Source organism: Vreelandella zhaodongensis (assembly GCF_013415115.1).
Lineage (GTDB): Bacteria > Pseudomonadota > Gammaproteobacteria > Pseudomonadales > Halomonadaceae > Vreelandella > Vreelandella zhaodongensis.
In genome coordinates this window covers 55,230-112,099 of record NZ_JACCDD010000005.1, presented here as the reverse complement: position 1 = coordinate 112,099, position 56,870 = coordinate 55,230, and the positions used below count along the sequence as shown (strand labels likewise).

At 54.0% G+C, this 56,870-nt stretch carries 53 protein-coding genes (1 of these 53 only partly in view); 40 read left to right on the top strand and 13 right to left on the bottom strand.

The genetic code is table 11. The features are described 5' to 3' along the window. Both HZS79_RS10250 and HZS79_RS10245 read left to right on the top strand, forming a co-directional pair. A protein-coding gene (locus tag HZS79_RS10250) for a tellurite resistance TerB family protein (protein WP_179927806.1) crosses the window boundary here: on the top strand, positions 1–333 show its 3' portion. Its footprint begins 459 nt before the window's first position; 333 of the gene's 792 nt are visible here — the last part of the coding sequence; its start codon lies beyond the left edge, outside the window; its stop codon occupies positions 331–333. Continuing rightward, positions 333–806, top strand: a complete 474-nt coding sequence (locus HZS79_RS10245) for a phosphatidylglycerophosphatase A family protein (RefSeq protein ID WP_162218701.1) — start codon at positions 333–335, stop codon at positions 804–806. Before HZS79_RS10250 ends, HZS79_RS10245 begins: the two co-directional genes overlap by 1 nt. A gap of 63 nt (positions 807–869) precedes the next feature. On the opposite strand, the gene msrA is transcribed toward HZS79_RS10245, so the two are convergent. Further along, the gene (gene msrA, locus HZS79_RS10240) at positions 870–1,520 is read right to left on the bottom strand and encodes a peptide-methionine (S)-S-oxide reductase MsrA (protein ID WP_371829569.1); all 651 of its coding nucleotides are present in this window, start codon (positions 1,518–1,520) and stop codon (positions 870–872) included. A gap of 103 nt (positions 1,521–1,623) precedes the next feature. After that, entirely contained in the window at positions 1,624–2,532 is a 909-nt protein-coding gene (locus HZS79_RS10235) for a LysR family transcriptional regulator (protein WP_162218700.1), read from the bottom strand. Between the two features lie 142 nt (positions 2,533–2,674). Between HZS79_RS10235 and HZS79_RS10230 the strand changes: the two genes are divergently transcribed. The 10 genes from HZS79_RS10230 to HZS79_RS10185 all read left to right on the top strand — a co-directional run bounded on the left by HZS79_RS10230 (position 2,675) and on the right by HZS79_RS10185 (position 15,482). Continuing rightward, entirely contained in the window at positions 2,675–4,183 is a 1,509-nt protein-coding gene (locus HZS79_RS10230) for a CoA-acylating methylmalonate-semialdehyde dehydrogenase (protein WP_162218699.1), read from the top strand. A 26-nt stretch (positions 4,184–4,209) separates the two neighbouring features. Next, entirely contained in the window at positions 4,210–5,874 is a 1,665-nt protein-coding gene (locus HZS79_RS10225) for a GMC family oxidoreductase (protein WP_162218698.1), read from the top strand. 191 nt (positions 5,875–6,065) lie between these two features. After that, complete coding sequence (locus HZS79_RS10220; RefSeq protein ID WP_009101184.1) at positions 6,066–6,269, top strand: cold-shock protein; 204 nt, start codon at positions 6,066–6,068, stop codon at positions 6,267–6,269. Between the two features lie 207 nt (positions 6,270–6,476). Then, positions 6,477–8,246 carry an SLC13 family permease gene (locus tag HZS79_RS10215; protein WP_179927805.1) on the top strand — a complete coding sequence of 590 codons (1,770 nt, stop codon included), beginning with the start codon at positions 6,477–6,479 and terminating at the stop codon, positions 8,244–8,246. A 73-nt stretch (positions 8,247–8,319) separates the two neighbouring features. Beyond that, positions 8,320–8,985, top strand: a complete 666-nt coding sequence (locus HZS79_RS10210; RefSeq protein ID WP_179927804.1) for an alpha/beta hydrolase — start codon at positions 8,320–8,322, stop codon at positions 8,983–8,985. A 51-nt stretch (positions 8,986–9,036) separates the two neighbouring features. Beyond that, a complete protein-coding gene (locus HZS79_RS10205) occupies positions 9,037–9,717 on the top strand; it encodes a DUF4040 domain-containing protein (protein ID WP_179927803.1) in 681 nt (226 codons plus the stop codon). Further along, positions 9,714–11,204 carry a complex I subunit 5 family protein gene (locus HZS79_RS10200; RefSeq protein WP_179927802.1) on the top strand — a complete coding sequence of 497 codons (1,491 nt, stop codon included), beginning with the start codon at positions 9,714–9,716 and terminating at the stop codon, positions 11,202–11,204. Before HZS79_RS10205 ends, HZS79_RS10200 begins: the two co-directional genes overlap by 4 nt. Then, positions 11,201–12,706, top strand: coding sequence for a complex I subunit 5 family protein (locus HZS79_RS10195; RefSeq protein ID WP_162218693.1), 1,506 nt, complete (start codon positions 11,201–11,203; stop codon positions 12,704–12,706). The genes HZS79_RS10200 and HZS79_RS10195 overlap by 4 nt, the downstream gene beginning before the upstream one ends. Further along, on the top strand, positions 12,703–14,475 hold the full coding sequence (locus HZS79_RS10190) for a complex I subunit 5 family protein (RefSeq protein WP_179927801.1): 1,773 nt from the start codon (positions 12,703–12,705) through the stop codon (positions 14,473–14,475). The genes HZS79_RS10195 and HZS79_RS10190 overlap by 4 nt, the downstream gene beginning before the upstream one ends. Next, positions 14,472–15,482, top strand: coding sequence for a YihY/virulence factor BrkB family protein (locus tag HZS79_RS10185; RefSeq protein WP_179927800.1), 1,011 nt, complete (start codon positions 14,472–14,474; stop codon positions 15,480–15,482). Before HZS79_RS10190 ends, HZS79_RS10185 begins: the two co-directional genes overlap by 4 nt. Before the next feature lie 49 nt (positions 15,483–15,531). Here the strand turns inward: HZS79_RS10185 and HZS79_RS10180 are convergent, their stop codons facing one another. Continuing rightward, entirely contained in the window at positions 15,532–16,941 is a 1,410-nt protein-coding gene (locus tag HZS79_RS10180) for a PhoH family protein (RefSeq protein WP_162218690.1), read from the bottom strand. 196 nt (positions 16,942–17,137) lie between these two features. Then, positions 17,138–18,007, bottom strand: a complete 870-nt coding sequence (locus HZS79_RS10175; protein WP_179927799.1) for a LysR family transcriptional regulator — start codon at positions 18,005–18,007, stop codon at positions 17,138–17,140. A 109-nt stretch (positions 18,008–18,116) separates the two neighbouring features. Here HZS79_RS10175 and HZS79_RS10170 point away from each other — a divergent pair, with 109 nt between their 5' ends. The 7 genes from HZS79_RS10170 to HZS79_RS10140 all read left to right on the top strand — a co-directional run bounded on the left by HZS79_RS10170 (position 18,117) and on the right by HZS79_RS10140 (position 25,738). Then, the gene (locus HZS79_RS10170; RefSeq protein ID WP_162218688.1) at positions 18,117–18,980 is read left to right on the top strand and encodes a cation diffusion facilitator family transporter; all 864 of its coding nucleotides are present in this window, start codon (positions 18,117–18,119) and stop codon (positions 18,978–18,980) included. Between the two features lie 44 nt (positions 18,981–19,024). Continuing rightward, positions 19,025–19,501, top strand: coding sequence for a Cys-tRNA(Pro) deacylase (ybaK, locus tag HZS79_RS10165; RefSeq protein ID WP_179927798.1), 477 nt, complete (start codon positions 19,025–19,027; stop codon positions 19,499–19,501). A 130-nt stretch (positions 19,502–19,631) separates the two neighbouring features. Then, positions 19,632–21,029 carry an ATP-dependent RNA helicase DbpA gene (gene dbpA, locus HZS79_RS10160; RefSeq protein WP_179927797.1) on the top strand — a complete coding sequence of 466 codons (1,398 nt, stop codon included), beginning with the start codon at positions 19,632–19,634 and terminating at the stop codon, positions 21,027–21,029. A 50-nt stretch (positions 21,030–21,079) separates the two neighbouring features. After that, on the top strand, positions 21,080–21,937 hold the full coding sequence (locus HZS79_RS10155) for a PA4780 family RIO1-like protein kinase (protein ID WP_009721536.1): 858 nt from the start codon (positions 21,080–21,082) through the stop codon (positions 21,935–21,937). A 130-nt stretch (positions 21,938–22,067) separates the two neighbouring features. Next, positions 22,068–23,111 carry an AbrB family transcriptional regulator gene (locus HZS79_RS10150; RefSeq protein WP_162218731.1) on the top strand — a complete coding sequence of 348 codons (1,044 nt, stop codon included), beginning with the start codon at positions 22,068–22,070 and terminating at the stop codon, positions 23,109–23,111. 42 nt (positions 23,112–23,153) lie between these two features. Beyond that, positions 23,154–25,028: an ABC transporter ATP-binding protein gene (locus tag HZS79_RS10145; protein WP_162218685.1), complete on the top strand. Its 1,875-nt coding sequence runs from the start codon at positions 23,154–23,156 to the stop codon at positions 25,026–25,028. Between the two features lie 176 nt (positions 25,029–25,204). Next, positions 25,205–25,738 (top strand): NUDIX domain-containing protein, encoded by a 534-nt coding sequence (locus HZS79_RS10140; RefSeq protein WP_162218684.1) that lies wholly within the window; start codon positions 25,205–25,207, stop codon positions 25,736–25,738. 1 nt (position 25,739) lies between these two features. Here the strand turns inward: HZS79_RS10140 and HZS79_RS10135 are convergent, their stop codons facing one another. Next, positions 25,740–26,015 carry a hypothetical protein gene (locus tag HZS79_RS10135; protein WP_162218683.1) on the bottom strand — a complete coding sequence of 92 codons (276 nt, stop codon included), beginning with the start codon at positions 26,013–26,015 and terminating at the stop codon, positions 25,740–25,742. A gap of 141 nt (positions 26,016–26,156) precedes the next feature. Here HZS79_RS10135 and HZS79_RS10130 point away from each other — a divergent pair, with 141 nt between their 5' ends. Both HZS79_RS10130 and HZS79_RS10125 read left to right on the top strand, forming a co-directional pair. Beyond that, positions 26,157–27,332 (top strand): hypothetical protein, encoded by a 1,176-nt coding sequence (locus HZS79_RS10130; protein WP_179927796.1) that lies wholly within the window; start codon positions 26,157–26,159, stop codon positions 27,330–27,332. Positions 27,333–27,340: 8 nt separating this feature from the next. Next, complete coding sequence (locus HZS79_RS10125) at positions 27,341–28,171, top strand: mechanosensitive ion channel family protein (protein WP_179927795.1); 831 nt, start codon at positions 27,341–27,343, stop codon at positions 28,169–28,171. A 105-nt stretch (positions 28,172–28,276) separates the two neighbouring features. On the opposite strand, the gene HZS79_RS10120 is transcribed toward HZS79_RS10125, so the two are convergent. Beyond that, positions 28,277–29,008: a YebC/PmpR family DNA-binding transcriptional regulator gene (locus HZS79_RS10120; RefSeq protein ID WP_162218680.1), complete on the bottom strand. Its 732-nt coding sequence runs from the start codon at positions 29,006–29,008 to the stop codon at positions 28,277–28,279. 189 nt (positions 29,009–29,197) lie between these two features. On the opposite strand from HZS79_RS10120, the gene HZS79_RS10115 reads away from it, so the two are divergent. Beyond that, a complete protein-coding gene (locus tag HZS79_RS10115) occupies positions 29,198–29,818 on the top strand; it encodes a LysE family translocator (protein WP_179927794.1) in 621 nt (206 codons plus the stop codon). 73 nt (positions 29,819–29,891) lie between these two features. Continuing rightward, positions 29,892–30,377 carry a glutathione peroxidase gene (locus HZS79_RS10110; RefSeq protein ID WP_162218678.1) on the top strand — a complete coding sequence of 162 codons (486 nt, stop codon included), beginning with the start codon at positions 29,892–29,894 and terminating at the stop codon, positions 30,375–30,377. Between the two features lie 6 nt (positions 30,378–30,383). On the opposite strand, the gene HZS79_RS10105 is transcribed toward HZS79_RS10110, so the two are convergent. Continuing rightward, positions 30,384–30,767, bottom strand: coding sequence for a DUF7079 family protein (locus HZS79_RS10105; protein WP_162218677.1), 384 nt, complete (start codon positions 30,765–30,767; stop codon positions 30,384–30,386). 158 nt (positions 30,768–30,925) lie between these two features. Between HZS79_RS10105 and fabV the strand changes: the two genes are divergently transcribed. The 8 genes from fabV to astB all read left to right on the top strand — a co-directional run bounded on the left by fabV (position 30,926) and on the right by astB (position 39,975). Further along, complete coding sequence (fabV, locus tag HZS79_RS10100; RefSeq protein ID WP_162218676.1) at positions 30,926–32,131, top strand: enoyl-ACP reductase FabV; 1,206 nt, start codon at positions 30,926–30,928, stop codon at positions 32,129–32,131. A 69-nt stretch (positions 32,132–32,200) separates the two neighbouring features. Then, complete coding sequence (locus HZS79_RS10095; protein ID WP_162218675.1) at positions 32,201–32,416, top strand: hypothetical protein; 216 nt, start codon at positions 32,201–32,203, stop codon at positions 32,414–32,416. 207 nt (positions 32,417–32,623) lie between these two features. Then, positions 32,624–33,598 (top strand): GlxA family transcriptional regulator, encoded by a 975-nt coding sequence (locus HZS79_RS10090; protein ID WP_179927793.1) that lies wholly within the window; start codon positions 32,624–32,626, stop codon positions 33,596–33,598. A gap of 100 nt (positions 33,599–33,698) precedes the next feature. Beyond that, positions 33,699–34,913 (top strand): aspartate aminotransferase family protein, encoded by a 1,215-nt coding sequence (locus tag HZS79_RS10085; protein WP_162218674.1) that lies wholly within the window; start codon positions 33,699–33,701, stop codon positions 34,911–34,913. A 35-nt stretch (positions 34,914–34,948) separates the two neighbouring features. Then, positions 34,949–36,013, top strand: coding sequence for an arginine N-succinyltransferase (locus tag HZS79_RS10080; RefSeq protein WP_162218673.1), 1,065 nt, complete (start codon positions 34,949–34,951; stop codon positions 36,011–36,013). Further along, positions 36,013–37,044, top strand: coding sequence for an arginine N-succinyltransferase (gene astA / locus HZS79_RS10075; protein ID WP_162218672.1), 1,032 nt, complete (start codon positions 36,013–36,015; stop codon positions 37,042–37,044). The genes HZS79_RS10080 and astA overlap by 1 nt, the downstream gene beginning before the upstream one ends. Positions 37,045–37,147: 103 nt before the next feature. Beyond that, complete coding sequence (astD, locus tag HZS79_RS10070) at positions 37,148–38,623, top strand: succinylglutamate-semialdehyde dehydrogenase (RefSeq protein ID WP_179927792.1); 1,476 nt, start codon at positions 37,148–37,150, stop codon at positions 38,621–38,623. Then, entirely contained in the window at positions 38,620–39,975 is a 1,356-nt protein-coding gene (astB, locus tag HZS79_RS10065; RefSeq protein WP_371829568.1) for an N-succinylarginine dihydrolase, read from the top strand. Before astD ends, astB begins: the two co-directional genes overlap by 4 nt. Positions 39,976–40,381: 406 nt before the next feature. Here astB and HZS79_RS10060 read toward each other — a convergent pair whose 3' ends face one another. Further along, positions 40,382–41,359 carry a helix-turn-helix transcriptional regulator gene (locus tag HZS79_RS10060; RefSeq protein ID WP_179927791.1) on the bottom strand — a complete coding sequence of 326 codons (978 nt, stop codon included), beginning with the start codon at positions 41,357–41,359 and terminating at the stop codon, positions 40,382–40,384. Between the two features lie 162 nt (positions 41,360–41,521). Between HZS79_RS10060 and HZS79_RS10055 the strand changes: the two genes are divergently transcribed. From HZS79_RS10055 to HZS79_RS10045, 3 genes are all read left to right on the top strand, one after another. Continuing rightward, positions 41,522–42,157 carry a glutathione S-transferase family protein gene (locus tag HZS79_RS10055; RefSeq protein ID WP_179927790.1) on the top strand — a complete coding sequence of 212 codons (636 nt, stop codon included), beginning with the start codon at positions 41,522–41,524 and terminating at the stop codon, positions 42,155–42,157. Positions 42,158–42,347: 190 nt separating this feature from the next. Then, positions 42,348–43,052, top strand: a complete 705-nt coding sequence (gene bluB / locus HZS79_RS10050) for a 5,6-dimethylbenzimidazole synthase (protein ID WP_162218668.1) — start codon at positions 42,348–42,350, stop codon at positions 43,050–43,052. 109 nt (positions 43,053–43,161) lie between these two features. Next, a complete protein-coding gene (locus HZS79_RS10045) occupies positions 43,162–43,761 on the top strand; it encodes a DUF1294 domain-containing protein (RefSeq protein ID WP_162218667.1) in 600 nt (199 codons plus the stop codon). A 66-nt stretch (positions 43,762–43,827) separates the two neighbouring features. On the opposite strand, the gene HZS79_RS10040 is transcribed toward HZS79_RS10045, so the two are convergent. After that, on the bottom strand, positions 43,828–44,880 hold the full coding sequence (locus tag HZS79_RS10040; protein ID WP_162218728.1) for an SPFH domain-containing protein: 1,053 nt from the start codon (positions 44,878–44,880) through the stop codon (positions 43,828–43,830). Positions 44,881–44,894: 14 nt separating this feature from the next. Beyond that, on the bottom strand, positions 44,895–45,389 hold the full coding sequence (locus HZS79_RS10035) for an NfeD family protein (protein ID WP_179927789.1): 495 nt from the start codon (positions 45,387–45,389) through the stop codon (positions 44,895–44,897). Between the two features lie 152 nt (positions 45,390–45,541). Between HZS79_RS10035 and copM the strand changes: the two genes are divergently transcribed. Together copM and HZS79_RS10025 are read left to right on the top strand one after the other, a co-directional pair. Further along, complete coding sequence (copM, locus tag HZS79_RS10030) at positions 45,542–45,952, top strand: CopM family metallochaperone (RefSeq protein WP_179927788.1); 411 nt, start codon at positions 45,542–45,544, stop codon at positions 45,950–45,952. A 90-nt stretch (positions 45,953–46,042) separates the two neighbouring features. Beyond that, the gene (locus HZS79_RS10025; protein ID WP_162218664.1) at positions 46,043–46,762 is read left to right on the top strand and encodes a TRIC cation channel family protein; all 720 of its coding nucleotides are present in this window, start codon (positions 46,043–46,045) and stop codon (positions 46,760–46,762) included. A gap of 24 nt (positions 46,763–46,786) precedes the next feature. On the opposite strand, the gene HZS79_RS10020 is transcribed toward HZS79_RS10025, so the two are convergent. Then, positions 46,787–49,729: a translocation/assembly module TamB domain-containing protein gene (locus HZS79_RS10020; protein WP_179927787.1), complete on the bottom strand. Its 2,943-nt coding sequence runs from the start codon at positions 49,727–49,729 to the stop codon at positions 46,787–46,789. Between the two features lie 107 nt (positions 49,730–49,836). Between HZS79_RS10020 and HZS79_RS10015 the strand changes: the two genes are divergently transcribed. The 4 genes from HZS79_RS10015 to HZS79_RS10000 all read left to right on the top strand — a co-directional run bounded on the left by HZS79_RS10015 (position 49,837) and on the right by HZS79_RS10000 (position 53,519). Then, complete coding sequence (locus HZS79_RS10015; protein WP_179927786.1) at positions 49,837–50,544, top strand: DUF3581 family protein; 708 nt, start codon at positions 49,837–49,839, stop codon at positions 50,542–50,544. A 127-nt stretch (positions 50,545–50,671) separates the two neighbouring features. Then, positions 50,672–51,658, top strand: a complete 987-nt coding sequence (locus HZS79_RS10010; RefSeq protein WP_179927785.1) for a TRAP transporter substrate-binding protein — start codon at positions 50,672–50,674, stop codon at positions 51,656–51,658. Between the two features lies 1 nt (position 51,659). Beyond that, complete coding sequence (locus tag HZS79_RS10005) at positions 51,660–52,220, top strand: TRAP transporter small permease (RefSeq protein ID WP_162218660.1); 561 nt, start codon at positions 51,660–51,662, stop codon at positions 52,218–52,220. Between the two features lie 33 nt (positions 52,221–52,253). Beyond that, positions 52,254–53,519 carry a TRAP transporter large permease gene (locus tag HZS79_RS10000; RefSeq protein WP_179927784.1) on the top strand — a complete coding sequence of 422 codons (1,266 nt, stop codon included), beginning with the start codon at positions 52,254–52,256 and terminating at the stop codon, positions 53,517–53,519. Here HZS79_RS10000 and HZS79_RS09995 read toward each other — a convergent pair. Together HZS79_RS09995 and HZS79_RS09990 are read right to left on the bottom strand one after the other, a co-directional pair. Next, on the bottom strand, positions 53,506–54,375 hold the full coding sequence (locus HZS79_RS09995; protein WP_162218658.1) for a transglutaminase family protein: 870 nt from the start codon (positions 54,373–54,375) through the stop codon (positions 53,506–53,508). The genes HZS79_RS10000 and HZS79_RS09995 overlap by 14 nt on opposite strands. Beyond that, positions 54,372–56,777 (bottom strand): circularly permuted type 2 ATP-grasp protein, encoded by a 2,406-nt coding sequence (locus HZS79_RS09990; RefSeq protein ID WP_162218657.1) that lies wholly within the window; start codon positions 56,775–56,777, stop codon positions 54,372–54,374. The genes HZS79_RS09995 and HZS79_RS09990 overlap by 4 nt, the downstream gene beginning before the upstream one ends. Between the last annotated feature and the right edge of the window lie 93 nt (positions 56,778–56,870).

Sequence of the window (56,870 nt, the reverse complement as noted above, 5' to 3'; positions counted from 1 at the left end):
CTTCTGCAGGCGATGATTATGGCCGCTCGTGCCGATGGCCATATTGATGAGCAAGAGCGGGCGCTGATTACTGAGCAAATTGATGCACTAGGTGCCGACCAAGAGCTGCATAATTGGGTTCAGCAACAGCTTAACGCGCCGTTAGATGCCCAAGCCCTTGCTGATCAGGCGGATTCGCCCCAGGCCGCCAGGGAAATGTATCTTATCAGTGTCGCAGTGACCGATGACCAAAACCCTATGGAGCGGGCGTGGTTAGATCAGTTGGCAAGCGCGCTGAATATCCCAGCTGAGGTCGCCCGTGAACTTGAGCGCCAGGCACAGCAGGCAGGTTAATGCTCGAAACGCTAAACTTATGGCTGGCCACAGGCTTCGGACTGGGGCTGGCACCTGTTGCACCAGGCACCTTTGGTTCTTTGCTCGGGATACCGCTGGCGTGGTGGCTTGTGGGACGGCCGCTTGCTCATCAAGGTGCCATTATAGCAGCACTATTGGCGCTGGCTGTGCCGGTTTGCCACTACGCCTCACTGCAATTAGGTGGAGGCGATCATGGCAGTATCGTTGCTGATGAGTATCTAGCCTTTCCACTTGCGGTCATCGGTTTGCAGGCTGCACGTCATCCGCTGGTAATGGCACTGGCATTTGCGATATTTCGTTTTTTTGATGCCGTAAAACCGCCCCCGATTCACTTGGCGGAATACGTGCAAGGTGGCGTTGGCATTGTGTTAGACGATGTTGTCGCGGCACTTGTGACCTGGGTAGTCGTGGTGTTAGTTCTGAAACTGTGGCAGCGGCGCAGGCGTGCTTGAACAATAGTCGCTTTTGATAGCCTTCTCAGAACACTGCTTAATCACTAGCGATAACCTGCGTTATTAGAAAGTAGGACCACCCGCTTGCTCACCCCATACCTCTTCTAAACGGTTATCACGGCCGCAGTTGTAGCGGTAAAAGCGGTAGCGCAGCGGGTTTTTCTGGTAGTAGGCTTGGTGGTACTCCTCGGCTTCCCAGAACACGCTGGCGGGCATGATTTGCGTCGCAACTTCGCGGTCAAAACGTTGCTCTATTTCAGCTTTAGTGGCTTCGGCAAGCGCACGCTGCTCTTCGTCGTGATAAAAAATTGCTGATCGGTACTGTGTACCTACATCGCAAAACTGTTGATCAACCGCAAAGGGATCCACGTTGTACCAAAAAATCTCTAGAAGCTGCTCGTAGCTGATGTTGTCAGGGTCAAAGATCACCTCAACGGCTTGGGCGTGCCCCGTATCGCCACGACCAATCTCTTGGTAGGTAGGATTCTCACGTTCGCCCCCTGTATAACCAGATCGAGTGGAAATGACGCCAGCTTGACGGTCGTACGGAGGTTCCATACACCAAAAGCAGCCACCTGCAAACGTTGCTACATTGCTGCTGTGTTCACTGGCCGCAAGAGAAGAGGCAGACAAGGCACCGATAAACGCTGTAAAAACCATTAGCGGTCGACGTGCTGCAAAATGCCCTGCAAGGAAGGTATAGGCAAAAGACATGGCCGCTCCAGTGAAATAAAAGATATACAAACCTTTGACGATATTTGTGCGCGCCAGTTCCTCGGTATATGAAAAAACGCCTCAATAAGCCCTGTTAAAGGCTCTAAAAAGTGCGTGTCATCCAGACGTCGTCAAGGGTGTTCAGTGCGGTTTCAATGGCGGGCTCGCCTTGGCGTTCACGATTCCAGATAAAGCTCAGGGCGCACGGCAAACGTATATTCTGGGCGACGCATAGACCACTTTCTTGTCGTTCTGTCATGGCCAGAGCATCCCTTGCCAAGCTCAATCCAACCCCTGCCCTGACTAAGTCGAGCATGCACGCTTCCTGATCTACCTGAGCGACCCGGTTGGGTTGAATGCCATGGTCATTCATGACCTGTCCTAACAAGCGGTGATGCACAGAGTCGGTTGGGGTAACAATCCAGGGTAAACACGCCAGCGCTTCCCAGCGAGTATCCGTCAGGCGTGCTTCCCAGCCCGGCGGCGCAACGACATGATAGTCAAATTGAGTCAGTTCGCGGTGGGCAAGCATCGGGTGCTGATGGCCGGTGCCTTCCCTCGGAGGGGCGAGATAAAACCCTACATCCAGATCACCGCGTTCCACATGGCCTAGCACGCTACCGCTCATGCCATGGTGCAGTTCAGTTTCCAGCTGTGGGGCGCGTGCCATTAGACGGCGTAAAAAATCCCCCAGGCGAATAAATTCCGGATCAACAATCGTGCCGATTTTCAACTGCCCGCGCACCGTGGTGTGAAGCGCAGTGGCAGTTTGGAAGAAGGCCCTGACGCTGGTGAGTGCCTGCTCGGCAGTAGGCAACAATGCCATGCCATCGGCGGTGAGAGCCAACCCCTGGGGGCGGCGCTGAAACAGCCCAAGCCCCAGCTGCTCCTGCAGCTGCTTGAGCTTCAGGCTGACCGCCGGTTGCGTTAGATGAAGTTGCTGGGCCGCACGAGACACGCTGCCAGTACGCGCCACCGCCACAAAGGCGCGCAGGCTGCCTAAATCATCCATGGCATTCCTTTATTTAGTGATATTAGTAAACCTTATATCTAGCTTTTGAATAACTCAATTGATTGTGACGTTCACTGGGATAATCTACCTATAAAGCGACATTTTGTTGCTGAAGGTTAAATAAATCTTATAAGAGGGCGCCATGACTTCATCCATTGCACATTACATTAACGGTCAGGTTACTGCGGGTGAAAATGCTCAAACGCAGGATGTTTTCAACCCTGCCACTGGTGAGGTGACCGGCCAGGTTGTTTTAGCCAGCTCCCAAGATGTCGATACCGCCGTTGCGGCAGCTCAAGCGGCGTTTAACGCCTGGGCGGATACGCCGCCGATCCGTCGTGCAAGGGTGATGTTCCGTTTTCTGGAACTGCTGAATGCCCACAAGGATGAGCTGGCCGAGGCGATCACTAAGGAGCACGGCAAAGTGTTCACCGATGCTCAGGGGGAGGTGGCCAGGGGCATAGATATCGTCGAGTTTGCCTGCGGTATTCCGCAGCTTTTAAAAGGGGATTACACCGAACAGGTCAGTACCGGTATTGATAACTGGACCATGCGTCAGCCGCTGGGCGTGGTGGCTGGCATCACGCCGTTCAACTTCCCCGTTATGGTGCCGATGTGGATGTTTCCGGTGGCGATTGCTGCAGGTAATACCTTTGTCCTTAAGCCTAGTCCGCTTGACCCCAGCGCCTCGCTGATGATGGCCGATTTGCTGAAGCAGGCAGGTCTTCCCGATGGCGTGTTTAACGTCGTGCAGGGCGATAAAGATAGCGTTGAAGCGCTGATTGACCATCCAGATGTTAAAGCTCTGTCGTTTGTAGGTTCTACGCCGATTGCCAACCTGATCTATGAGCGGGGGGCTCGTCATGGCAAGCGCGTGCAGGCGCTGGGCGGCGCCAAAAACCATATGGTGGTAATGCCGGATGCCAACCTCGATAAAGCCGTAGATGCCCTGATTGGCGCTGCTTACGGCTCGGCGGGCGAGCGCTGCATGGCGATTAGCGTGGCGGTGCTGGTTGGCGATGTGGCGGATGGTGTGGTAGCTAAATTGGCTGAGCGTGCCAAGACGCTGAAAGTGAAGGATGGCATGCAGCTGGATGCGGAAATGGGCCCGATCGTCACCCGTCAGGCTCATGAGCGCATTACTGGCTATATCAACAAGGGCGTAGAAGAAGGCGCGCAACTGGTGGTGGATGGTCGTGAGTTCGACAGCACAAAAACCGGCGATGGCTGTGCCGAGGGCTTCTGGATGGGCGGCACTCTGTTTGATCACGTCACGCCTGAGATGACTATTTATAAGGAAGAGATCTTTGGCCCGGTGCTGGTATGCGTGCGGGTACCAGATATTGCCACGGCAATTGAGCTGATCAACGACCATGAGTTTGGCAATGGAGTTAGCTGCTTTACCGAAAGCGGTAACGTAGCCCGCGAATTTGGCCGCCGTATTCAAGTGGGCATGGTCGGCATCAATGTACCCATTCCGGTACCTATGGCATGGCACGGTTTTGGCGGTTGGAAGCGCTCTCTGTTCGGCGATATGCATGCCTATGGTGAAGAGGGTGTGCGCTTCTATACCAAGCAGAAATCCATCATGCAGCGCTGGTCAGACTCCATCGATGCAGGTGCCGAGTTCGTGATGCCTACGGCTAAGTAACGCCGCTACGTTACGGGAGCCCGTTCATGTCACACCCTGCTAATAATAATTTCGACTATATCGTGATTGGCGCAGGCACCGCTGGGTGCCTGCTGGCCAATCGACTAAGCGCTAACCCAAATAATAAGGTGCTATTGATTGAAGCGGGCGGGCCGGATAACTACCACTGGATTCATATTCCCGTGGGCTATCTCTATTGCATTAATAACCCGCGTACCGACTGGCTGTTTCGCACTGAGCCCGATAAAGGGCTCAATGGTCGTTCGTTGATTTACCCGCGTGGCAAAACCCTGGGCGGCTGTTCAAGCATCAACGGCATGCTCTACCTGCGCGGCCAGGCCCGTGATTACGACCACTGGGCTGAACTGACCGGTGATGATGCCTGGCGCTGGGATAACTGCCTGCCAGATTTCATGAAGCACGAAGACCACCACCGGCTAGACGAAGGCGGTGACGGCGATGCTGAGCACCGCCGTTATCACGGCCACGGCGGCGAATGGCGGATTGAAAAGCAGCGCCTGAGCTGGGAAGTGCTGGATGATTTCGCTGCAGCAGCGGTGCAAGCAGGCATTCCGCGCACCGAAGATTTCAATCGCGGCGATAATGAAGGTGTTAACTACTTCGAGGTCAACCAGCGCAAAGGCTGGCGCTGGAATACCTCTAAAGCGTTTTTGCGTCCTATCAAAGAGCGCTCCAACCTCACCCTATGGCACTCTACCCACGTCAACCGGCTGCTATTTGAACAGCAAGAAGGAAAACCGCGCTGCGTAGGCGCAGAGCTGCTGCGTGAAGGCAAAACGCTCAAGGTGGCGGCCAAGAAAGAAGTGGTGTTGAGTGCAGGCGCCATCGGTTCTCCCCAGATTCTGCAGCTCTCCGGTATCGGTGCCCCCGAGCTGCTGCAGCGCCATGGTATTGATGTAGTAGCAGCTCTTCCTGGGGTGGGTGAGAATCTGCAGGATCACCTGCAAATTCGTTCCGTTTATAAGGTGAAAGGGGCAAAAACGCTTAACACTATGGCCAATACTCTGTTGGGTAAGGCTAAGATTGGTTTGGAGTATGTGCTTAAACGTTCAGGCCCGATGAGCATGGCGCCATCCCAGCTATGTATCTTTACCCGCAGCTCTGATGAGTACCAACACGCCAACATCGAGTACCACGTACAGCCATTAAGTCTGGATGCGTTTGGCCAGCCGCTGCATAACTTCCCGGCGATTACCGCCAGCGTCTGTAATCTTAACCCCACCAGCCGTGGGCGGGTACAGATCAAAAACCGCGACCCACAAACTGCGCCTGCCATTGAGCCCAACTATCTAAGCACTGAAGAAGACCGCAAAGTGGCGGCGGACTCACTGCGGGTTACACGGCGCATTGCCGAGCAGCAGGCGTTTGCTAAATACCAGCCGGAAGAGTTCAAGCCAGGGCTTGAATATCAGAGCGACGATGAGCTGGCGAAACTGGCGGGTGATATTGGCACAACGATTTTTCACCCAGTAGGCACTACCAAAATGGGCCGCGACGATGACCCAATGGCGGTGGTGGATTCCAAGCTGTGTGTCAGGGGAGTGACCGGTTTACGAGTGGTAGATGCCAGTATCATGCCCACCATCACCAGTGGTAACACCAACTCGCCGACGCTAATGATTGCTGAGAAAGCCGCGAGATGGATTTCGGAAGAGAATTCATCACTTTGACATTTTTTTAAAGTATAGTGTTGACGTGCGGCTAAGTTCAGCGCATGCTAGAAGCAGTTGGTTAGCAAGTCGAACGTTGTCAGCAGTATCGAAACGCCCAAGCGTTGAGTCTGGTGAAAGTTTCTTGTTCTACCCACTGCAATTCGGGTATTACCCCGGCTTTATAATTCGCTTAATCGAGGATTTCGATCATGGCAACTGGTACCGTTAAGTGGTTTAACGACACTAAAGGCTTCGGCTTCATTTCTCCAGACGACAATGGCGACGACCTGTTCGCGCATTTCTCTGAAATTCAAGCTGACGGCTTCAAAACTCTGCAAGACGGCCAGAAGGTTTCCTTCGACGTCACTCAGGGTAAAAAAGGCCTTCAGGCTTCTAACATCAAAGTTCTTTAATTAGAACTCAAGATGTTCGCTGTTAGCGTTTAACGCTAATATGCTAAAAACCCCGCGCAAGCGGGGTTTTTTCGTTTCTATTTCAACGAGTATTCTTTTTCACTCCTATATTCTTTTTTGATCTTACTGTGTTTCTAAAAATAACTTTTTAGAATATCGATGAGGCGGCACAATGTCCCCAAGATTTTTTCGTTAGGGATGTGGGATATGTCGCTGGATGCTTGGATCGCGATTGGGGTAGTGCTGACTATTTTCCCATTAATGGCACTGTCACGCCTGGGGCCAGATATTATTTTGCTCGGGGCGGTAGTGGTGTTAATGACGTTGGGCGTGATCGACCCACAGCAGGCGCTGGGTGGTTTTTCAAATAGCGGCTTGTTCACCGTGGCGTTTATGTACGTGCTGGTTGCCAGCATTCGCGAAACCGGCGGGATTGATCTGATTATTCGCTATGTCCTGGGCCGGCCTAAAGGGGAGCGGGGGGCGCTTGTGCGGCTGCTGTTGCCGGTGGCATCACTTAGTGGCTTTCTGAATAATACCCCTGTGGTGGCGACCTATATTCCTGCAGTGATGAGCTGGAGCCGACGGTTGCAGCTTTCCCCGCAACGGCTTTTAATGCCGCTCAGCTTTGCCTCCATTCTAGGCGGCACGATTACCTTGTTTGGCACTAGCACCAACCTAGTCGTGCATGGCCTGTTAGTAGAGCGCTACCCTAACCTTTCTATGGGGCTATTTGACTTGGCCTGGGTAGGGATCCCTGTGGCGGTGGCGGGGCTTGTTTACCTTATCTTTGTGGGGCCGCGTTTGCTGCCCTCGCGAGAAGGTATGTCAAAAGCATTTGCTAATCCGCGTGAGTTCACCATCGAAATGGAAGTCGATCCTTCTGGCGTGCTCGTTGATCGTACTGTTGAGGAGGCTGGTTTACGCCACCTTCAAGAGCTTTTTTTAGTTGAAATTGAGCGCGCCGGAAACGTTGTTAGCGTAGTGGGGCCGGGCGAGCAGCTAAAGGCAGGGGATCGGTTAGTGTTCGTGGGCACCTCTGATGCTGCCGTCGAATTACAGCAAATTCGTGGTCTGATTCCCTCCCGTGATGCGTCTTCTAGTTTGGAAAAAGAGTTTAAAGAGCGTCGGTTGGTAGAGGCGGTCGTGTCCGATCAGTGTCAATTTATCGGCAAGCGGATCCGTGATGGGCGCTTTAGAACTCTTTATGGCGCTGCCGTGTTAGCCATTTGTCGCGGCGGCGAGCGGGTAACCGGAAACTTGGGACAAGTGCGTTTGCAGCCCGCTGACGTGTTGTTGTTAGAAGCGCGTCCGCCGTTTATTGAGCGCCATCGTCAATCGAAAGACTTTTTGCTCATCAGTGAGCTGAATGGTTCCGCGCGGCCCGTGCATGAAAAAGCACCACTGGCCTGGGGGATTCTGCTGGGAGCCGTCTTATTAGCCGCGTTTGGGGTATTAAGTATGCTCAATGCCGCTATGTTGGGGGCGGCAATGGCGTTGCTAACCGGCTGCTGCACGGTGGGTGCCGCCAAGCGAGGGTTGGATACTCAGGTGTTGCTGACGATTGCCGCGTCATTTGGCGTGGGGGCAGCGTTGCAAACGTCGGGCGCGGCGGATGTGTTAGCGGGTAGCGCACTATCGTTAGTTGCCGGTAACCCACTGCTACTATTGATAGTTACTTACTGTGTGGTGGCAATACTCACTGAGTTAGTGACCAATAATGCTGCCGCGGTGATTATTTTTCCTATCGTGATGGCGGCTGCGGAAAGCCTGGGTGTGAGCCCAATGCCTTATGTAGTGGCCGTTATGTTTGCTGCCTCGGCAAGTTTTTTAACCCCGATTGGCTACCAAACGAATCTGATGGTGCATGGCCCTGGGGGCTACCGAATCAGCGATTTTCTGCGCGTTGGTGGCGGCTTAAACCTACTAACGGGAGCCATTGCGCTAGCGCTTATTCCGCAGGTTTGGCCTTTTTAAGCAGGCAAATGACTCGCCGAACGCGCCGCTTTGCGCTAGGGTGGCGCTTTTAACGTCAGCAAGGAAAGAGCCTATGACAGCCCCAGGCGAACTGATTATTGAACCCCAAAATGGTCAACCCGCCGATGCGTGCGTGTTTATTATGCACGGGTTGGGAGCCGACGGGCACGATTTTGAGCCGTTAGTGCCTGCACTCACGCTGCCCAAAGATGCCCATGTACGCTTTATTATGCCCCATGCGCCACGCTTGCCTGTCACCATCAATGGCGGCATGGTAATGCCCGCTTGGTACGACATCCTTGCCATGGATTTGGGGCGGCGGGTGGATGAAACGCAGCTCAAAAAGTCTGCCGAACGCCTTCAGTCACTGATTCAGGAGCAGCTAGACCAGGGGATTGATAGCCAGCGCATTATTGTCGCGGGTTTTTCCCAAGGTGGTGCGGTTGCTTACCAGGCAGCGCTCTCGTTCCCGCAGCCGCTAGGCGGGTTGTTGGCGATGTCGACGTATTTTGCGACGGCCGACAATATCGAGTTAGCCGATGCCAACCGCCAACTAGTTATCGAAGTACATCATGGCAACTTTGACCCCATCGTGCCTGAAGCCTTGGGTCGTAGCGGTGTCGAGCGCCTAAAAGAGATGGATTACAACGTTAATTACCGCCAGTATCCCATGGCCCATGCGCTTTGCCCTCAGCAGGTGAATGATATCGGGAAGTGGTTGAGTGAGCGGTTAGCGTAACGCCTTATCACAAATGGCTTGAGAGCGGATACAACTGATAAGCGAAGGCACATGATTGCTTCTTTTGACGTTATACAAAGCGGGTTAGCTCTTGGCTTGGTAGTCGTGGCGTTTGCCTGTTTGTTCGATCGTCATCTACTGCGGGCAAGTGCGCTTTTTGTGCTATTTGCTTTGCTGATGAGTGTCTCCTGGTGGTACTTGTCGGCACCTTGGCTAGCGCTAACTGAGTTGGTGCTGGGCATGGTGCTCACTGGAGGCAGCTTTTTTTATGCATTGCGAGCTTTTCCTTCAGCCGCGATGGCGGCACCTCATGTCGATGGCTCCCAGCATGTTTTGTCCCATCGTCTTACTCGTGGGCTGTTAGCACTGGCCTGGTGCGCCATGATTGGGGTAGCCATCCACTATGTAATGCCTGAAATGGCGTACTCGTTTGCTGGGCATCCCTTAATACTGGCTTCCATTGTGATAGCGGCGACAGCGATGGGGGCGTTTGCGCTCCATCGCCATCTGCTGCGCCGTCTGTTGGCGTTTAATATCCTGGGGTCAGGTGTTTTTATCCTGCTTGCAGGAATGGCAGGAACCGTGTCTGGTGCCCAGGCGCTTATTAGTGTGGGGCTGACGATTGCCTGGCTAGGAACCCTGTTAGGGGTGATGCTCATTCGCCACCTGGTTATATTAGAGGGAGTCTCCGCGCTAGAAGATGAAAACGATGCTGCGGGGCAGGCGCAATGATAGAGCGCTTTGGCTTGCACGAAAGTACATTTGACCCGCTTTGGTATACTCACTGGGCGCTCGCAGCAACGCTGGTGCTGCCAATACTCGCTGGCCTGTTAGGTGCGCGATGTGCGCCACGGCGGCTCTTTCCTGTTGCCTTGGCGTGTTTGCCAATTTTGTTGGCAGGGGCGTTGCTGGTGTTTGATTACCAGCAGGCGGGCCTACTGCGCTGGCAGTGGCAAGTGGCAGGCGTAGAGATATCCCTGCGCTTTAACGGCCTAAGTGGCTTGATGCTAATGATTACTCAGTGGGTGGGGGCCGCCGCGGCCCTCTATACACCTGGTCATCTACGTATCACTCACCCAGGCAAGCGCGCGCGATGGCTTTGGCCGCTAATGGGTGTGTTAATCAGTTCACTTTCGCTGATTTGGTTGGCGGCAGATTTGCTAACACTTTACGCTGCCCTTGAACTGATGGGGCTTGCTGCCGTGGGCATGCTGCTACTGTCAGGTAAGCCAGCCGCACTCAAAGCGGGGATACGCTATTTATTGCTGGCGCTAGTAGGCTCCCTTGCTTATTTGCTTGGGGTGGCGCTATTACTAGGTTATTGGGGGGCGCTTGGCCTTCAGGCGCTGGCTGAGGTAGTCGAGCCGGGTCCTGTCACGTGGGTGGCGGCAGCGCTAATAGGTGCTGGTCTGGCGCTTAAGGCGGCGCTTTTTCCGCTGCATGGGTGGCTGACTCCCGTGCATGAGAATGCCTGGACACCGGTGAGCGCATTGCATGCGGCGTTAGTGATTAAAGCCTCGCTGTTTATTTTACTTATGCTGTGGAGCATCTTGCTTCCAGGCACCCTGTTAGCCCCACGCTTTGTGGCGTGGTTAGGCATGCTGGCGATTGTTTGGGGTGGTTTGATTGCCTGGCGCGCCGACTCGCTTAAAACCCTGGTGGCTTCTTCCACGGTAGGTCAGCTAGGCTACTTGATGGTTGCGTTCCCTTTGTTGCTTGGGCCGAGTATTACGCCGCTTGCTGAAGCGTTGGCTTGGGAAGGGTTTTGGCTGCATTTAATGGGGCACTCGTTAGCCAAGGCCGCCATGTTTATGGCAGCAGGGAACCTTATTATTGCGACTGGCGAAAGCTCGTTGAGAGGCCTTTCGGGTACCAGTCGTCGTTTACCGTTGTCACTGTTAATTTTCGGTATTGCCGCGGTTACGCTGATGGGGCTACCACCAAGTGCCGGTTTTACGGCGAAATGGCTGTTGCTACAGGCGTTGGTGATATCCCAGCAGTGGGTTGCCGTAGCCGCGCTGCTAGCGGGGACTCTGCTAACCGCGGCCTATGTATTTCGCGTGTTCCGCTACTCCTTTGATGAAACCGCTCCTCGCCACCAGTACCAGCCGCTTGCGCCAGGTATGGATATTATCGCCCTCTGTTTAGCCTTGGCGGCATTTGCGCTTGGTTTATTGGCTCACCTACCACTGGCGCTCATACAAGGAGGTGGCGTATGAATGCGGCTTGGCTACCGTTGACGACATTGGCGACCTCGCTGTTGGCAGCGGCAGTGATTTTTCTCCTGCCTGAAGAGGCCCGGCGGTTACGTACTAGCATTAACCTGCTGGCCGCCGTCAGTAAAATTATCTTAGTGGCCCTGATGGTAGTGCGTGTTTCTCAGGGGTATGAAGATACCTTTAGCTTTCAAATTGTTGGCGGTGTCGAGTTCGTGCTGCGGGCAGATGCGTTAGGGGTAATGTTTGCCGGGCTGTCCTCGCTGCTGTGGCTATGTACCACCATCTATGCCATTGGCTATTTGGAAGGGGCGGCGAACCGTAAGCGCTTTTTTGGTTTCTTTAGCCTGTGCGTGGCCAGCACCCTGGGTATTGCGTTAGCAGGTAACCTGTTTACGTTCCTGATTTTCTACGAAATGCTGACGCTTTCAACCTACCCGTTGGTGGTTCATTCAGGTACTGCCAAAGCCTTAGCGGCGGGTCGGGTTTATCTGCGTTACACGCTAACCGCCGGTGTTGTTTTATTACTCGGTGTTGTGCTGCTTTACAGCCTGACAAACGATTATTCGTTCGCTTCTGAGGAAGGGTTGTCACCCTATCTCAATGATCACCGTGGCCTGTTGACGCTGATATTTGTGCTCTTAGTTGGGGGGCTGGCCGTTAAGGCGGCAATGGTGCCACTGCATGGTTGGTTGCCAAGGGCAATGGTAGCCCCTGCGCCAGTGAGCGCGCTGCTACATGCTGTTGCTGTAGTGAAAGCCGGGGCTTTCGGTATCCTGCGTGTTATTTATGATCTGTATGGCATTGAGTTGAGCGTGCAACTTGGCGTTACTACATGGCTGGCCGTAGCGGCTTCTATTACGATTATTTACGGCTCGCTAAGGGCGATTGCGCAACAAGAGCTCAAACCACGACTGGCATTTTCTACGATCAGTCAGGTCTCATACGTGGTGCTTGGCGTGAGTCTATTTGGTCCTTTTGGCACTATTGGCGCGCTTGCTCATTTGCTCCACCAGGGGTTCATGAAAGTCACCTTGTTCTTTTGTGCGGGTAACTACGCTGAAGAGTTAGGGATCCATCGTATTGACGAAATGGATGGTGCTGGTAAACGCATGCCGCTTACCAGCTTGGCATTCACCGTTGGCGCGTTGGGCATGATTGGCTTACCTCCCATTGCTGGCTTCATTACTAAGTGGTATTTGGGAGTTGGTGCTATCCAGGCAGAGATGTACTGGGTGGTGGCTGTCCTAGTGGCGAGCAGTACCTTGAATGCTGTTTACTTCCTTCCCATTGTGCATCGCTTGTGGTTCCGTGAAGGCCCTGCCCATGGAAAGGGGGCGTGGCCGAAAGAGCAGCGGCTTGGGCGTTTGGAAACCCACGGCTGGTTATTATGGCCTGCGGTGTTTACTGCTTTGGTAAGCATTGGGGCAGGACTGCTGGCGGGATTGCCGTTTAGCCCATTAGATTGGGCCACCCGTGTTGCGGTCGGGGAGTACCTGCCATGATCACGCTACTTTTGCTGGCGGCGTTGCTTTGGCCGCTATGTGTGGCAGGAAGCGCCATCTGGCATGCGTATCGAACGCCCGCGGCAAACCGACACCACTTTTCGCTGCTATGGATAAGCGCTTCGTGGCCCGCCTTACTGTTGGCCTACGGCGGTGAAGCTCAGTGGTCAATAGATGCCTGGATGCTGGGCGGTTACTGGGAGTTGAACGCCCTGAGTCGACCATGGCTAGCATTTACCGCTTTCCTATGGAGCTTAGCGGCAGTACATGCCCGAGGGTATTTTGTTGCAGAGCAGGCTAACGCCCAAGTGGGAGATAACGATGCCCAGCGTCGCCTGCAGCGTTTGGCACTCCTTTGGCCATTAACGTTTTTCGGCAATGTGCTGCTGATCATTGCTCAAGATATTGCCAGTTTTTACCTGGGTTTTGCACTGATGACATTTGCCGCTTACGCCTTAGTTGTGCATAGCGGAAGTGATGACGCGCGGCTGGGCGCAAGAGCGTACTTAATCTTAGCGGTTATTGGTGAAGGCTTAATCCTCGGTGGCCTGCTTTGGGCGGCTGGCACCGCAGAGACACTGACCCTAGAGGGCGTACGTGAAGGGATAGCCGGTGCTGAGCAGGGTGCCATGATGGCGCTTTTGCTATGGCTGGGGTTTGGCGTTAAAGCGGGTGTGATTGGCCTGCATGTGTGGCTGCCGTTGGCACATCCAGTGGCACCTGCGCCTGCCAGTGCAGTACTCAGCGGTGCGATGATCAAAGCTGGATTGCTAGGGTGGATTAATGTCCTTCCGCTGGGAGTTGAAGGGCTGTCACCCGCACTGACTCAACTTGGCAATGTCATGCTAGTGGCGGGACTCGCCGCTGCGTTTGGAGCGGCGTTGTACGGCGTCTGGCAGCGTCATCCCAAGGCGGTGCTGGCGTACTCAAGTATCAGCCAAATGGGCATGCTCACTGCGATGGTTGCTACTGGGCTAGCCGCTCCCGACGTGTGGCCACTGCTGTTGCCTGGCGTGGTGTTGTTTGCAGCCCATCATGCACTGGCGAAGGGCGCGCTCTTTATGGGCACCAGTATCAGTGAGCACATGCCTCGTTGGCCGCAGCCACTGCTGTTTGCGTTAATTGCCCTGCCAGGAGTGTCGCTGACGGGAGCTCTGGCGGCAGGTTTGCTCAGTAAGTGGGGGGTTAAAAGTGCGCTTTATGAGAGCCAGCATGAGCAACTGATTATGCTGCTGACATTGGCCGCGATAGGGACGGCTGCGTTGATCACTGTTTGTGTATGGCGTCAGTGGCAGCAGCGTCAGTCAGAAGGCGGCAATGCCTTTCAGTGGGGGGCATGGCTGGTAGCTTTGATCGCAGCGCTTATTACTCCTATATGGCTGCCACTGCCTGATACCAGCATGATGGCTCCGCCCATGGAAGAGTGGCTGGGTATTGTTTGGCCCTTTCCAGTAGGAGTAGGCGTCGTCGCTGTCAGCGCTTATTTACTGCGCAGCGTTCGATTGACAGCTCCCCCCGCCGGAGATTTATGGTGGACATATAGCGCTCTTGTTGTGCGTGGGTTACAAAGTGTGCGCTTTATTGCCCACACCTGTGAGCGATTAAAAATAGCCAGTCTTGCTCGTTCGCTGGCGTTTGAAAAAGCGCTGATGGGGCAGCTGCAGAGATGGCTGCCTGGTGAAGGCTGGATGCGTCGTCATGGTAGCGGCTTAATGATGGCATTAGCCGTGGTGCTGGCGTTTTTGCTGATGTGGGAGGGGTTGCGATGAGCCAGAAAAGGCACAAGAGCGCCCAGACACGAGGTCGACACGCCACAACACCTAACGATATTCCTCGCTGGGGATGGCTCGATATCATTTGGCGCTCAGTTCGCGCTGCCCGCCGAGATAAGGTCACTATGTATGCAGCGGGCGTGGCATTCTATGCATTACTGGCACTGTTTCCAACGATAGCAGCGGTGATCTCCCTGTGGGGGCTGCTATTCGACCCCGTCGAAGCTGGACGGCAGCTTCACGAGATTAGCCGCTTTATGCCACCGGATGCAGCTAACCTGATCGATCAGCAGGCTCAGGAGGTCGTCGAAAGCGCTGAATCGGGCAGCATAATGGCAGCGCTGGCAGGGTTGTTAACGGCAATGTATATCGCTTCTAAAGGCGTTTCTGTGCTGGTGGGTGGCCTAAATGCTGTGTATGGCGAGCAGGAAAAGCGCCCTCTGGTACCTCGCTTGGTTGTGCTTGTGGCGCTGACCTTTGGCCTGATTGTTATGACATTAGTGTCGCTTGGCTTTATCGCTGTTGTGCCGATGGTGGTCAATGTATTGGCGATTGAGCCCCCGCTGGACAGAATAGTGCAGTGGTTACGTTGGCCTGCACTGCTGGTGTTGATGAGCATGCTGATTGCGCTGCTTTATCGCTTTGCACCGTATCGGCGTTCTGCCCATTGGCGCTGGTTAAGCTTCGGAACGCTACTAGCGACCGCTATGTGGTTATTGGGGTCAGGTGGGTTGTCGCTTTATGTTCGTTACTTTTCTACTTTTAGTGACTTGTATGGCTCTCTGGGCGCGGTTGTGGCGCTCATGCTGTGGTTTTGGCTTTCAGCGTTTGTGGTGCTGTTAGGAGCCGAAGTCAATTGCGAAATGGAACGACAAACCGTTAACGATACAACGGTTGGGGAGCCGCGGCCGCTGGGGGAGCGTGAAGCGTTTGCGGCGGATACGGTCGGTGTTGAAAGCCCTTGGAGTAGCCACCGATTAGATAGCCAGAAGAGCCAAGACTGAAACGAAACCGCCACCAAGTCTGGTGGCGGTTTGTGTCGCTGTCGCAGTTTTACAGCAGCTCCTCGGCGGCCAGCGCCAAACGCGAACGTTCAACGCTTTTTAGAGTGATGTGTCCCGCGTGGGGCCAATCTCTAAAGCGCTCCACCACGGCGGCCAATCCGCAGGTGTTAGCGGTTAAGTAGGGGGTGTCAATTTGCCCAACGTTGCCTAGGCAGACAATTTTAGTATTCCGGCCCGCTCGGGTAACCAGCGACTTTAGCTGTTTAGGGGTGAAGTTTTGTGCCTCATCGATAATTAAAAACGTATCGTTTAGGGTGCGACCGCGCATGAAGCTGGGCGAGCGGATTTGCACGCGTGAACCAATCAGTTGCCGAGTTGCTCCGTTGTCCCAGCTAGACTCTCCCTCCTCGTTACGCAGCAGGTTGTCCATATTGTCGTGGAACGCCCCCATCCACGGTGACATTTTCTCCTCTTCAGTGCCCGGTAGAAAGCCGATATCTTCACCCATGGGAATTGGTGCGCGGGTAAAGACAATGCGTTCAAACAGTTTGGCATCGAGTGTTTGCTGGAAGGCTGCCGCTAGCGTCATAAAGGTTTTGCCAGTGCCCGCGTTACCGGCAATGGTGACAAAGTCTATATCCGAATCCATTAACAGATTAAGCGTGAAATTCTGGCGGCTGTCGTGGGCGTGAACGCCCCAAACGCCAGCATGGTGGCGGTAATTCGTTAATAGCTGCAGTCGGGCGGATGACGGTGACAGCTCACGCACAATGGCCTCAAACTCAGCGCCATTCTCACTATCGGATACCAGCATGCCAACATGCCATTGGCGGGGCATATCACCGCTTAGTTGGTAAAAAGTGTGATGCCCTACACGTTCTACCGTTACCTCAACATTAAGCGCTTCCCAAAGCGAGGTTCCATCATGTCCTGCTGCGGCGTAAACCTGAGCACCTTCAATCATTGCATCGCTGTCGGAGAAGGCGCGGTCGTTCAGGTAATCTTCCACCGGTACTTTCAGCGCGGCGGCTTTCACCCGCAGGTTAATATCCTTGGTAATTAGGATGACTGACGCATCGGGGCGCTCATCGCGTAGCCGACAGGTCTCTGCCAAAATGCGGTTGTCTGGGCTGCTGTCTAACGCATCAAAGGGTTTTAAGTCGTTGTAACACAAAAAGTGTAGGCGACCCGATTCACCACTAATGCGGGGAATAGGAATGCCTTTCTGAATTTCATCGAAGGTGACTTGGTTGGTCAGGTCGGAAAGCGTGCGGCTAATTTGCCGCGCCGTGCGGGCAATCTCTTTGATGCCATTTTTGTGCTTGTCTAGCTCCTCAAGCACGGTCATGGGGATAACAACGTCGTGCTCATCAAAATGGTAGAGCGCGGCGGGGTCGTGGATAAGGACATTCGTGTCTAGGACATACAGCCTAGTCGCTTTCTTATCGAGTCGTACCATCGTGGAAACTACTCCTCAGTTGACGGCAACATCGACACTGGCAGATGCACTTTACACTTAGATGACACTCACCTGTGCCGGTTCTCTAGCGTGTCCTTTTGATCTCCTTATGTAGCACTTTTTTACAGGTTCTTTAACAGAGTGGAAGGCGTAAGCAGTTTTTTCCACTGCTCTATTTCAACGCTCTTACAAAGCATCAACGAGTAGTACCTAAAAAGCGTGATACCTTCGTCAACAGCGCGGTGGCGACCACTCCAAGGCTTTCACCTTCCACATAGCGATAATAATGGCTATCTAATGTCAGGTCGTGGTTCAGGGCACATAGCTGATGTGTTGCTAGCGCTTCTTTCACGAGTGGGAAGGGGAGTATCGCCCACCCCGTGACGTTGATAGCTGCATCGCGGATAACTTCAAACATGGTTAAGCCAAGATAATTGGTCGAAAAAAGCGCTTCGCTGACCAGCTTATCGCCCTGATCGTAGGTTAGGCACACTTGAGTGTACTGCGCTAGGTCATCTCGGGTGACATTGGGCAAGCGGCTAAGCGGGTGCTCGGGGGCTGCGACTAGGCACATACTCACTGGGGCAAGGTTGCTTGCATTAACATCGGCTCCTTCGGCGGTATACAAGCCAAAGGCAATATCCACTGTTTGGCGCAGCACAAACTGAGGGTGCTCTTGGGGCGGTAATAGATAAACCGAGATGGCTGTCAACGGGTAGCGCTGCTTTAAATCGTGCATCACCTGCCGCCAGAACGCCTCGGGAAGCGCATCGTCTCTGGCGATGCAGAGTTGATTTTCGACGCCCTGCATATGCTGCTGACAATGCTTTTTGATTCGACTAGCGCTAGTTAGCAAGCGATAGCAGTCTGGCAATACACTCTCGCCAACTGCCGTAAGCTGCAAGCTATTGCCAGAGCGCTCGAATAGCGCGACTCCCAGGCTATCTTCCAACGCATTGACGGCAGCGCTTAGGGTGCCGCGCTTGATACCTGTATGCCGAGCGGCAGCGGCAAATGAGCCGTGCTCAGTCACATCGATAAACGCTTGTACCTGTTCTGCTCGCATGGAGAGCCTCTGGTTGAGTGCCAAAATATTTAGCGCTGAGCGATTGGATAAACGTTAGTTTACTCACTATTATCGCCTGCGTTGAATACACTTAACTGGAGTAATACGCGTGACCCCCTTCGTAGCAGAGCGCCGCGCGCTTAGACTTTCTGCCGTTTTTGCCAGCCTGCTGGCCTTTACTGGCCTTGTGCTTGGGCTGGCCAGCGGCTCAGTCACCATTTTATTTGATAGTGGTTATTCGCTATTGAGTTTAGCCCTGGTATTGCTTTCACTGTTAGCCCTTAAGCAGGCACGTAAACCAGCGGACGACCGCTATCCTTTTGGGCGGCTAACGGTAGAGCCGCTGGCAGTGCTGCTCAAAGGTGTGATGATTGCATTAGTGTGTCTTTTTTCACTGGTGTCTGCCTTGTGGATCCTTGTGCAGGGTGGGCGTTTAGTGACGCTTGATCTGGCACTGATATTTGGTGTGGTTAACGTTATTGGTTGTTTGGTGATCTGGTGGTTGCTACACCGCTACGCCAAAATTAGTCGCTCATCCCTGCTGGAAGCGGAGCTACGTCAATGGCAAATGGATACGTGGCTAAGTGCCGCTGTCTTGCTCGGCTTTTTACTAACCTGGGCACTGACACAGACACCCTGGGCAAACTTGGCGCGTTTTGCTGACCCTGTCATGGTGCTGATTATCGCAGGCTATTTTCTACCGATGCCGATTCGTATGATGCGGGGGGCGCTGCGTGAATTAATGTTCGGCGAGCCGCTGGGGCATGTGCGTCGGGAGATGGTACAGCACATGGCAGACTTCGATATTACTGATGGCGATGTACGCTTAGCCCAGGTGGGCAGTTTCCTAATGATTGATATTCAATTAGACAAGCAGAAAATGGAAGACGCAGACAATATTGTTGAAAGCGTTGAACAGCACTGCACGCTGCGTAATTTGCGTCCTGTGACCAGTATTACACTCGTTACATAATGCTCTTTCCAGACTGGCTGATGGCGTTAACTTAAGAGAACCTCATGACACCGGCGATCAATAGTGCGAAACACGCAGGCATTGCGTTTCAACTCCATGAGTACCACCTCGATGCTGCTGCTCAATCGTATGGAATTGAGGCGGCTGAAAAACTAGGGGTTGCTGCTGAACAAGTGTTTAAGACGCTAGTGGTCAAGTTAGATGGCAGGCAGCTCGCGGTCGGTATCGTTCCAGTCAATAGTCAGTTGGGCCTTAAGCAGTTGGCGAGAGCCGCGGGCGCGAAGAAAGCCACGATGGCGTTACCGGAAGAAGTGGAGCGCTCCACAGGCTATGTGCTGGGCGGTGTCAGCCCGTTAGGCCAGAAAAAGCGCTTGCCAACCTTTATTGATGACTCAGCGCGAACCTTTTCGACACTCTATGTCAGTGCTGGGCGACGTGGGCTGGAGATTGAGTTGGCCCCTAGTGACCTTGCAGCGTTATGTCAGGGGCATTTTACAGCGCTGGCAACCACACTATCCTAATATAAAGAGGCTAGCAGCCAAGCCGCTTTACCGTCGCCGATGCTTGTAGCAAGGCAGGGTGCGGCACTTTCTGGTATGGTGCTTCACATTATAGGTTTGCTGGGCAATATAGCCCCTTCAGGATAATTTTGTGTCTGACACTTCTTTTGCATCGCTGGCGCTTTCTCCTGCGCTTTTAACCAACTTAGATTCCCTTGGCTATCACGCAATGACGCCCGTGCAGGCGCAGAGCTTGCCACCGATGTTGGCGGGCCGCGATGTGTTGGCCCAGGCAAAAACGGGATCAGGAAAAACCGCTGCCTTTGGTTTGGCACTGCTCGCGGAGTTGCGCGTAGAAGCGTTTGCTGTACAGGGTCTTGTGCTCTGTCCCACCCGAGAGCTTGCCGACCAGGTGGCTGATGAGCTGCGCCGTTTAGCGCGTGGGTTGCCCAACGTTAAAGTGCTTACCCTGTGTGGCGGTGCGCCTTTCGGGCCGCAGTTGGGATCCCTGGAACATGGCGCCCATATTGTCGTGGGCACGCCAGGGCGTATCGATGAGCACTTGCGCAAAGGCTCTCTTACGCTGGGGTCACTCACCACTTTGGTACTTGATGAAGCTGATCGTATGCTCGATATGGGCTTTCAAGCCACCATTGATGCGATCATTGCTGAGACGCCCGCCGATCGCCAAACGCTGCTGTTTAGCGCGACCTTCCCGGATGATCAGGCGTCCGGTGGCCTTGCCACCATGACCCGTGGTGTTATGCGTGAGCCAGTGATGGTCAAAGTGGCCGAGGTTCACGATGCCACTACCATTGATCAACACTTCTATGAAGTTGCCAACGAAGAGGCGCGTTTCGCGGCTCTTCAACAGCTGCTGTTGGTTTATCGGCCAGCGACCAGCGTGGTGTTTTGCAACACCAAGCGCGAAACTCAAGCAGTGGCTGAGCAACTGGTTGATGCTGGCTTTAGCGCTGTGGCGCTCAACGGGGATTTAGAACAGAAAGATCGTGATCGTCGCCTGATTCTGTTTGCCAATCAGAGTGCGTCTATTTTGGTGGCTACCGATGTTGCTGCGCGTGGTTTGGATATTGCCCAATTAGATGCGGTGTTTAACTATCAGATTGCCCGTGAGCTTGATGTTCATGTGCATCGGGTCGGGCGCACCGGGCGTGCTGGGGCTAGCGGCATCGCCTGTACGCTAGTCACGCCTAAAGAGCATTATCGGCTAGAGCGGCTGGAAGGCTTGCTGGAACAACCGATTACCACGGAACCTTTGCCGAAACCCCAGCATTCAGTGCCGTTTGAACCGCCTATGGCAACGCTACAGCTGGCGGGCGGTAAGAAAGACAAGTTACGCCCGGGTGATATCCTGGGAGCGCTGACCAGTGAAGGTGGCCTGCGTGGCGACCAGGTAGGCAAAATTAAAGTGCTGGCCCGCAGTGCCTATGTGGCGGTGGAGCATGGCGCCGTTCAGAAAGCTCAGGCCAAACTTGAACGTGACAAACTCAAAGGACGCGCTTTCCGCGTTCGCCGCATTCGCTATTGATCGATTAATGATTGTGCACAGATAGTAAAGAGGAGCCGACGCAGCTAACCATGAAAATCCCTAAGCGATTACAGCCCCTGGTCGATGATGGAATGATCGACGAGGTGCTGGTGCAGTTAATGAGTGGTAAAGAGGCGCAGGTGTATGTTGTGCGCTGCGGTGAAGAGGTACGTTGCGCTAAGGTCTTTAAAGAGGCCAAACAGCGTAGCTTTAAACAGGCTGTGCAATACCAGGAAGGGCGTAAAGAGCGCAATAGTCGTCGTTCGCGTGCCATGGCCAAAAAGACCCGCTATGGACAAAAAGAGCAGGAACAGGCGTGGCTGAATGCGGAAGTTGATGCGCTATATCGTCTTGCTGCCGCTGATGTACGTGTGCCTGAGCCCCATGGTTTTGTTGATGGCGTGCTGCTCATGGAAATGATCAGCGATGCTGATGGGAATGTAGCACCGCGCCTGGATGAAGTGACCTTAACCGAGGAGCAAGCGCTTCGCTATCACGCCAAAGTGATTCAAGACGTGGTGCGAATGCTGTGCGCAGGCCTGATCCACGGCGACTTATCGGAATTCAACGTGCTGGTTGATGCCGAAGGGCCGGTGATTATCGATTTACCCCAGGCGGTGGATGCAGCGGGTAACAACAGTGCGGCGGCGATGCTAGAGCGTGATGTCGATAATATGCGCGCCTACTTTGGTCGTTTCGCGCCGGAGCTTCTCACCACCCACTATGGTAAAGAAATGTGGGCCTTGTATGAAGCGGGCAAGCTGCACCCCGATAGCAAGCTGACTGGCCATTTTGAACTGGATAGCCACATTGCCAATGTCGATGAGCTATTGGAAGTGATTGACGACGCTATTGAGGAAGAAGCCGATCGACAGGCGCGTATTCGCGGTGACGAGGACGAGGATTAAGTTTAGAAACACCCAGCGCTACGAAAGCCCTAAATTCCCCCTCTAGTGGTAAACTAACGTCTACGCTTAGCAGGTTAACAATTGCGTTTGAACGTTAGATGTTAGGGGAGAGGAGAGTGTGAAGGGGAGCGTGAAGGGCATTCGCGTCAGCGCAGAAAGTGCAAAGGGGCTTGTCACGTCGCTTGCCGTAGGCGCAGTAGGCGGTGTCGTTTTTCATCTCACCGGTTTGCCGCTTGCCTGGATGCTAGGCCCGCTGATCGCCAATTTATTGATATCAGCGAAAGGCATCAATGTGAGCGTTCCTGAGCCGCTGCGCAATGTGTTCTTAGCGGTGATGGGGCTGGTGTTGGGCAGTCAAGTAACGCCTCAGCTTGCCCACCGTGTGCTGGACTGGCCTATTTCGGCAGCCCTTTTGCTGTTAGGTGTTGCGGCATCCACCGCCGTGGCATCGGTGTGGTATCGTCGCTGTGGCTTCGACCCCGTCAGCGCATGGTTTGGGGCTGCTCCTGGTGCCATGACCGCGATGATACTGCTTGGCGACAAATGCGGCGGCGACCCTCAGCGCATTGCCATTGCCCAATCACTGCGAATTATTTTAGTCATTCTTTTTCTTCCCCCTCTATTCTGGGCATTTGAAGGTGGTGAAAACGCCATTGAGCCTGCCCGCTCTGCGTTTGAGCACGGTTGGATGCTGCTCTCTATACCTCTCCTGTTGCCGCTGGGCCGAAGGTTACGGATGCCGAGCCCAGCGTTGCTGGCACCTTTGCTGATGGCTGCCCTGTTATCCGGTTTTGATATTGCCAGCCTTGCTCTACCTGAGTGGGGGATGAATGTGATGCTGTGGGTGCTGGGCAGCGCTATTGGTTCACGCTTTCAAGGCATGACGCGCAAGCTGTTTGGTCGCTATTTATGGCAGTCAGGGGTAGCCACGTTACTGGCGTTAATGGTGCTCGCTATTTTTGCCGAGTTAATTCACCAAACAGTAGGCGTGGGGCGTGATGTGGCACTGTTAGCGCTCGCACCAGGTGGCATTGGCGAAATGGCCATTCTTGCCGTAGCGCTCAACATTGATCCGGTGTTTGTAGCGTTTCATCACTTACTGCGCATGGTCACACTGATGGTCCTAGCCCCTTTCTGGGCACGTTGGCTATTGCGCCGTCCATCTTCTTCTTAAAGACGTTTACGTCTGTCTACCAGGGTAACGAAAGGACCTTCTATGTTGTCACGTATGCTAGCGCCGCTGTTCCGTTACTTTGAAACGCGGGTGAACCCCTATCCTGAAGGAGAGGTTGCCACGCCACCTAAGGGGTTGTTGCCGTTTATTTGGCATTTTTCGCGCCCCGTATGGCCGTGGCTGTTGCTGATGTCGGTAGCGACTGCCCTGGTTTCCGCGGCGGAGGTGGTGTTTTTTAGCTATATGGGCGATTTGGTTGATTGGTTGGGTAACGTAGAACGAGCGAATTTTTGGTCGAATCATGGCCTTTGGTTGGCGGGGGTCGGTTTGATGGTGATTATCGGCTTACCGCTGCTGGTGCTCGTACAATCACTGGTTACCCATCAAAGTATCTTTGGTAACTACCCGATGATTGGTCGCTGGTTATCGCATCGTCATATGCTAAGCCAGAGCTTGGCCTTCTATCAGGATGAGTTTGCCGGTCGAGTGTCGCAAAAAGTAATGCAAACGGCGTTGGCCATCCGTGAGACCGTCACCAAAGTGATGGATCTGCTGGTTTACGCCATTGTGTACTTCACTGGAGCGGCGATTTTGCTAGGCCGTGCAGACCCTTGGTTATTGCTGCCGCTGGGGCTTTGGTTGGCGGGCTATTTAGGCATTATGCGCTTCTTCGTGCCGCGTTTGCGCGACGTCTCAATGGCTCAGGCCGATGCCCGTGCCCAAATGACGGGGCGTGTAGTTGATAGCTACAGCAATATTCAAACGATCAAGCTGTTCGCCGACACCCAACGTGAACAGAGCTACGCTAAGGATGCCATGCAAGGCTTTATGGGCACCGTGCATCGTCAAATGCGGCTAGTCACCATCATGAGCGTTTGCTTAACCCTGATTAATACGCTGCTGCTGGTGGGAACGGCGGGCATGGCGATCAGTGCCTGGTATTTTGACGCTATTTCCCTTGGCGTTTTAGCGATTGCGATTGCCTTGGTAATGCGTATCCGCTTTATGTCGGACTGGATTTTATGGGAAGTGGCCGGTCTGTTTGAAAACATTGGTACGGTGCAGGATGGCATGAATACCATCGCCCAGGAGCCTACGATCAAAGATGCGCCGAATGCCAAAGCGCTTGCGGTGCCCAAAGGCGAGATTGTGTTTGATGCGCTGCGCTTTCAGTACGCTCAAGCTAAAGGGGAGAGCAAACATGTTTTTGACGGCCTTAGCCTGACGATTAAACCCGGCGAAAAAATCGGCCTGATAGGCCGTTCCGGGGCGGGGAAATCCACCCTGGCAAACTTATTGCTGCGCTTTTATGACTTACAAGGCGGGCGTATCTTGATCGACGGGCAGAATATTGCCGACGTCACTCAGACCTCATTGCGTCATCAGATTGGCATGGTCACCCAGGATACCTCACTGCTGCACCGTTCGCTGCGGGACAATATTCGTTATGGTAGCCCCCATGCCAGTGATGACGATGTGTGGCAGGCGGTGTGCCGCGCCCACGCAGATACGTTTATCAACGAGTTGGTCGACCCCAAAGGGCGGCGCGGTTTAGACGCCCACGTAGGTGAGCGCGGCGTGAAACTATCCGGTGGTCAGCGACAGCGTATTGCCATTGCCCGCGTACTACTTAAAAATGCGCCGATTTTAGTGCTGGATGAAGCGACATCGGCGTTGGATTCCGAAGTGGAAGCCGCGATTCAAGAACAACTCGATTCGCTGATGGAAGGCAAAACAGTGATCGCCATTGCCCATCGGCTTTCTACCATTGCGATGCTTGACCGGCTAATTGTGGTCGATGAAGGTCGCATGGTGGAAAGCGGCACGCACCAGGAGCTGCTGGCACATAACGGCATTTACGCCAGCTTGTGGCAGCGCCAATCCGGGGGCTTTTTGGGGCATGACCTAGAGCCCTAAAAAACGCTACGAACCCACCATGCTCCTCGGGGTAAGGACTATCTGGCCTGCTCGCTTTAGCAGTAAAACTAGCTGGTGGGAACTCGATATCTGGATATTCGATAGCTGGATATTCGATAGGTGAATAGCAGTGGCCATTTGCGTAGAATGGCTGCTTTTGTTTGCGAGGGTCATTCATGCAGCACCTTGCCCATCTTGTGCATAGCACGTTGCCAACACCGTTTGCCTTGAATGGCATGCGGGTACTAGAGCGCCAAGCCTCTCGAGCCATCGTGACACGTGATGACAGGATATTGCTGCTTTACACCGAGCGCTATGACGACTTCAGCTTTCCAGGCGGTGGTGTAGATCCAGGTGAAAGCCCAGAAGTGGGCCTGCACCGTGAGCTTTATGAGGAGACCGGTGCCCAGGATATTCAAGTCACATCGCATTTTGGTTATGTGACTGAATACACGCCAACCTGGAAGAAACAGTGGGATGTGATGTTTCAAACATCTCACTGGTTTACCTGCCACATTGGCAACACGTTGGGAGAAGCAAAGCTAGAAGATTATGAGGCTGCCAACGGGATGGCAGCAAAATGGGTATCGCTAGAGGATGCGCTTCACCACAACCGTGATGTTATCTCGCGTCAGCCTGCCAGCATGGGGATATCGATTCACCGCGAGACGCTGGTGCTAGAACGTGTTGCCTCTGCGCTGGCAGGTTGATTTATTCAGCGTCGTCGCCTTGACGGCTGTACACAACGCCTTTTACTTCAAGCTCCCAAACGTCTCCATAGGGAACTGTTACGCCTTCAATATCGCCAGGGTCACCGGTGCTATTTTTAATCTGCGTCTCAGGGATTACCTTTAATCCTGTTAAGCCCACGTGCTGGATGCGAGCACTAAACCGATTACCATCGTGGTCGATGAGCACCCGCTCTCCGGCAATACACTTTGAAAGCTTTTCGTTCAGCTCAGCCATTGTGACATTTACAACGCTCATCATCGCCTCCTGCGCATCGTTCTCATATTGGTAAGCTCTTACTTATCAATGACTCTATTCTAGACGATAAGTTCGGCTAGCCCAGTGGAGGTAGTGTGAGGCATGCTACCCCTTATTACCTTCATTATTTTGAGACCGGCTATGTCGAAGCGCTCAACGAAAGCTGCTTTATCGCCATGGGAAGTCGTGGCGCTTGAATCATTCCAGACCCCTGAGCAGACCCAGATCAGCCAGTGGCGGCGAAGCTGGCGGGTGGTCACCGCATGGATGGTGGGTAAAGAGTCCTCAGAGCGCCAAGCTAAGCAAGAGAGTGAGCTGCGCGCCCTTCCTGAAGTAAAGCTGGCTCATTGGGCGCCTGCGATTGATTGGTTACCTACCGCTAACGCCCTTAACAACGTAATGAAAGAGTACCGTGATGCGCCGGTTGTGCTGTTTATCTCACCACCCCATGGAGGCCACGCGTCAGTCGTTAGCCTCTGGGCACAGCAACAAGGCGTGAATTGCCTGCCCATGCCAACCTTTGCAGAGCTTACTGACGGTAGTCTTGAGTGGGTCGAGCGTTGTGGTCATCAGCGTTACTGGGCGATTCCTAGCCTGGAACGGCATTTTTTACGTCATACCCAAGGTTTGCAGGGGGTGCGCGAATTGTTAGAGCGTGCTTTAAGTGGTCGCTTGGGGCAGGGTGTCATTGGCTGTGACAGCTGGACTTATGCTTACCTCCAGCATGCTGTCGGGTTGGAAGGCGTGCCTGTGCTTACCCTTCAAGGATTGGAGGGCAAACAGCTAGCCCATTACTTTGCGGATTTGGCGCGCGATGGCAAATGCCCCCCAGTCTATAGCACGCGTACGGGGAAGCTGATCCTCGCCAATGGCAGCGATGAGTCCACCAGTGGAAAGAACGATGATGTTCATAAGGAACTACAGCGTTTGGCGGCCCACTGTCGAGGGCACTTAGGCATTGCCTGGCACTATTGGCGAGAGCGGTTGCGAGAGCCTGCCGAGCGCTGTAATACAGACGAGCAGCCTCAAGAAGAGCTTTGGTTACTGGATGCGTTAGCAGAGGCAGAACTGCCAGCCGATACCGGCGATGTGGCAACACTGTTACTGCATGCCTTATTAATTCATGGGGGGCTTGAGGATCAGGCGCTGGGTCATGTGTTGCCGTTTTCACATCATGAAGCGCTGAGTGCTCGCTTGGCGCTCGCACGCCAGGGAATTCTTGACTGCCATCAGGGGCGTTGGCAAGTATCCCCACTGAGCTACGCCAGCGTACGGCAGTTGTTGGAATCACGGCACTACCTTGTTGACTCACTTTAGGAAGGCAAATGGACGATCAAGAACAGTACGCTCGGCTGTTTAACGATATCGATAGCCAAGCGTTAGTGGCGCTTGGTGTGATTCTGGTAAGCACAGTTTTATTGATTATTGTCAGCCAGCGGGGGCTCAATTGGCTGGCGAACCGGCTTCATGGTCAGTTGCGGTTCCGAGTGTTTGCATTAGTGCCGCTGACGCGGCTATTAATCTTGGTTGTTGCGCTGGCCATTGCAATCCCTATTGTCATTGAGCCTTCACTGCGCAACATGGTGACGCTGCTTGGGGCGCTTGGCTTGGCGATCGGCTTCGCCTTGAAAGATTACGTGAGTAGCCTGATTGCAGGTGTAGTGTCCGCTGTTGAGCTGCCTTATCGACCTGGGGATTGGGTCAATATTGAGGGCACTTACGGCGAAGTAAAGCACGTTGGAATGCGCACGGTTGAAATTCAAACGCCAGACGATGACTTGGTGTCGGTGCCCCACTTAAAGCTGTGGGACTCGGCTATCTACAACGCCAATAATGGCGGCATCAGCCTTCAGTGTGTTGCAAGCTTCTACCTTCATCCAGAGCATGAAGCTGGCTGGGTGCGTAAAGTACTACGAGATGTCGCACTGACGAGTGCCTATCTTAAGTTTGATAAGCCAATTATCGTAGTGGCGGAAGAGAAGCCATGGGGGACGCATTACCGCATTCGTGCGTACCCCGTTGATCCGCGCCAGCAGTTTTTATTCACCACTGATTTAACTGTGCGTGGTAAGCAAATGCTGAACGCAGCAGGTGTTACGCCTGCGTTGCTGCCACCTAGTACGGCACTGGACTTACAGAGTTCTACTAGCCAATAACCGCAGCTGAACTTTTATATTGGTGGAGGCGCTGGCCGCCAGCAGAAATGCCAGCGGCCGAAGGATGGATTTTCATACCTTGTAATGCATTAACCCAATGGCGGTTTAAGCCGTTTCTTCTGGTAGCTCGGCGCTGTGGAAAACATTTTGAACATCGTCCAGCTCTTCAAGCATGCCGAGTAATTTCTCAAACATCACCACGTCGTCACCTTCGATGGGCGTGGGGGTTTGCGGCAGGAATTGGATCTCGTCAACCTCGAAATCGATCTCGCCGAAAGCGTCCAGTAGCGCTTGTTTGGCTTTGGCGTAATCGGTATGCGGAGCAAAAACCGTGATGCGCGCCTCTTCCTGCTCAATGTCGGTAACATCGACATCGGCTTCCATCAGCGCTTCAAGCACGGCTTCTTCGTCACTACCCGCAAACGAAAAAATTGCGCAGTGATCAAACATGTGGCTAACGCTGCCAGGAGTGCCGATTTTACTTTTGGTTTTGGTAAAGCAGCCGCGCACATCACCAAAGGTACGATTGGGGTTGTCGGTCAAACAGTCGACGATGACCATCACGTTGCCTGGCCCAAAGCCTTCATAGCGCGCTGGAGAAAAGTCTTCGCCGCCTGCGCCGCTGGCCTTATCTAAGGCTTTATCAATGACGTGAGAGGGTACCTGGTCTTTCTTAGCACGCTCCATTAAACCGCGCAGCGCAAGGTTGCCGTTTGGATCTGTGCCGCCTGCTTTAGCACAGACGTAAATTTCACGCCCATACTTGCTATAAACCTTGGTTTTCGCAGCGGCCGTTTTGGCCATGGATTCCTTACGGTTTTGAAACGCCCTACCCATATTGAAGTCCTTTATTAGCCATGAACCGCCTGCATAGCAGGCGTCATCGTTATCAAAAAGGGGGAAATTTTACCCAACAGCGTACCATGCTAACAGCGTTATTTAAGGGGATGGATTTATTCGCTAAACACCTGCATCGCTGGCGTATACTCGTCTATTCTAATATTGCTATCTTTCAAGGAGAGAAAAATGCCGTTGTCACTCTGGCTATCGCTGGCCGCTATTTGCGCCATGGGGGCTATGTCACCAGGGCCAAGTCTTGCGCTAGTGCTGCGCCACACGCTGGGGGGCGGGCGTGTGCCTGGCATGACCGCCGCCCTTTTTCATGCACTGGGTGTGGGGTTTTATGCGCTGCTCACCGTATGGGGCTTAGGAGCGCTTATTGTGCGCCACCCGGAGCTGTTTCAAGTAGTGACATGGCTCGGGGCGGCCTATTTGGCATGGCTTGGCGTAAAGGCCCTTCGGGCAGGTCGAGGCGGTGGGCTATCGCCTGGCGCAGTGGTGACGACGCCACGCCAAGCTGCCAAGGAAGGGGTGTTGGTGGCGCTGGGTAACCCCAAGCTGATCATTTTTTTTGTGGCGCTGCTAAGTCAGTTCGTGACGCCTGACATGAGCATTCTCGCCAAGGCCATTATCGTGGCAACAGCCATTATCATTGATGGCGGCTGGTACGTATTGGTAGCGGTGGGCCTGTCGCATTCACGAGTGCTGCCGTGGCTGCAACGCCATGCTCACTGGATTAATCGAATCACCGGTGTACTGCTTATTGCATTGGCGCTACGCGTTGTGTTGGGGCCGATGAGTGTGTAAACCGCACTGGTGAAACCGCCGCAGGCGTGGCATGGTAAAGCCCATGTGGATGGAGTCATTTAGGGGGCTTGCGATGTCAATTTATGAGCAGGATTGTTACACCCATCAAGGCAAGCCGTTTAACTTACGGGCGCTGCGCGGGCAGGTGCTGCTAATCGTTAATGTGGCCAGCAAGTGCGGCTTCACCCCACAGTTAAAAGAGCTCGAGGGGTTCTACCAGCGTTACCGTGACCGCGGTTTTATGGTACTTGGCTTTCCTTGCAACCAGTTTGGTAAACAGTCGCCAGAAAGTGCGGAAGCGTTTTGTGCCTTCGGGGAGCAGCAGTTTGGTGTGAGCTTCCCGCTCCTGGAAAAAGTCTCGGTAAATGGGCCGAACACGCACCCGTTGTTTGTGTTGCTTAAACGAGAAGCGCCAGGCGTGTTGGGTACCAAAGCTATCAAGTGGAATTTCACCAAGTTTTTGGTGGGTCGCGACGGCAGCGTGGTCGCCCGCTTTGGCCCGAAAGATCACGGGTTATCGCTACGCTTGGCGCTTGAAGCTGCGCTCGATAAAGAGTAGTGATGCCTAACACTCTCCACGCGCGACCATCAGCCGCTGCATTAGTTCTACCCAGCGATGGCGCACCATCATCGTCGTTAGCCCTGAAAACAGTGCCCAGCTTTTGCGTCGCCAGCCTTTCAGGCGCAGGTTGTGGCTCACCAACTGTTTCATTAACTGATAATCATCGAACTTTCGCCATTCGCTGGCGATAGAGAGCTGATGGCGAGACATTACTGGAGCTAGCTCTAGGCGAAAAATCCATTCTAGTTCCTTGAGCGTCAGCCCGTGTTGCTCAATCACTTCTACCATGTGGGCGTAGTCGCGCTCGCGGGGTTCACGATCCAGCCAAAGTGGAGCCAGGGCAAGCCATAGGTCGCCGCGCTCATCGACTAGCTGCTGTGCATTCATGATGGCCTCGTCGGCAAGGTGTGGACAGGCCGCTATCCTGCCGTGAATGGCGAATAAGCTCAAGAGCGGACAGCGCGCGTCGAGACCGCTAGAATACCCCCACTAGCAACTGGCAGTGACATGCTAATAACCAAATCAAACCAATAAAGGGGCTTAATGTGATTATTAAACCAAAAGTGCGAGGCTTTATCTGCACAACGACTCACCCCAAAGGCTGCGAGCAAAATGTTCTCGAACAAATCGAGGCGACTCGAGCGCGTGGCTTAGATAAAAGCCAAGGCCCTAAAAAGGTGCTGGTAATTGGTGCTTCCAGCGGCTACGGCTTGGCCGCTCGTATTACGGCTGCCTTTGGCTATGGCGCTGACACTTTAGGTGTGTTCTTTGAAAAGCCCAGCAGTGAGAAAAAAACCGGCACTGCTGGCTGGTACAACAGCGCCGCGTTTGACAAGTTTGCCAAGCAGGAAGGTCTGTACAGCAAATCGATCAACGGTGATGCGTTCTCTAACGAAGCGCGGGAAAAAGCCATTGAGCTGATCAAACAGGACATGGGAGAGGTTGATCTGGTGGTGTACTCCCTGGCTTCGCCAGTGCGTAAGTTGCCGGATACTGGTGAAGTGAAGCGTTCGAGCCTGAAGCCGATTGGTGAGACCTACCGCGCTACCGCCATTGATACGAATAAAGACGCTATTATCGAAGCGGAGGTCGAGCCTGCCACTCAGCAAGAAATTGACGATACCATCACTGTGATGGGTGGTGAGGACTGGGAGCTGTGGATGAGCGCCTTGGACGAAGCAGGGGTGCTGGCAAAAGGTGCCCGCAGCGTGGCGTTCAGCTATATCGGCACAGAAATCACTTGGCCGATTTACTGGCACGGTGCGTTGGGTAAAGCCAAGGAAGATCTCGATCGCGCCGCCTTCGCTATCGACGCCAAGCTTAAAGCAACAGGCGGCGGTGCCAATGTTGCCGTACTCAAGTCGGTCGTTACCCAGGCCAGCGCGGCGATTCCTGTGATGCCGCTGTATATCGCCATGGTCTACCGCATCATGAAAGAGCAGGGCCTGCACGAAGGTACTATTGATCAATTAAACCGCTTGTTTGGTGAACGCCTTTACTCTGGCCAACATGATGAGATGGTCACCGACGAAAAAGGCCGCCTTCGTCTTGATGACTGGGAACTGCGTGACGACGTACAAAAAGCCTGCCAAGACCTATGGCCGGCCGTCACAACAGAGAACCTATTCGAAATTACCGACTATGCTGGTTATAAGCATGAATTCTTGAAGCTGTTTGGCTTCGAGCGTGATGACGTAGATTACGACGCAGATGTGAACCCTGATGTTCACTTTGATGTCGTTACACTATAGCGTTAAGCGCGACGAGGATCGTTAATCGCCGCGCTTTTGATCATCTAACCGGAAAGCGAGAGGTGGTGTATGGATACCAGGGAAAGCAAAACCCGGGAAGAAGAGAAAGAGCATGTACTTAACCAGCGGCTGCCGGAAGATTTCGACACCGCAGAACCCCAGCAGCAGCCGGAAGCTAAGAAGCCAGCGAAGGGTATGCACAAGATGCTGCCACTGATCATTATCGTCCTTGGGCTGGTCGTGGCTGGTTTTTTGATTCTAGGTGCAGGTAACAGCGGCGGTTAACACTGATTTTGACAAGATCAACTTCCCTCAAAAGTCGCTAATTGAACCTCATTGCCGGGCCTTGCGCCCGGCAATTTGCATTTATGCACCCTATTTTTGCTTAAAAGGTCACGGCGCTGCCTTCACTTGTACAATTGGGTAAGATGGCTTTATTAACAGAAACTTTACCTTCGGTGACGGTGGTTTTATGCAGCAAAGCAGCTTGTTATGTCCTCAAGTACGTTGATGTCATCCACCAGTGAGCGTCGGCGAGTGGCCTTTGTGCTGCTGCCAGGTTTTTCGCTGTTGGCCCATGCGAGCGCGATCGAGCCGCTACAAATGGCTAATCAGCTAAGTGGGCGGATGCTTTATCACACCGTGACGCTTAGTTTGACCGACGAGCCTGTGCGCAGTGGCGCACAGCTTTCACTGATGGCTCAACACGTATTGGGCGAGCCTCTGGGCCCGCTGGATATACTGCTGGTGTGCGCGCCTACACCGCTGCCCTATGCACTGCCCGCCAAACTGAATGAGTGGCTGCGCAGTCACCAGGGCAGAAGCGTGGCCATTGGTGGGCTGGCTGGCGGGACGGAAGTGCTCGCCCGCTGTGGGCTGTTAGAAGGCTACCGTGCGACGCTTCCGTGGCAGCGTTTCGATGCCTTTTCACAGGCTTACCCCCAGGTCACACTATCTCAGCAACTGTTTGAAATCGACCGCGACCGACTAACGTGCGCAGGCGGTACCGCGGCGATGGATATGATGCTGACGCTGATTGGTAAGCATCACGGCCAGCGCCTTGCCGAGCAGGTTTCTGAGCAGTTCGTCTGCGACCGTATCCGTTTAGCTGATGAGCGTCAGCACGTACCGCTGCGTAATCGCCTGGGCCATGCGCCGCAAAGCTTGGTAGATGCCGTTACGCTAATGGAAGCGAATATTGAAGAGCCGCTTTCTACGCTTGAGCTGGCCGAGCACTTAGGTATTTCTCGGCGCCAATTAGAGCGGTTATTTAAGAAGTATCTGCAAGCAGTCCCGAGCCGTTACTACCTGGATTTACGCCTACAAGATGCGCGTAAACAGTTAAGAGAGAGCGATCGCCCAGTAGGTGATATCGCACTGATGACCGGATTCTCATCCGGCGCGCACTTTTCCACGGCCTACCGCAACCATTTTGGCATTACGCCACGTGAAGAGCGGCTTGGATAAGCGCAGCTTTTCATAATTTACCGTCCCAATACTGAAAGCACGGCGTCTATCGCCCCCCGTATACTGAATCTATCCTTTACTCCACCGGAGGTATCGTCCCATGAGTTACACCCCAAGCCGTCAGGATTTCGATCACTACATGACGCCCAACTACGCACCACAGCAAATTATCCCGGTACGTGGTGAAGGCAGCCGCTTGTGGGATCAACAGGGACGTGACTATATCGACTTTGCCGGCGGTATTGCTGTTAACTCGTTAGGCCACTGCCACCCTGTGCTGGTGAATGCGTTAAAAGAGCAGGGTGAAAAGCTTTGGCACCTGTCTAACGTATTTACTAACGAACCAGCGTTGGCACTTGCCAAAACACTCACTGAACGCACGTTCGCTGATAAAGTTTTCCTATGCTCTTCTGGCGGCGAAGCTAACGAAGCCGCGCTGAAGCTAGCCCGCCGCTGGGCGGTAGATAACCATGGTGAGCACAAAGATAAAATCATCTCGTTTTATCAATCCTTCCATGGCCGCACCTTCTTCACGGTGAGCGTGGGTGGTCAGCCCAAGTACTCTCAAGGTTTTGGCCCCGTGCCTGGCGGCATTCTGCACGCCAATTTCAACGACCTGGAAAGTGTCCGCAAGCTTGTGGGCGACGACACTTGCGCCATTATGGTAGAGCCCATGCAGGGCGAGGGCGGTATCGTTCCCGCGACCCAAGAATTCCTTCAGGGGCTACGCGACCTGTGCGACGAGCACAACGCGCTGCTGATTTTCGATGAAGTCCAAACGGGCGTTGGCCGCAGCGGCGAACTTTATGCCTACAAGAACTTCGGGATTACGCCCGATATTTTGACCAGCGCCAAATCGCTGGGTGGCGGCTTCCCTGTTGGAGCCACCTTGACTACGGATGCGATTGCGAAATCTTTAGCGATTGGTACCCACGGATCCACCTACGGTGGCAATGCTTTGGCGTCGGCAGTCGCACTGGCCACAGTGGAGTTCATTGACACTCCTGAGGTGCTCAACGGCGTTAAGCATCGTCACGACCTGTTCCGTGAACATTTAGAAACCATTAACCGCAAACATGGCGTGTTTAAAGAAATTCGCGGCATGGGAATGCTCATGGGCGCACAAATGTCGGATGCCTTCGAAGGCCGTGCCAAAGATATTTTACCGCTGGCCATTGAAGAGGGCGTGATGGCACTGATTGCGGGTCCTAACGTACTACGCATGGCGCCGTCTTTAGTCATTCCAGAAGAAGATATTGCTGAGGGTATGGCGCGTCTAGAGCGTGCTATTGAGCGGCTAGTTGCCAGCGCATGAATAGGCAAGAAGCCACACAAGAGGGGGCGTTAAGGATGCTGGTAATCCGACCGGTAACAATGGCTGACCTTCCAGCCCTGGAGCAGTTGGCAGAGCACGCGGTGCCGCGGCTCACCAACCTGCCCGCCAACCGTGATCGGCTTGAGGAGCGCATTGTGCGCTCCCAGGAAGCCTTTAACAGTGAAATAGAATTTCCTGGTAACGAGCACTACATGTTCGTACTGGCGGATGATGATCGTGAGGAAGTACTAGGCACGGCCACTATTCGCGCCCAGGCCGGCGCAGCGGAAGCCTATTACACCTACCGCCAGGAAACGCTGATTCATGCTTCTCAGCAGTTGAATGTGCGCCGGGAAGTGCAAACCTTGGCGCTTTCTCATGAAGCCTCGGATGCCACACTGCTTTGCGCGCTATCGCTTAACCCGCGCTACAAAGGCACCAGTGCAGAAAGTCTGTTACGCCGTGCGCGACTAATGTTCATTGCTCAATACCCCGAGCGTTTTTCACGCATTCTGGCGGTAGCATTTCCGGGCTACCTGGATAGCAAAAACGAATCCCCTTTTTGGGAAAGTGTCGGTCGTCACTTTTTTGCCCGCAGCTTCCAAGAGATGAACCACATCGCTGGCGTTCGCTCGAAAAGCTTTATTGCTGAAGTGATGCCGCAGTTTCCGCTTTATCTACCGCTGCTGACGCCTCAGGCGCGCGCTGCCATTGGTCGAGAACACCCCGCCCATGAAGACGCGCTAGCAGAGATGCTAGCAGAAGGCTTTGTGCGCTCTCGCCATGTCGATATTTTCGACGCAGGACCGATTGTAAAAGCCGAGCGCGAGCGGTTGGAAACCTTCCGGCGCGCTGCCTGGCATCCGGTTAGGGTGCGTCCTGAGCACGCGCTGCCCGATGCAGAACCAGCGATGATTGCCAACCAAACCCTAGGCGATTTCCGCTGTATTGTGGCGCGTTATGCACTTTCACCTACTGGGCAATTGATGCTTTCGCCGCAGCATGCTGAGCGCTTAGGTGTAGAAGAGGGACGCGCGGTGCTGGCAGCGCCGCTAACCTTGCCAAGCGCGGTAGATGCGCTCGATGAAGGAGAGATGTAATGCGCATTCGACCCATTGCCCGTGACGATTTGGATGGGCTCCAGGCACTTGCGCAGCAGGCAGGCGTTGGCTTTACCTCACTGCCAGATAATCGCGAGTTTTTGGCTGGAAAAATTGAAGCCGCTGCCCGTGCCTTTGAAGAGCGTACGCCGGTTAACGATCGACTCTACTTCTTTGTACTAGAAGATGAGCAGAATGGAGAGCTGGCAGGTTGCTGTGCCATTGAAGGTCAGGTAGGTCGTGAAGTGCCATTTTACAATTACCGGCTTGGCACCTTGGCACACTCTTCAGTGCAATTAGATTTGCACCGCACGATCGACACGCTATTTTTAAGCTCCGATCACACCGGTGATGCCGAGGTGTGTTCGCTGTTTTTACGTCCTGAATATCGCGGCGAAGCGAATAAACATCTACGCAATGGTGCGCTTCTTTCCAAAGCGCGCTGGTTGTTTATTGCACAGTTTCGTGACCGCTTTCCGCAGAAAATATTGGCGGAAATGCGCGGTGTGTTTGATGAACATAACACCAGCCCCTTTTGGGAAAGTCTGGGTAAGCACTTCTTTCCCATGGACTTTAACGAAGCCGATCGGTTAACCGGTTTGGGGCAAAAAAGCTTTATCGGCGAGCTGATGCCTAAGTTTCCGATCTACACCACCTTTATGTCGGAAGAGGCGCGCGCCTGCATTGGCCAAGTACATCGCCATACTCGTCCTGCGTTAGAAATGCTCAAGAAAGAAGGGCTGCGCTGGGAAGGCTATGTCGATATTTTCGATGGTGGCCCCACGGTGGAAGCCTACATTGACGATGTGCGGGCGATTCGTAATTCACGGCTCTACCAGGTAGAGGTTTCTCAAAGCGCACCAGACGAAAGCGTTAGCCGCTGGCTGGCAGCCACTACTGAGATGCTTAACTTCACCGCCAGTTGGATAGGCCGCGCGCCCACCCAGGAAAACACCATCGTGCTTAACCAGCAAGAAGCCGATCGCCTGGGCGTGACGACGGGTGACCACGTTCGTTTGTTAGAAACCTAGCTCTTCAAAACAACGCTTCACGACAGCTTTTCAAAACAGCTTTTCAGAACAGCTTTTCAGAACAAGTACGTATAACAAGCACGCATAAGGGAAGGAGATGACGATGCACGCCCAACAGCAGCAACTGATTAACGGCGCCTGGGTAACGGGCGATGCCGACAGCTTCACAAAGCACGATCCTGTTGCGGGAACACTGCTTTGGCAAGGTGCTTCGGCTTCAAACGCACAGGTTAGCGCCGCTATCGATGCCGCGCGTGTAGCTTTCCCTGAATGGGCGCGCACAACATTTGCTGAGCGCCAAGCACTTGTTGAACGTTTTGTTGAGGTACTGACGGCTCGCCGTGAAGACCTAGCGGTAGCAATTGCCTCTGAGACCGGCAAGCCGCTTTGGGAGGCGCGCACTGAAGCTGGCGCGATGGTGGGTAAGGTGGCGCTATCTATCAAGGCTTATCATGAGCGTACGGGTGAGCGAGAAAAAGAAGTGGGTAGTGCGAAAGCCGTACTGCGCCACCGCCCCCACGGTGTCATGGTGGTTTTTGGTCCCTACAACTTCCCCGGCCACCTGCCCAATGGCCATATGGTCCCCGCGTTGCTCGCAGGCAATACCGTGGTGTTTAAACCCAGCGACCAAACGCCGCTTACCGCCGATTTAACCCTGCAATGCTGGGTGGAAGCGGGGCTGCCTGCTGGTGTGATTAACTTGGTGCAAGGCGGTGTCGCTGTAGGGCAAGCTTTGGCAGCGCACCCCGGTATCGACGGCCTGCTGTTTACTGGCAGTGCTAAAGTGGGTGGCATGCTGCAGCAGCAGTTCGCTGGGCAGCTGGATAAAATCCTCGCCTTGGAACTGGGCGGCAACAACCCCCTAGTAGTGAAAGATGTCGACGACCAGCGTGCTGCAGTATTAACCATTTTGCAGTCGGCGTTTTTATCTGGTGGCCAGCGCTGCACCTGTGCCCGCCGACTAATGGTGCCGAAGGGGGAGGTTGGGGACCGCCTGATCGACGCGCTTTCTGATGCGATCAGCAAGTTACACGTCGCCGGACAGTTTGAAGACGCACCTGCTGCGCCGTTCTACGGCGGTTTGGTCAGCGTGGCGGCTGCCGATGGCTTACTTAAGGCACAAGATGAGTTGGAAGTCCTGGGCGGTACGGTGATTAACCGTATGCAACGCCTGAAAGAGAACACCAGCCTGTTAAGCCCGGCGCTGATTGATGTCACGGGGTTGGACGTGCCCGACGAGGAGCATTTCGGCCCGCTGCTGAAAATCCATCGTTACAGCGATTGGGATGAAGCCTTAGCGCTGGCTAACGATACACGCTACGGTTTGTCTGCTGGGCTCATCGGTGGCGATAAAGCTGACTGGGACGACTTCCTGCTGCGCATTCGAGCTGGGATTGTCAACTGGAACCGCCAAACCACAGGGGCTTCTGGCGATGCGCCCTTTGGTGGTGTAGGTGACAGCGGTAACCACCGCCCAAGCGCTTACTATGCCGCTGACTATTGTGCTTACCCGGTGGCATCTATGGAAGCCGATACTTTGGAAATGCCGGAAACTCTGCCGCCAGGAGTCAACCTATGAGCAACGTAATGAACGGCAACGTCAGAGAAGTTAATTTTGACGGGTTGGTTGGGCCCACTCACAACTACTCAGGGCTGGCCCATGGCAACGTGGCGTCGATGAGTCATGGTGGTCTGGTATCCAACCCCAAAGAGGGCGCACTGCAAGGGCTTCTGAAAATGAAGTCACTGATGGATGCGGGCTACGCCCAGGGCGTATTGCCACCCCAGCAGCGCCCCGATGTGGGGGCATTGCGAGATTTAGGTTTCAGCGGTAGCAATAGCGATGTGCTGAACCGTGCTGCCAAAGAGGCGCCCCAACTACTGCGGGCGGTTTGTTCGGCTTCCAGCATGTGGACGGCCAACGCAGGCACTGTTACCCCCAGCGTTGACGCGCCTGATCGCCGAGTGCATTTTACACCGGCGAATCTGCAGTCTAGTTTTCATCGCTACCTAGAGCCGCAAACCACCGGCCGTGTATTGCAGGCTATTTTCCACGATGAGCAGCACTTCGCACATCATCCAGTACTGCCCGCGACGCCTGCCTTTTCTGATGAAGGCGCGGCGAATCACACTCGCCTATGCGGTGAGCACGGCGAGCCAGGCGTTCACCTGTTTGTGTATGGTCGCCAAGCATTTGGCGGCGAGCGTGAGCCACAACGTTTCCCCGCTCGGCAAACGCTGGAAGCTAGCCAGGCGGTAGCCCGTCAGCACGGGCTAACAGATGCGCAAACGGTGTTTGCTCAGCAGCATCCGGATGCCATCGACGCAGGTGTTTTCCACAACGATGTCATTGCCGTGGGTAACGGCCCCGTGCTGCTGTACCACGAAATGGCCTTTTTGGATGAAGCGCGCACGTTGGATGAGCTGCGCGCCAAAATGTCTACGCCACTGATTCCGGTGCGAGTGCCGTTAGACGCGGTGAGCATGGATGATGCGGTAGCATCGTACCTGTTCAACTCCCAGCTGCTGTCCAACCCGGATGGCACCATGACGTTGGTAGTGCCCAGTGAGTGCCAAGAGCGCGAAGCGGTTTGGCGCACGATTCAGGACTTTATTCTGGCGGGCAATAATCCGATTAGTGACGTGGTCGTTAAAGATGTTAAGCAGAGCATGCGCAACGGCGGTGGCCCCGCCTGCCTGCGTTTACGTGTTGCCTTATCGGAAGCTGAACAGGCAGCGTTGACCGGCCGCGTGTTAATGAATGATGCGCTATACGATGACCTGACCGCCTGGGTCAACCGGCACTACCGTGATCGCCTTGCGGCAGATGACCTTGCCGACCCCCAGCTCGCCACTGAAGTGCTCACTGCGTTGGACGAGCTGACGCAATTGCTAAAAATTGGACCTGTCTATCCGTTCCAATTGAGGTAATCGCTCCAGCTTAGTACGCAAAAACGCCAAGGCACTGCCTTGGCGTTAATCGTATAGAGGAGAGCCGACACATCGCTCGAAAATGAATTCTAAAGGTCGGTAATCACCGTAATAACCAACACAATTTTGGCGTCTAGGTTTGGCAATTTCTAGTGCTGCTGCTTTTTGTTTAGTTAGCCTGAAACCTCTGATTAACTGTTGCGCTTGACCATACTGCGTTAAAAATCGCCTCGTGCGCGAGTCCGATCAAAATGCTCATTGACACCCCGTAAACTCGAACACGGTCCTTTTTTCGTTGATTTTTGCCTTATCTGCGCTCATCGCCTTCATCAAAGGCTCTCTATATTTTTTGTCTAATTTTAATTCGCTGGGGTGCAGTTTGGCTGTGCCAATATTAACCTCGCTATTAACTAGCGTCGCTAGCAGAGTTCCCACAACTTGCCAGTAAATCATTGGCTCGTTCACGCAAGGCATCCTTCAACGCCGTTGGCTTCAGTATGGTGAACCGAAATGGAAGCTGTGCCAGCCAGCTGGCAAGCCACTCGAAACTGTCGGTTTGAGTATTGATTAGCAGCCCGCCTTCCACCTGTTCGTGGGGGCTTGCACAAAGAGCCTGGAAACCGAATACGGCATTAGCGGTGTTGAGATCGGTGTGGAGTATTAGCGACACCTCATAGGGTTGGCTCCAGGACGAAAAGCTTTCACTTAAAAAATCCGCCGCATCGAAATTGGCTGGGCGCATAAATGTATCGCACTGAAGGTGAACATCGCTGATACGATCCAGACGAAAGGACCGCATAGCCCCCCGCAAATGACATAAGCCAGCGACATACCAGCGTCCCAGCTGAAAAACTAGGCCGTAGGGGTCAATCCTACGCGCTATCGGTCCCTGCTGTGGAGAGTGGTAGATAAGCCCCACCGTTCGCATGGTTTCTGTGGCTTTGGTCAGCGTTTCAAGGGCTCGGTTATCAAGGCTGGGTGCACCACGGGGTAGAATGACCCGAGTGGTATCACTAACACCCCGCATGCGGCTTTTAAGGTTGGCGGGCATCACTCGCTCAAGTTTCGCCTGAGCACTGGCAATGGCGGGAGCTGCATCCGAAAGGCCAAGTTGGTGGGCGGCTAGCAACCCCAGGGATATAGCGAGGGTCTCTTCGTCGGTGAACATCATTGGTGGGAGCTTAAACCCCGCCACTAATCGGTAGCCACCATAGCGCCCCTGCTCGGTCAATACCGGAACGCCCATGTCTTCCAGTAGCGTAATATAACGCCGGATGGTGCGCCGATTGACGCCCAGGCGTTCGGCCAGCTCTGCACCCCCCATCTGACCATGGGTTTGCAATAATTCAAGGACAGCAAGCACGCGTGTTGTGGGGGTCGCCATAACGGCCTTCCTCCTGGAACGAGTTTTGAAGCCTGAATTCAAGCATTGCAGACAAATTAAATTATTGCGTTTATATAGGACAAGTTATCACCTATTTACAAATTAACCTGATCTTGCAGCAACTCACGTCATCTGAAGCATTGACTGAAAAAGGAGATCAGCATGTCAGAACTAATTTTTTACACTCACCCTATGTCCCGCGGCCGCGTAGTGCGCTGGATGCTAGAAGAGCTAGGTATTTCCTACGTGACAAAGGCCATGGAGTACGGCGCTGAGATGAAAAGTCCGGAGTACTTAGCCATTAACCCCATGGGTAAAATACCGGCGATCCAGCATGGCAACACTGTCGTTACCGAGGTGGCAGCCATCTTGGTGTATCTAGCAGATCAGTTTCCAGATAAAAAGTTGGCTCCGCCGCTGAAATCCCCGGAGCGTGGTGCTTATTATCGCTGGCTGTTTTTCATGGCCGGTCCCTTTGAAATGGCCACCAGTGCAATGGCCTATGGGTGGAAAATTGATGACAGTAACGCCCAGGCCGTTGGTTGTGGCCGCCTAGAAGACAGTATTAATACTCTGGAAAGGGCGCTGGAAAAAACGCCGTATATTTGTGGCGATCAATTCACCGCAGCGGATATCTTGCTCAGCAGCTACCTATGGTGGGAAATAATGCAGAAAAACATTCCGCCAAAAGAGGTGTTCAAAGAATACATAGAGCGCACTGAAAGTAGGCCCGCCGCCAAACGTGCGAATGCAATAGATGACGAGCTGGCTACGAAAATGAAACCTGTGTCATTCTAGCGATCATCCTGTGTCATCGCCCTGGTCGGTGGTATTAGCGGGCTGGGGCGTTAGCAGGTATAGCGTGTATTGCAGACTACACGACTCACTGCTGCTTGGAATCTAACTCTGTTGCTGTCCTATTCATGAACGCAGCAACGTTCTGGGGTAGGCTGCACCTATATTTGTATTATCAAAGGCCTTACACCCAATGAGCACCCCGAGCCACCACTTTTCAGACGCTGAGAAGCGCGGGCTATACCGCGCCATTGATGAGCGGCGCGATGTGCGCTCACAGTTCTTACCTGATCCCATTGCCCCCGAGATTTTAGCAAGAGTGCTAAAGGCTGCCCATCACGCACCTTCGGTAGGGTTTATGCAGCCCTGGGATTTTATTGTGATCGAAAGCAGTGAGGTTAGAGCGTCGATAGTGGCGATGTTCGAGCAAGAAAACCAAAAAGCCGCCGAGCGGTTTGAGGGAGAGCGCAAGGAACGCTACCAAGGCTTGAAGCTTCAAGGCATTTTGGAAAGTCCGATTAACCTCTGCATTACCTGTGACCGCAGTCGTGGTGGCCCCCATGTGCTAGGGCGCAATAGTATTTTAGAGACAGACCTATTTAGCACGTGTTTAGCCGTGCAAAATCTCTGGCTGGCAGCACGGGCAGAAGGCATTGGCGTTGGCTGGGTCAGCATTCTCGATCAGGCGCAGTTAAGCAGTGCCTTAAGTTTGCCGAACCATGTTTATCCAGTCGCTTATCTTTGCCTTGGCTATGTCAGCGAGTTTTTAGACAAGCCAGAGTTGGAAGCAAAAGGCTGGCGAGCTCGGCTACCATTACACGAACTGGTGCATAGCGATCATTGGGGGCAGCCGTTGGCGGATAGCCCACTTGTGACTGCTTTGCATGAACAGGAATAAACAGTGTTGGCAATCGCTTTGGAGTCGGGAAAGCTAACTGCTTGTTTGTCGCACTGAGGTGATGGTCTAATTAATTAACCATCGGGCGCTCAGGGAGAGGAGCAATACAATGACAGCAAAAGGCAAAATCACTTTCTGGGATGATGATAAGGGCTATGGGTTTATTGAACCTGACAAGGGCGGTGAGCGGGTGTTTGTGCATATCTCGGCTTTTGAAGAGGGCTCGCGCCGACCGGGAAAACGTCAGCGGGTAATCTTTGAGGCGGGGGTGGATGGTCAAGGTAAACTGCGTGCTGAGCGGGCAACGTTGACAGGCATTGCGTTACCAGGGCCAGGCACGTTGCGGCGTTATATGAAACGCCCAGGTGGGCGAGCCGTGTTGTTAGCGCTGCTGTTTTTCGCCGTGCTAGCAGTACTTACGACGCTTCAATGGTTACCCATGTGGGTATCAGTGGCGTATCTGGTGGTCAGCGTGGTTACCGTGCTTGTCTATATGATGGATAAGTCTGCTTCTCAAAAGAACGGGCAACGTACACCAGAGAATACCTTGCACTTACTCTCGTTGATGGGGGGATGGCCGGGGGCGATGGTTGCGCAGCAGACCCTGCGTCATAAGTCACAAAAGCGCCGCTTCAGAGGCATATTCTGGCTTACCGTGCTGATCAATCTGGCGGTGCTGGCTGGTTGGGTATGGTGGCAGGTAGGCTGATTTTTCGCCTAACGAGTACATGCTAACCACCGGCCATAGGCCAGCCGGTGGTTACATTAGCGTGTATTAATTTCCTGAGGCCGCGCCACCGACAACGCCGCTGCGGAACCCGCTTTCGCTACCACTGCGGTTTTTCAGGTGGTTAGACACGGCATCCTCTGGCGATCCCGCCATTTCACGAAACATGCCCATAGAACCAAGCAGGGCAGAGGACTCGTAAGGCACGAACACCCTTTCTCCATCTTTCGCCATATTGGGCAGGCCCTTAATGTAGCTCTGGCCGAGTAGGTAGCCCACCACCGTGCGTTTGTTCTCTTCGCTGTCGCCGATCGCGTTAAGTACCAGTTTGATGGACTCCTGCTCACCTTGGGCACGTAAAATAGCCGATTCTTTGTCGCCCTGGGCGTTAAGAATGGACGATTCCCGCTGGCCCTGAGCCATGGCAATGGCGGCAGATTTTTCACCTTCGGCCTCGGTCACCGTCGCTCGGCGTTTACGTTCGGCCGCCATTTGCAAGCGCATGGCGGACTCAACCTCTTCTGGCATGGCGATATCCTGTACCTCCACCCGTGAGATTTTGACCCCCCATTTTGAGGCAGGCTCTTCCATGGCTACCTGGATTTCGTTATTGACCTCTGCGCGAGACTCAAACAGTTTATCCAGCTCCATCTTGCCAACCACCGAGCGCAGTGTCGTTTTGGCCAGTACTTCAACCGCTTGGCTCATGTTCTCGACTTCATACACGGCTCGCTTAGGATCGATAATCTGGTAATACAGCGCGCCGTTGATGCGTACGGTCACGTTATCCGTGGTGACGACAGGCTGACCGGGAAAGTCCATCACCGTTTCACGACGGTCGATACGCAGCTCATCATTCATGATGGGGTGATAGTCCTCACCCATTCTTTTATAGCGAATCATGGTGATCGCGCGTGGCTGCTCGATAAACGGAATAATGATATTAATGCCACTCTCCATGACGCGATGAAACGAGCCAAGGCGTTCAATCACCATCACTTCTGATTGGCGAATAATCACCAACCCTTTGGAAATGATTATTATGCCGATCACGACAATAATCAGGCTGATAAGTAAACCTGGGCTAATGGGTAAATCCATGAGGTTATTCATGTTTATGGCTCCTTGCGTTGTGAAATGTCATCCTGAGAGATAGGGTCTGCTGGTTGGCCTAGCGAGACTAACGCAGTGGTTCCTTCGAAACGTTTGAAGACGACAGGCGTGCCAGTGGGCAGTTCGGTGTCGCCATTTTCCAAAACGCGCAAGCGGTAGAAGTCTCCGTTGACGTTAATGCCGGTCGCGTGATCAAAATCACGGGTTAGCGTCTTGTACCGGCGGCCTTTCTCGACACCGGTACCGGTGGTGCCATAAGCAACGCCTTTGGGCGAAAAGCGTGGGCGAATCACCATAACACCCAGGGGCACTAATACACCCGCAAAAATACCCATGGTGAGCAGTTGCCAGGGCAGGGTTAGCCCAAAGGTACTCATCAATGCAGTGAGAGCCGCGGCAACGCCAAGTGCCAGTAGCACCATGGCCCCTGAGGTTAGTTCTGCCAAACTTAACAGTAGGGCGATGACTAGCCAGCTGTAAGCAGGGTTCCAGTCCATACGTGCTCCTATGCTGTGTATGGGTAATTACTGTCTACTAGGGTAACCCAATCAGCGTGTCTTGACCTGTGTGCTGCCCGTAGGTTTTACACTTTATCTGGTACTTTCCATCGCGACTGTTTTGTACGTTCATCATTTTAAGGAGGTTTACTATGCTGCCTATTCGTTCTGGCATTCAGCTATCTCTAAGTACGTGTGTCGTGGCGGGATTATTGGTGTCGCCCTCGCTATTTGCTGACCATCATGAAAGTCATGGTCATCAAGATAGCCATGGTCACCATGGCGCCTCGGATCATGCGCACGGCGACAACCCTGCCGTTGCAGCTTATCAAGCCGCCAATGACCGTATGCATGAGGATATGACGATATCGTTTACCGGTGATGCCGACGTAGATTTTGCAAAAGGCATGATTCCCCATCATGAGGGTGCCATTGCCATGGCAGACATTGTGCTGGAGTACGGCGAAGACCCCGAGATTCGCCAACTGGCAGAGGACATTATTGCTGCTCAAGAGAGCGAAATAGCCTTTCTTCGTGAGTGGTTGGAGCAGCATGGCCACTGAATGAGCATTTCATCTCCTCCGCTATGACCAGTGCATTCATAGGAGTGCTATCCTGCTCGCCTAATTGAGTATGTCTCTAAGGAGCAGCGAGTGTCGGGTTTGATCTACTGGTTGGATATGGCGGGGGTGATTGTATTTGCCTTGTCGGGGGTGATTTTGGCATGCCGTTCAAGAATGGATCCTTTCGGTATGTTGGTGCTGGCGGCGGTGACCGGAATTGGTGGCGGCACGCTCAGGGATCTAGTGCTTGGCGTTCGTCCAGTATTCTGGGTAACAGACCCGACTTATCTGTGGGTAATATTAGCCACTGTGGGTGTGTCTTTGGTGGGGTTTCACTATATTCATCGGCTGTCTCGAGGCTTTTTACCGGTTGCTGATGCATTTGGGTTGGCACTATTTACCGTCATCGGCACCCATAAAGCACTGCTGCTGGGTACCTCAGGCGTGGTAGCGGTGTTGATGGGCATGATGACCGGCGTGGCGGGTGGCATGATTCGTGATGTGTTGGCCCAGCGCGTCCCTATGGTGCTGCGCGAAGAAGTTTATGCAACGGCAGCGATGGCAGGTGGCATAGTCTATGTTGCCTTACATGAACTGGGCGCCCCACTTACCGTCACGATTGCTGCGGCGCTAATGGTCACACTTGGGCTACGTCTGGCGGCTATTCATTGGCATCTAGCACTACCGGTCTTTGCCTGGGTAACGCTGCCCCCGAAAGTGCACGATGAAACCGCCGCGCCGCTCTCTACGCCGCAAAAGGCCAAAGAGCGGGTGAGGATGATTCGGCGCGAGCGTAAAAAACGCCAATAAATTATAGCCACAATGTGGTGTTTGTTAATACTGGTTGAGCTCTCGCCAGCGATCAAACCAGGCTCTAGGTTGTAATACCTTCAGGGTTGGTTCACTGGCGATTAATTCTACCCCTATTCCCACTGCGCCAAGACGGGCATAGAGCGCGCCATTGGCGTGCTCATCAGCCAGGGTGACATCGGAAAGCAGCAGCAGCGAATCGCCGGTCAATGTCAGGTCGTGTAGGCGAATACGTTCGCCGCTGATGTGTAGCTGCGCGTCGCCATTGATGTTGCGGACATTTAATAGTCTACCCAGCCAGTCGCTTTCCCGAGCGCGGGCTAAAAAGAGCCTAGCTAGTAAGCCTGTATCGCGCATGCCCAGGTGCAGCTGGCTGGTTAAGCGAATAGGGTCGCCCCACTCAAGTTGGGCGTCTTCCATGGTGAGCTGAACCCACCAGCCAGCATCTTGCCTACCCTCCGTACTTTGCCGAAAGATGTTCTCTAAGCGCAGGAATGAATCGTTGGCGTTAAAGCGAAGTGTTTCTAAATCTCCTTCGGTGAGGGTTAGGTGTAACTCCACATCGCCTCTTAACCGTTGGTCGAGTAGTGCCATATCAGCGCCAAAAGCGCGTAGAGTAAGCTCGCCCTGAGCCGTCATGCCCTCTAGGAGCCATTCGCTAGCAAGGCTGGCTTGGCCGCCTAATAAGTTGACGCCAGCCTCCTCAGGAAGGTAACGGTTATAGCGGGTGAAATCGGGCACGTCCATAATGGGGAGCGAGACTCTGGTGGTGAAATGCGCGGGGTCCGGGGACTCCAGCACCTCGCTAAAGTGATCTGTTTCGGTAGTGAGGGCAAAGTGGCGGCCTTCCAGGTGCGGGCGGTCGTCGTCTTGTCGCATAAGCGAAAAGTGTGGAATACCTAGCGATAGCTTGGCCTGCTCGGTAGTGTCGAGTTGGGCTGTCAGTTCGCCACGCCCGCTGGCGAGGTAGTCTAAGAAGGCCACTTCGAGCTGGTTGGCGTTTACCCGCAGCCTGGTCGGTGCTAGCAAGCGGTCATTACGAAATGCGCCTTGGGCTAATAGCTGGCCATTACCGGAAAGCGCCAGACCATGGGCATCAGGAAGAAAAGCATTTAAAAAACTCAACCGCTGAACGCTGCCTTCGAGGGTGAACTGCCCGTTAAGCGCATCGCCATGCTGAAAGCGACCATCCCTCAATACCAGTGTGCTCTCTAAGCGTTCGCTAGGGGCGAGGCTGTCTGCTACCTGCCAGCGTAGGCGAGAACCGCTGATATCCAACTGAGAGCCATCTAGCGCCGCCTGCTGAATCGTCAGTCTGAGCTGGGCGTCGCTTTCTAGCGCGCCACTCTGCTCGCTGAGTTGCCAGCGGGTGGCTAATTGCTCTCCTTCTAAAGAGATCTCCCCGCGCATCTGCTCTGTAGTGAAATCGAGCTGTCCAGTGCTGGTGGCTTGGCCGCTAAGTAGTTGCAGTGGGGCAGGGTCGGGCAGCACCGCTCCAAGATAGGATTGCAGTACGCTGATATCAGGCAGACGTGCGGATTGCCATTGTAGTTTGGCGGTAGCGTTTTCCTGTGCCTGATCGGGGTCAAGCGGGCTGAGTGCGTGCAGCGTAATTTCTGCGTCAGCAAGGAGTTGCCGCGTTTGGTGGTGAAGCGTTGCATCGGTGAACATCAAGGTGGTGTCAACGATCTCCTCAGGGGTTAACTCGGCGGTGAGTACGCCACTGCCCTGGGCGACAACATCAAGCAACTCGGCGGCCAGTACTGGTGCCTGGATGGCGAGAGAGGCGTTATACGGCCGAGCATCGCGTAGACTGGCACTGGCCTCAATTTCTCCGTTGCCTGAAAGCTTGATGCCCTGACCATCAAGGGTGTGGGCTAAATAACGATCAAGCATATCCAAGCGCGTGATGTGGCCGTTAAGTGCAAGGTCCGCATCGGTAGGAAGCTCCAGTTGATCTAAGCGTTGATTGGGAATGTCGGTGGCGAGCCGCAGATGAGTATCGGTGGCATACGGGTGCGTATCCGCTAGCTCTACGCCGGTTAACTGGGTTGAAAAGTGTAGCTGGCCGTTCTCAACGGCAAGTCGCACTTGCCCTTCACCAGTAGCCGTGTGCCGAGGGGAGGGCGTATCAGCAATCAGCCACTGAGGTGTTTCTTGATCACGCGGGCGTAGATGCCGCTCGTCAAGAGACACGCGCAGTGCAGGCGCGTCTAAGGTGAGCTCGCTGCCGGTTTGGAGTTTGCCAGCATTTAGAGTGAGTTCGCCGGTTAATGCACCGCGCCCGTCTAGGGCGAGCCAGGGTAGCGCTTCCAAGTAAGGCATAAAGACGTCCCAGGCATCTGCTTGGGCATCAATGCTCAACTGGGCGGTCAGTGCGCCGAGTAGCTCAGAGGTCAGCTCATCGCTGGTGAGTTGCGCGGTGGCAACGCTTGCTAAAGCGGCGTTGGCGCGTAATTGAATATCGCGAACCAGTGTGGCTTGGTCGCTCAGGCGTATCAAACGCCCTTCACTAATATCTAACGCTACATTCGGAACTGCCAGCGTCGCACGGCTAAACTGAGTGTCCGCAACCTGCAACTGACCTTTGGCTTCCAGAGCAATATCGCCCACTGTCAGCCGGCGAATGCCATTGGCATCCAGGGCTTGAATATGCAGCTCGCCGCGCAGCAGGGCGAGCAGCGAAAGCGAAAGCGTGGCTCGTTCCGCCTCAACCGCCACAAGAAGCGCCTCGTCTTCCCGCGCTAGATAGAGATTTTCTACTTCCCAGCGCCCTGGATGTAAGCTAGTAGCATCTGTCCAGCGAACGTCGACACCTTCAATCTGAGAAATGCGCTGTGGTAGCCATTGGCTGTTAAGCAACCACGTGCTGCCAAATGACCACATTAATGCAATGACTAATGCGCCTAACAGCGTAATGAAGAGTATGCGTGGCAAGCGTTTTGAAATAGGGCGTTCATTCGACATAGGCGCTTCCTTGCAGATGACTCCTGTTAGCGAGTGTTTTATGGCATTATGCGCCACGTGGAGCCGTTATGGGTTTTCGATTTCAACGCTAGGCAGGCAGCAAAGCCATGTTCAAGGATTTTTACGCGCAGCGCGGAGAGTATGTGGTGATCTCTGCTGAGCAGGCCAGCCGTTTCGCCAAAGGCGTGGCCGGCGATTACAACCCGATTCATAATCCGGATGCGCGGCGTTTCTGCGTACCCGGTGACCTGCTGTTTACGCTGGTACTGGTGAAGTTTGGGTTGTCGCGACAAATGGAATTTCGCTTCACCAATATGGTGGGCGCTGATACACCTCTAAAGTTTAGTGAGGCAGATAACGGCGAGATCCATGTTTGCGACGATGGAGGCAAGTGCTATTTGCAGGTGGTGCGTGGTGGTGAAGTGACGCACGATGAAGCGGCTATTGAAGCCTTTGCCCGCTGCTATGTGGCGTTTTCAGGTAAAAATTTTCCTCACTATCTAAAGCCCTTGATGGAGCAGCACGGGGTGATGTTTAATCCCAAGCGCCCTTTGGTTATCTACGATAGCATGGGTTTTTCGTTAGAGCGCCTCGATGGGTTTTCGCCGGATTTAGCCCTTACCCGTTCATCGTTAGATGTGCAGGGCAAGCGTGCAGATGCGCTGCTAGAGTTCTCGATTGAATCTGCTGGGGAAGCGGTTGGTGTTGGCTCGAAGAAGCTCGTAGTGAGTGGTCTGTGTGATTATAACGCTACTGAGATGGCATCGATTGTCGATGAGTTTTACCGCTTAAAAGCGGCTTACGAAGCAGCGTAAACACTCCTGTTGCGTTAGCGTAATGGCGGGTGCCATTAACGCTAACGCTAGGGTATTCTCAAAGCCTATCAACTAAAAAAACGTGAAAAGCGCCAAGCGCGCTTTCGCTGGATATTAGAGGCTTTGTATGAACCGAATTAAAACGCTCACGCTTGCCTGTGCGGCGGCCGCTGTGGCTGTTTCGGCAATGAATGCTCAGGCACGGGATTTTCGTTTAGGTTTGATTACACCCGCTCAACATCTGTGGTCTACCGAGGCGGAAGCCTTTGCACAAACGCTTAACGAGCGCTCCGGTGGCGAACATAGCGTTAGCGTTTTTCCAGCTCAGCAGCTTGGTAACGAAGCGCAGATGGTGCAGCAGCTGCAAACCGGCGCGATAGATATGGCTTTCTTGACGATCGCCGAAATTTCCAACCGTATTCCAGATTTTGGCGCGCTTTACGCGCCTTACTTGGTCGATGATGTTAACCACGCTGCTCGGCTGCTGCGTTCTGACGCCGCTGGAGAACTACTGGAATTAATGCCGGAAGAAGTCGGCTTAATCGGCGTTGGTTACGGTATGGTTGGCATGCGCCAAGTGCTTAGCCGCAGCCCTATAGAGCGCGCCGAGGACCTGCGCGGCCAACGACTGCGCATTACTCCGTTTGAGCCGATTCGTGATTTCTATACAACCACGGGTGCTGCTCCAGCGCCGATGCCGCTATTGGAAGTATATGACGCGCTGGCTAATGGTCAGGTTGATGCCATTGATATGGACTTCGACTCTATTCTGATTTTGAAATTCTACGAGCAGGCGGAGAACCTGCTGATATCCAACCATATGATGTTCCCCATGGTGGGCGTTGTCTCTGGGCGGGTGTGGCGTGAGTTGTCTGAAGAAGACCGCGAGTTGATCGATACCGCCATGGCTGAGCACCTTGAAAATGTCCTGATAGGCTTCGAAGAGATGGATGCTGCGCAGGAGGAGGAGATTCGCGCGCTGGATATCAATATCGTTGAAGCGGATGCTGAGTTCTTCTCTGATGCCATTGCTGAGTGGGAAAACATCTGGGCTCCTAAAGCACCTATGTTAGAGACGTTACGCGCCGAAGCTGATCGGCTGCGTGAGGAGTAAGATGCTGCAACGTTTCTCTTCGGGGCTGGCCCGTTGTGAAGAAATCACCGCCGCTGCTTTGGCAGCGGCGGTGACCTGTTTGATTCTCACCAACATTGCGTTTCGCGCGATGGGTAGCCCGCTTTACTGGATTAGCGAGCTGGCCATTTATGCCATGATTTGGATGACGTTTCTGATTGCGGGGGCAGTGCTTAAACGCCGCCAAGGGATCGCTGTGACACTGTTAAGTGAGTTTCTGCCTCCCAAAGGTCGCCAGCTCATTGGCGTGTGGGTCGATACGATGGTGCTGGTATTTGCCTTGCTGCTCGTGTGGCTATGCTGGCGCTGGTATCAACCCCTTGCACTTGTGCAAGCGGGGTTCGATATCCGCGCGTTTCAGGGGCAGACATTTAATTTTATTTATGCTGAGAATACCTCCACGCTAGGGGTTAAAAAATTCTGGGCGTGGCTGATTGTCCCGTGGTTTGCACTTTCTCTTAGTTTGCATGGTGTGGCGAACCTTTTGCAGTCGCTTAATCAGTGGCGAGCTCCCACAGCACCCACCGCCAATTCCCCACGATAACCCGGACAAGGCTTATATGTTAATGGTGGGTTTATGACGATTGCTGTTTTTTTGCTGCTGTTGCTTGGTGCCGTGCCAATTGCGCTAGTACTGGCGTTGACCGCCATGTGGTATATCCAGGTGTCGGGTAATACGGTGCTGTTTGATTCTTACCCGCAGCAGCTGTTTAGTGCCATTGAAAGCTATGGGTTGTTGGCGATTCCGCTGTTTATGCTGGCGGGCGAGTTAATGAACGAAGGCGGTTTAACTCGCCGGTTAATTGCATTAGCGCGCATTTTAGTGGGTGGTTTTCGTGGTGGCCTTGCCTATATTAATTTAGTCGCCAACATGATGATGGCGGCGATTATTGGTTCGGCGGCCTCACAAATTGCCATTATGTCCCGGGCGATGGTGCCAGCGATGGAGCAGGAGGGCTACGATAAACCCTACAGCGCAGCGATTACCGCTGCTGGAGGGCTTCTGTCGCCCATTATTCCGCCTTCCATGCTGTTTGTGCTGTTTGGGGTGATGGCTCAGGTGCCCATTGCGGAAATGTTTATTGCCGGATTGCTGCCCGGGTTGCTACTGGGAGCTAGCTTTTTCGTGGTGATTGCCCTGGTAGGCTTAGTGCAACAATATCCCAAAGGTCAGTGGCCCAGCCGCCGTCAGGCGCTCCATGACTTGCTTTGGGGGCTGCCTGCGCTGCTCATTCCTGTGATCATTATTGGTGGTATTTTATGGGGCATTGCCACGCCCACTGAATCGGCCGCGTTGGCCTCGCTGGCGGCGCTAATAATGGGCCGCTTTGTATATCGTGATTTGCGTTTGACCCAACTGCCTCAGGTGCTGACGCGTACGGCGATCAATGCGGGTCTAGTGATTATGCTGATTGCTGCCGCTGGTGTGTTTGGCTGGGTGGTGGTTTACGAACGCCTGCCACAAATGGCCGCCGCCTGGATAGCTGCGTTTACAAGTGACCCCTTCGTGTTTTTGCTGCTGGTGATTGGCGCACTGCTGTTGGTAGGGATGGTGATTGATGGTATTGCAGCGCTGATCTTGGTGGTGCCGATTTTAATGCCGATTGCCCAGAGCCAATTCGCTATTAGCCCTTATCAGTTTGGTGTGGTGGTGTGTTTAACGTTGGTAATGGGTCTTTTAACGCCTCCCGTGGGGGCAGGGCTGTTTATCGCTTCCTCGATGACCGGCGCGCCGCCACTCAAAATCTTTCGCGCACTGCTGCCATTTTTGCTGGCGACCTTAGTGACGCTAGTGCTTCTCGCCTGGTTTCCGTGGTTAACCAATGGGCTTATCCAGCGCTAGTCGGCATCACATCTACCTCGACCTCTAGCTGATGTTCGCCACCGCCGTTCATGACGCCTTTTAGCGGCGCGACATCCGCATAGTCACGCCCCCAAGCGAGCACGGGGTGCTGTTCGCCAGCGATGGTGCCATTGGTCGGGTCGAGCGCCAGCCAGCCCCAGTCAGGAATCCAAGTGGCTAACCAAGCATGAGAGGCGTCTGCGCCCACTAACCTTGGCTGGCCGGGAGGTGGCTGGGTTTCCAGGTAGCCGCTGACGTAGCGTGCGGCCAAGCCCACTGAGCGCAGTGCGCCAATCGCTAAGTGAGCAAAATCCTGGCACACCCCACGGCGGTTAGCCAGTACATCGCTTAACGGGGTAGCGAGCGTAGTGAAACTAGGGTCGTACTCAAAGGTATCGTAGATCAGCTGGTTGAGGGCCAGCGCGCTCTCAACAAGCGGTCGGCCGGGTGTGAAGCAGCTGCGAGCAAAGGCAGCTAATTCAGCGTTACGGCGAATAAACGGCGAATCCAGGCGATATAGTTGCATATCAAAGCGGCTATCGCTGTGGAGCTGTTCTGCGATGCTTTCCCAGGCAGGCGAAAAGGCAGGTAGAGGAGCCAGCGGCTGGGTATTGAGCTGAGTGACCACCGTCACGTCTAGCGATTGGTGGACGTCTTCCATCGCAAAATAGAGCACACGGTTGCCAAATACATCGCGTCGTTCCGCTTGTACCCGCGGTAGTGGGCTGATGGTTAACTCGGATGCACCGCACTCCTGGTGGAGCGTTTTGCGTGGCAGCACCCGTGCTTCGCTATGGCATAGCGTGACGGGCGCGCTGTAGTGATAACGCGTGGTGTGTCGTAGGGTGTAATTCATGCGCCAAGCTCCATGCTAACCAATTGGCGCGGCCGTTCGACATGGCTGAAATGACTATGGCTGATAGCATCAGAAAGGGCGCTTAGTGGATTAATCAGTTCATCAAGCAACTGTGCTAGCGCTTCTTGCGCTTCGGGAGTTTCGGCCAGATGGCTGAGGCGGTCAATATCAGCCAGATGCAGCGCTGCGTTGGCTTGGATCAGCAGGCGGCGCTCTGCATTACGGTAGGGAGATGCACTGCCCGGCAAGCGGTTCATTTGGCGCTCAAGGCGTTTGAGCATGTAACCCACCGAACGCGGGTTCGTTTCGTCAAATAGCAGTAAATCTAGAATCGCCTCCGGGTGCAGCTCGCTACGGTAGCGCCGGCGGTAAGCGGTAAAGTTATCGGTGGTTGCCAGTACCACTTCCCACAGCGCAAGCCCCGGTGTATGTGGCGCGTTGAGCGTGAGTTTGAGTAGCGATAGCAGCCCTAACACGCGATCCAAAAAGCGCCCGATATCCATAAACCGCCAGCCATAGTGGTGGGGCATGGTTTCATTGCACAGGCCAAAAAAGGCGGCTATCTGGGCGGAAAGTTCTTCACAGGCGCGCCGAGCAGCACTGGCGCCCAGGCTTGAATTAAAGGAGCCGACGCGCTGGCTAAGCTGGTTGATGACGCGCCACGAGTCATCACCTAGATGGTCGCGCACACTACGGGCGTTCCGCAGTAGTTGGTCAAACAGTGCATGCAAGGCCTTGGTATCAGTGTCATCAAACTGTGCGAGCAGCGCACCACGCTTCTGCACGAAACCGACGAGCGGTGGTTTCGTGCCGTCACTATCATCGTTTAGCGTGGTGATATTCAGCGCGATCAGCAGTTCATCGAGTAACTGGTCGGCGATTTCGTCTTGGTCAACTTCCAGTAACCGCATTAGCGCTTCACGAAGTAAGCGTGCGCGTGCATCCAGACGTTCGCCGTAGCGGCCTAACCAAAATAGGCTCTCGGCCACACGACTAGGAAGGTCGGTGCCGTCCCGAGTGGCAACGACCGGCCCGCGGGCTTGGCGAAGCTGACTAACATGGGGCTGGGGCGTATCTGCCGTGACCCATACATCTTTCACGATGGGGCTAGTTAATGAAGGTGAGCCTGGCGAGCCTACCCAGGCTAAGCCGCCCGGCATGACGTGATAGTCACTGAGCTGCTGGCCTGCCGTTGTCAAACGACTTGATGCGCGAGTAATAAAACAGCGCAGATTCATGGTGGTGGGCGATAAGCGCTGCATCTGATTATCAAATACAGGGGCAGTGGCTGGTTGTGTCGCAGCATCGGCATTTGGCAGAAGCAGCTTTTCACCCAGCAAATGCTCGCAAAGGGCAGGGAGGTAGTCGGCAAGCTCGGGCGACTCCAAGATACCCACGCCTAATGCGTTTGACATCGCCACGCCGCCAGAGCGGGCTGCTTGTAGTAAGCCAGGTACGCCTAGCTGGGAGTCGCCACGAAGTTCAAGCGGGTCACACAAAGCATCATTGCAGTGACGAAGTACCACATCCACTGGCTGTAAACCGCCCAGGGTGCGTAGCCATAGCTGGGTGTCTCGGACAATCAGATCCTGCCCCTCGGCAAGGTCGATATTGAGATAGTTAGCGAGATACGCGTGCTCAAAATAGCGCGGGCTGCTTGGCCCTGGGGTAAGCAGCACGATGTTTGGGTTGTCACGGTGTTGGTAGGCAAGCGCGGTGAGCGTGCGGTGATAATTGTCGAGAAAGCCAGCCAACCGCTTTAAGGGGGCATTGCGGTAAATATCGGGTAGCGCCCGCGCCATTAAGATGCGGTTTTCGAGGGTGAACCCTGTACCAGACGGAGCCTGTAAACGATCCCCAATGACGCGCCACTGCCCGTTCGCATCTTGGATGACATCTACGCCGTGAAAACTAATGGCGGGACGGTCACTGGGTTGCGAACCATGGCAGGGTAGCAATAAGTGCGGCGAGGCGAGTAACGTTTGTGTCGGCAATAAGCCCGTATCAAACAAGCTACGCGCGCCATAGATATCATCAAAAAGCGCGTTCAACAGCCGACTACGTTGAATTAACCCTAGCTCCAGGGCTTGCCACTGGGCGTGGTCGATGACCCAGGGGAGTGGGTCAAGTCGCCAGGAGCGTCGGGCGTCATCGTGCATATTAAAGATAACGCCATTTTCGGCTAGCAGGCGCTGAATCTCTTCATGCTGCTGAAGACGGCCCTCTGGACCACGTGCTTCAAGCGCCCCTAGAAGACTTTCCCAGCCAGGACGCAACTGACCATGACGATCTACCATGGCATCGAATATGCTGGGCTGTCCCTTGCAAAGCTGGTTGACGTAGTCCTCAACAAGTTCGGCAGTACCGAGCTTGAGAAGCGGGGGAGAAGCAGGGGCCGTCATGATCCTTGTCGTCCTAAGCGAATAAGCTGCGAATTATCCTGCAGCGCACGTTAATAGGAAAGCATAAGCTTGACCGAACTGCAGCAAAACTGC

What these genes read in the sequence shown, in the direction of transcription:
- HZS79_RS10060 (WP_179927791.1), bottom strand. Translation starts at nt 41,359, where the DNA reads ATGGCGACCCCCACAACACGCGTGCTTGCTGTCCTTGAATTATTGCAA.
- HZS79_RS10130 (WP_179927796.1), top strand. Translation starts at nt 26,157, where the DNA reads ATGTCGAAGCGCTCAACGAAAGCTGCTTTATCGCCATGGGAAGTCGTG.
- msrA (WP_371829569.1), bottom strand. Translation starts at nt 1,520, where the DNA reads ATGTCTTTTGCCTATACCTTCCTTGCAGGGCATTTTGCAGCACGTCGA.
- HZS79_RS10115 (WP_179927794.1), top strand. Translation starts at nt 29,198, where the DNA reads ATGCCGTTGTCACTCTGGCTATCGCTGGCCGCTATTTGCGCCATGGGG.
- HZS79_RS10055 (WP_179927790.1), top strand. Translation starts at nt 41,522, where the DNA reads ATGTCAGAACTAATTTTTTACACTCACCCTATGTCCCGCGGCCGCGTA.
- HZS79_RS10205 (WP_179927803.1), top strand. Translation starts at nt 9,037, where the DNA reads ATGATTGCTTCTTTTGACGTTATACAAAGCGGGTTAGCTCTTGGCTTG.
- astB (WP_371829568.1), top strand. Translation starts at nt 38,620, where the DNA reads ATGAGCAACGTAATGAACGGCAACGTCAGAGAAGTTAATTTTGACGGG.
- HZS79_RS10190 (WP_179927801.1), top strand. Translation starts at nt 12,703, where the DNA reads ATGATCACGCTACTTTTGCTGGCGGCGTTGCTTTGGCCGCTATGTGTG.
- HZS79_RS10225 (WP_162218698.1), top strand. Translation starts at nt 4,210, where the DNA reads ATGTCACACCCTGCTAATAATAATTTCGACTATATCGTGATTGGCGCA.
- HZS79_RS10125 (WP_179927795.1), top strand. Translation starts at nt 27,341, where the DNA reads ATGGACGATCAAGAACAGTACGCTCGGCTGTTTAACGATATCGATAGC.
- HZS79_RS10035 (WP_179927789.1), bottom strand. Translation starts at nt 45,389, where the DNA reads ATGGACTGGAACCCTGCTTACAGCTGGCTAGTCATCGCCCTACTGTTA.
- HZS79_RS10185 (WP_179927800.1), top strand. Translation starts at nt 14,472, where the DNA reads ATGAGCCAGAAAAGGCACAAGAGCGCCCAGACACGAGGTCGACACGCC.
- HZS79_RS10195 (WP_162218693.1), top strand. Translation starts at nt 11,201, where the DNA reads ATGAATGCGGCTTGGCTACCGTTGACGACATTGGCGACCTCGCTGTTG.
- HZS79_RS10200 (WP_179927802.1), top strand. Translation starts at nt 9,714, where the DNA reads ATGATAGAGCGCTTTGGCTTGCACGAAAGTACATTTGACCCGCTTTGG.
- HZS79_RS10010 (WP_179927785.1), top strand. Translation starts at nt 50,672, where the DNA reads ATGAACCGAATTAAAACGCTCACGCTTGCCTGTGCGGCGGCCGCTGTG.
- HZS79_RS10020 (WP_179927787.1), bottom strand. Translation starts at nt 49,729, where the DNA reads ATGTCGAATGAACGCCCTATTTCAAAACGCTTGCCACGCATACTCTTC.
- HZS79_RS10215 (WP_179927805.1), top strand. Translation starts at nt 6,477, where the DNA reads ATGTCGCTGGATGCTTGGATCGCGATTGGGGTAGTGCTGACTATTTTC.
- HZS79_RS10210 (WP_179927804.1), top strand. Translation starts at nt 8,320, where the DNA reads ATGACAGCCCCAGGCGAACTGATTATTGAACCCCAAAATGGTCAACCC.
- HZS79_RS10180 (WP_162218690.1), bottom strand. Translation starts at nt 16,941, where the DNA reads ATGGTACGACTCGATAAGAAAGCGACTAGGCTGTATGTCCTAGACACG.
- HZS79_RS10045 (WP_162218667.1), top strand. Translation starts at nt 43,162, where the DNA reads ATGACAGCAAAAGGCAAAATCACTTTCTGGGATGATGATAAGGGCTAT.
- HZS79_RS09990 (WP_162218657.1), bottom strand. Translation starts at nt 56,777, where the DNA reads ATGACGGCCCCTGCTTCTCCCCCGCTTCTCAAGCTCGGTACTGCCGAA.
- HZS79_RS10235 (WP_162218700.1), bottom strand. Translation starts at nt 2,532, where the DNA reads ATGGATGATTTAGGCAGCCTGCGCGCCTTTGTGGCGGTGGCGCGTACT.
- copM (WP_179927788.1), top strand. Translation starts at nt 45,542, where the DNA reads ATGCTGCCTATTCGTTCTGGCATTCAGCTATCTCTAAGTACGTGTGTC.
- astA (WP_162218672.1), top strand. Translation starts at nt 36,013, where the DNA reads ATGCGCATTCGACCCATTGCCCGTGACGATTTGGATGGGCTCCAGGCA.
- HZS79_RS10175 (WP_179927799.1), bottom strand. Translation starts at nt 18,007, where the DNA reads ATGCGAGCAGAACAGGTACAAGCGTTTATCGATGTGACTGAGCACGGC.
- HZS79_RS10110 (WP_162218678.1), top strand. Translation starts at nt 29,892, where the DNA reads ATGTCAATTTATGAGCAGGATTGTTACACCCATCAAGGCAAGCCGTTT.
- HZS79_RS10040 (WP_162218728.1), bottom strand. Translation starts at nt 44,880, where the DNA reads ATGGATTTACCCATTAGCCCAGGTTTACTTATCAGCCTGATTATTGTC.
- HZS79_RS10155 (WP_009721536.1), top strand. Translation starts at nt 21,080, where the DNA reads ATGAAAATCCCTAAGCGATTACAGCCCCTGGTCGATGATGGAATGATC.
- HZS79_RS10090 (WP_179927793.1), top strand. Translation starts at nt 32,624, where the DNA reads ATGTCCTCAAGTACGTTGATGTCATCCACCAGTGAGCGTCGGCGAGTG.
- HZS79_RS10245 (WP_162218701.1), top strand. Translation starts at nt 333, where the DNA reads ATGCTCGAAACGCTAAACTTATGGCTGGCCACAGGCTTCGGACTGGGG.
- HZS79_RS10140 (WP_162218684.1), top strand. Translation starts at nt 25,205, where the DNA reads ATGCAGCACCTTGCCCATCTTGTGCATAGCACGTTGCCAACACCGTTT.
- HZS79_RS10105 (WP_162218677.1), bottom strand. Translation starts at nt 30,767, where the DNA reads ATGAATGCACAGCAGCTAGTCGATGAGCGCGGCGACCTATGGCTTGCC.
- ybaK (WP_179927798.1), top strand. Translation starts at nt 19,025, where the DNA reads ATGACACCGGCGATCAATAGTGCGAAACACGCAGGCATTGCGTTTCAA.
- HZS79_RS10230 (WP_162218699.1), top strand. Translation starts at nt 2,675, where the DNA reads ATGACTTCATCCATTGCACATTACATTAACGGTCAGGTTACTGCGGGT.
- astD (WP_179927792.1), top strand. Translation starts at nt 37,148, where the DNA reads ATGCACGCCCAACAGCAGCAACTGATTAACGGCGCCTGGGTAACGGGC.
- HZS79_RS10085 (WP_162218674.1), top strand. Translation starts at nt 33,699, where the DNA reads ATGAGTTACACCCCAAGCCGTCAGGATTTCGATCACTACATGACGCCC.
- HZS79_RS10145 (WP_162218685.1), top strand. Translation starts at nt 23,154, where the DNA reads ATGTTGTCACGTATGCTAGCGCCGCTGTTCCGTTACTTTGAAACGCGG.
- HZS79_RS09995 (WP_162218658.1), bottom strand. Translation starts at nt 54,375, where the DNA reads ATGAATTACACCCTACGACACACCACGCGTTATCACTACAGCGCGCCC.
- HZS79_RS10095 (WP_162218675.1), top strand. Translation starts at nt 32,201, where the DNA reads ATGGATACCAGGGAAAGCAAAACCCGGGAAGAAGAGAAAGAGCATGTA.
- HZS79_RS10005 (WP_162218660.1), top strand. Translation starts at nt 51,660, where the DNA reads ATGCTGCAACGTTTCTCTTCGGGGCTGGCCCGTTGTGAAGAAATCACC.
- HZS79_RS10000 (WP_179927784.1), top strand. Translation starts at nt 52,254, where the DNA reads ATGACGATTGCTGTTTTTTTGCTGCTGTTGCTTGGTGCCGTGCCAATT.
- HZS79_RS10015 (WP_179927786.1), top strand. Translation starts at nt 49,837, where the DNA reads ATGTTCAAGGATTTTTACGCGCAGCGCGGAGAGTATGTGGTGATCTCT.
- HZS79_RS10120 (WP_162218680.1), bottom strand. Translation starts at nt 29,008, where the DNA reads ATGGGTAGGGCGTTTCAAAACCGTAAGGAATCCATGGCCAAAACGGCC.
- HZS79_RS10220 (WP_009101184.1), top strand. Translation starts at nt 6,066, where the DNA reads ATGGCAACTGGTACCGTTAAGTGGTTTAACGACACTAAAGGCTTCGGC.
- HZS79_RS10080 (WP_162218673.1), top strand. Translation starts at nt 34,949, where the DNA reads ATGCTGGTAATCCGACCGGTAACAATGGCTGACCTTCCAGCCCTGGAG.
- bluB (WP_162218668.1), top strand. Translation starts at nt 42,348, where the DNA reads ATGAGCACCCCGAGCCACCACTTTTCAGACGCTGAGAAGCGCGGGCTA.
- HZS79_RS10135 (WP_162218683.1), bottom strand. Translation starts at nt 26,015, where the DNA reads ATGAGCGTTGTAAATGTCACAATGGCTGAGCTGAACGAAAAGCTTTCA.